Below are 56305 nucleotides of genomic sequence, written 5' to 3'. Positions count from 1 at the left end.
TCGGGGGTGCGGCGGCGGAACAGCTCCTTGAGCATCCGCGCCTTGCCGACGTGGCCCTTGCCCTCGCCGATGCGGTGCAGCACCGCGCCCTCGGGGAGGTACTCGTCGGTGCCCTTCACCGAGGTGGTGACCACGTCGACGTGGTGGCCCTGCTCGAGGAGCCAGCCCATCCAGGTGCGGGCGACGAACTCGGCCCCGCCGCCGTGCAGCGACGTGACGACGAACATGATCCGCATGCGCGGTCCCTTCTCCTGCGCCGCGCTCATCGCACGACCTCCGCGCCGAGGCCGCGGGTGTTGAGCGCCGAGAGGCGGCGCACCTCGGGCATGGCCGCGTCGATGGTGGCGCGCACGCCGCCGTCGCCCGGCTCCGCGAGGATGCGGTCGATCACCGGGAGGACGCGGTCGGCGAAGCCGGGGACCGGCTCGACGCACAGCTGCGGCAGGCCGATGAGGCGCATGATGCCCTCGACCTTGCCCTGGGTGGCGAGGGTGATCGCGGGGACGCCGAGCGAGAGCGACATGATCGCGAGGTGCATGCGGCCGGTGACGGTCAGCAGGGCGTCCTCGGCGAGGCCGCGGATCTCGGCGGGCATGAGCACGCGGTCGACGACGGTGACGCCCTCGGATCCCACGCGCTCGGCGACCGCGCGGACGGCCACCTTGTCGTCGCCGATGGGGCGGGAGACGTGCGGGAGGAGCACGACGTGCACGCCGGCGGCGCGGAGGCGGTCGACGATGCGCTCGTACTCCGGCACCTGGTCGACCATGCCGGCGACGAGGGCGCTCGCGTTCACGAGCGCGAAGGGGACGCCCTCGGGCAGCCCCAGCCCCTCGCGGAAGCTGCGGTCGCGGGTGCGCGCCGAGAAGACGATGTCCGTGACCTCCTCGACGCGCTGCACGCCGATGCTCCGGGCGCGCTCCGCCGAGAGCGGGTCGCGGAGCATCGGGACGACGCCGGCGCGGGAGGCGGCGATCAGGGAGCGGCGGGCGGCGAGGCGGGCCGCCGCGTTCCAGGAGAAGCCGAGGATGCGCGTGGGCACCCCTGCCTCGGCGGCCGCCTGCGCGAGCAGGGAGCGGCGGACCGAGCCGCGGAGGCTGTACTTGCCGTCCATCATGTCTGCGCCGACGACCGAGACCGAGCGGGCGCGGCGGATCAGCGCGGCGTAGGCGCGGAGGTCGGCGGCGTGCGCGTCGCCCACTCCGTAGACCAGGTGCGGGAGCTCGACGACCTCGACCCGGTCGGCCTGCTCCTCGGGGATCACGACGTCGCCGGCGTAGCGCTGGACGACCACGACAGGACCGGTGGTGTTCTCGAGGAACGCCTCCAGCATCGCCTGGTCGCCGATGTTGCCGCTGCCGGGAGCGGCGATCACGAGGTGCGACTCGGGCTCGGGTCGGAGGTCCGCGAGGGCGGCGCGGAGCACCGCCGCGTCGCGGCGGGCGGGCAGGCGGGTCGTCGTGACGAAGTCCTTCTTCCAGGACTTGACGACGCCGAGCTTGAGTTTCATCGATCTCTTTCGGTGGGGGGAACGGCGGCGGGAGGCCGCTCGGAGTCGGGGGTGCCGGCCGTGACGGCTCCGTCGACCAGCGCGCTGTCACCGGTGGGGCTGGTGGCGTCGACCGTGGCCGGGGCGGGAGCGGCGGCCGGGCGGCTGCGGCGGAAGTGGCGGCGCAGGTCGGCGAGGCCGAGGATCTGGCGGCGGAACGCGGGGAGGATCAGCATCCAGAGCCCGACCCCGACCAGGACGGCGGCACCGCCCACGAGGAGGCGGAGGACGGGCTGGTCGGCGGCGATCCAGACGGTGGAGAAGGAGGAGCCGACCGTGATCGAGCCGAACGCGATGCCGCTGCGGAGGCCGTTGGTGAACATCTCGCGGGCGGGGGCGTCGGAGGTGCGGCCGATCCAGATCAGCGCGATCGGCCAGGTGAGGGCGAGCGAGCCGGCGTACGCGACCGCGACGCCCGTCACTCCCCAGTTGGAGCCGAGCAGGATCAGGACGACCATCAGCGGGCGGGTCGCCAGGCTGTACCAGACGCTCTGGCGCACGAGGCCCTTGGAGAGGAACACCCACCAGGAGCAGTACGCCGTGGCCTGGAAGAACCCGGCCACGAGCAGGATCTGGAAGATCGGGACCGAGGCGAGCCAGCGCTCCCCCAGCAGGATCCGGATGACCGAGTCGGACTGGGAGCCGAGGACGGCGAGCACGAGGCCCATCACCGTCAGCATCGCCGACTGGCCGAAGAGGATGAACGTGCGGAACCGCTCGCGCTCGTCCTGCAGCTTGGAGAGCACGGGCAGGGCGACGCGCTGCGCCGGGGCGTTCAGCTGCTGCAGCGGCAGCATCATCAGCTGGAACGCGCGGTTGTAGAGGCCCAGGTCGACCGGGCCGAAGCGCGCGCCGATGATGACGGAGTCGACGTTCTTGCTCGCGTAGGTCAGCGCCTGGGTCGCGAAGACGCCGCCTCCGTAGCGGAGGAAGTGGCCCATCGCCTCGCCGCGGCGGTAGCGGCCGGGACGCCAGCCCGTGATGAAGACCAGCATCAGCACGCCGATGAGCGGCTGCACGACCTGGCTCGCGGCCAGCGCCCAGTAGCCGGCGCCGCCGAGCGCCATCAGCACGCCGACCACGAGGCCCAGCACCTGGCCGACGATGTCGACCAGGGTGAGTTTCACGAAGCGGAGGTGCCGGGCGAGGTCGGCGCGGAACTGCGTCGAGATCCCGTTGAGGAGGAACGTCGAGGAGAGCACGACGGTCAGCAGCTGGAGCCGGTCGTCGCCGTAGAGGGCGGCGATCGGCCAGGAGGCGGCGATGACCAGCAGGGTGAGGGTGAGGCCGATGCCCGCGTTCATCCAGAACAGGTTGCTCTTCTGGCCCGGCGTGATCTCCTTCGCCTGGATGGCGGCGGAGGAGAGGCCGAAGTCGCGGAAGATCTCGCCGATGCCGATGATCGCCGTGACCATCGCGAGCAGGCCGTAGTCGGCCGGCGCGAGCAGGCGCGCGAGGACGACGATGCTGCCCAGCTGGACGGCGATGCGGATCGCCTGCCCGCCGATCGTGACGGCGGCGCCGCGGCTCGCGGAGCGGCCGAGGCTCGGAGACGGCTTCTGCGTGGTCCCGGTCATCGGGTCGAGCCCTTCTTGGTGGCGATCGCGCCCTCGTAGGCCTTCTTGAGCTGGAGTCCGAGCACGTCCCAGTCGCGACCGGAGAGGGCGGGGAGCCCCTCCGGCGGACGGGTGCGCGTGCGCTCGAGGGCGGAGGTGATCAGCTCGGGGGTGAGATCGCCGTCGTACTCGATCACCCAGTCGCTGCCGACCTCCTCGGCCAGGGCCGTGTTGGTGGGCGTGCGCGGCACCAGGATCGGCCGGCCGAGCGAGAGGGCGACCAGGATCGAGCCGGAGTTGTGCATCTCGCGGTAGGGCAGGACGATCAGCTCGGCCCGGCCGATCTCGTCGACCATCTCGGCGTCGTCGACCCGGCGGAGCGTGGTGCGCACCCGGGTGTCGCGGGCGGCCCGCTCCTCGACCAGCTCGCGCTGGCCCGTGCTGGGGCTGCCGACCACGTGCAGGGAGAGGGAGTCGTCCTCCACGCCGCGGAACACGTCCATCAGCTCGACGACGCCCTTGTACGGGCGGATGATGCCGAAGTAGAGGACGCGGCCGTGCTCGCGCTCGGGCAGCGGGTGCTGGGCGAACTGGTCGCGGTAGTGCCCGTGCAGCACGGTGACGGCGGGCGCCCGGCCGGGAGTGACGGTCGTGGGGTTCAGGCGGACGAACAGGTCGGTCGCGCGGTCGATCCGGGCCAGCGAGCGGCGCTCGGCGGCGGGACCGAGCTCGTGCGGGTGCAGGTTGTGCACCGTGCGCACGAGCGGGATGCGCTGGAGCGCCAGGCGCACCAGCAGCACGTCGAGGGCGCGGCGGCGGAGGAAGCGGTGCAGCGGGCTGCGGCCGCGGATCATCAGCTCGGGCCAGTGCACGTGCAGCACGTCGTAGTCGGCGAGCAGGGCGCTGCGCCAGGAGAAGAACAGCAGCTCGACGCCGGGCGCCAGGCCGTCGACGATCGAGTCGACGTACTGCGTCGTCGAGTCCGGCGGCGCGAGCGACTGCTGGACGACGAGCGCGGCCGGCGACGAGTCGTTCCTGCGGGAGCGGCGGCTCACCGCTCGCCCCGCATCCCGACGGCCATCGGCGCGTCGAAGATCCGCGCCCCGAGAGGCTGGCGCATCCGGATGCCCTTCGAGAAGTCGGGGACGTGCACCGGGTTCAGGCAGATGATGACGAGGAAGCCCAGGAGCAGGTGGCTGGGGCGGACCGCGTCGATGGCGTTGTAGCCGGCGAGGCAGACCATGAAGCCGAGCAGGCCGGCCGCGGGGCCGACGTCGCGACGGCTGAGCGTGGCGCCGAACATCGCGGCCACCATGATCACGAAGAACAGCAGGCCGGGGATGCCGACGCTGATCAGCAGCTGCAGGAACGAGTTCTCGATGACCACGTCCGAGAACCGCCTGCCGCTGATGCCGGACGTCGCCGCTCCGGAGCCGAGCCAGTGCGTGAGCTCGGCCGCCTTCAGCGACACGGTCACCGCGAGGTCGCGGGCGCCGGCCGAGATGGAGGCGTCGAGGTTGTTGTTGCGGGCGGTGACGGGCTCGAAGTTCAGGACTCCGACGCCCGCGATGAGGCCGGCGATCAGGATCGAGCCGGGCCGGAGCAGCGAGCGGTCCGGGTTGAGGAAGCCGACGGCGACGAGCGCGACGACGACCGCGACGGCGATGGCCGCCATCGGTCCGCGCGAGACGGTCGCGACGACACCGCCCGAGGCCAGGATGCCCAGCAGCAGGTCGGACTTGCGGGAGCCCTGGAGCCAGGATCCGAAGGCGAGCCCGGCGCCCACGGTGAGGAAGGTGCCGGCGAGCAGCGGGTGTCCGAAGGTGATCTCGGCGCGGTAGAGCGACCAGTGCTGGTCCTGCTCGTAGCCGAGGGCGCCGTAGACGGCACCGAGGATCGGGGAGCTCTGCGCGACCAGCTCGAGGGCGGCGTAGAGGGCGAGCAGCCCGGAGAGGATCACCCACGTCTTGCGCAGCAGCACGGCCTCGCGCTGGGCGTCGAAGACGAGCATCGGCACGCCCACGCAGATCGCGAAGCTGAACAGCCACGAGACGCCCTCGCTCGCGAAGGAGCCGCGCACCGTCGCGACGGCCGACCAGAGCATGAGGGCGATGAACGCGAGGATCACCACGGCCCGCCACGGGGAGAGCACGAGCTCGCGGGTCCACGCCTTGACGGGGGCGCGCCACAGCTCGGGAGCGAGCCCGCGCCGGATCGCCCAGATCACGAGGATGACCGCCCAGAGCGTCATGCGGAACGTCAGGGTCGAGGGGGTGAGCGGCGTCGGGACGAGCGCGAAGAACGCGAGCGCCATCGCCGGCAGCCAGTGCGCGGGGACCCTCAGCAGCACGTAGGCGCCGACGATGCCGCCGACTCCGGCGGCGATCACCAGGAGGCCCGTGGCCGGCTCCCGGGTCGAGAAGATGTACCCCATCCCGAGGACGATCACCAGGGCGACCGAGAAGAGCGCGCCGACGAGGAGTCGTCGCGGGAGGATGTCGATCACGTCAGGGAGTCCTTCTGGCGTCGGAGCGGAGTGGTGGAGGAGGGGGCGGGCGGTGCGGCGCTCACGGGAGTGGTCCCGTCGGCCTCGATGAGGATCGCGATGCCCTCGCGAGCCGCCTCTCGGCGGCTGGGACGCCTGCGATGCCGTGCCCTCCTCCTCCACTGCTCGACCCTGGCGCCGACCCCCGGGGAGGAGGGGTCGCGTCGGTCCTGCCGCGGATCAGGCGGGGCCCTCCTGGAGCCAGCGGCGGAAGGTCGCGACCGAGTCGTTGTTCGTGAACGGCGGGACGGTGTGGCCACCCTGGAAGCCGTCGCTGCTGTGATACGCGATCGTCGCCTCCTTGGCGACGGGAAGCGCGAGGCGGCGGAGGCGTCCGCCGTGGAGCTCGGCGGGAGCGAGCTGGTCGGCCGTGCCGGCGCTGACGCGCAGACGCATGCCCTGCCAGGCGGACTGCGGCAGCCGGGCGGGGTTGGTCGCGCGCATCAGCGCCCGGTCTCCGCCGTACACCGCGAGGACGCGGTTCGGCTGGCTGTCGTCGCGCGCCGCGAGGTCCTCGACGTCGAAGACGCTGCTGGCGTGGTACGCCCCGTAGATGTTCGGCACCATCTTCTTCGCGTAGGCCCAGCACATCATCGCTCCGCCGCCGGAGTTCGAGCGGAGGAAGCTCCCGCGGACGTTCCAGAGGCTCTGCACCCAGGCCGCGGCGGCCGTCTGCACGGCGAGCGCCGTGGGGTTGGTGTAGTTGCTCGGGCCGCCGAAGTTCGGGCAGATGCTGACGAAGCCCAGATCGACGAGCGGATCGGCCGAGTAGTTGTACGCCTTGTTGAGCGCCGTGTAGGCGCTGCCACTGGCGTGGTAGAACCACGCCACCGGAACCGGGGAGCCGGATCCCGGCTTCGCCGAGTGCGGGACGAAGAGCTGGGTGAGGTCGTTGCCGATCTTCACGTCGATGATCTCGTACGGCTTCCTGCCGTTCCTCGAGATCGCGGTGTCGAGGCGCGAGACCTCGCCCGGGAGCCTCGGGATCACGCTGTAGTTCGGCGCGGCGAGCGCCGGGGTCGCTACGAGAGCGGAGGCGGTCGCGGCGGCTCCGACAGCGGAGGCGGCGAGCAGGAGGCGGCGCGAGAGGCCGCGCGGGGTGTCAGTCATATCGAGAATCCTTCGGAGCTTTCGCCATCAGTGTCGAGTCGGCCGACCATTCCGAATTCGACGCACATGAAGTGACGTCCGGCCCCCCAACCCATTCGAGAGTGTACGGGCCGCGGATGACGCGTGGATGTCGTTCTCATCACGTCTGGTCGCGCGGGCGGGGATCAGCGGGAGGAGGGGAAGAGTCGGCGGGAGAGGCCCGAGGACTTCTCGGCCGTCTCGTGCACCACGAAGGGCACGGCGGAATCGGCGGAGACGACCCGCCTCGCCGCGGCGAGTTCGAGCGTCTCGCGGGAGAGGCCCTCGACGTCGACGGTGACCGCGAGGCCGGAGTCGGCCAGGCGGGTGGCGATCTGCACCTGGTGGTCGTCGACGTGCTCGCCGAACGAGGCGCGGCGCGGGACCAGGATCGGCACCCGGCCCTGCTCGATGGCGCTGAGCGCGGTGCCCACTCCCCCGTGCGCGATGACGACGTCGGCCGCCTTCATCGCAGCGTTGAGCTCGTCGTGCGGCACGGAGTGGCGGCCGTCGATCCCGAGCCCGGAGACGTCGTTCGCTCCGGTCTGCCAGAGCACCTCCACGCCCTCGAGCAGCGGCGCGAGCGCGGCGAAGAAGCGGGGGAACGGGTAGCCGTCCTGCGTGCCGACCGAGACCACGGCGCGGCGGATCGGCTGCGGGACGACGTCCTCGACGCGGTAGGTGTCGAAGATCGAGCCGCCGAAGCTCCAGCGGTCGTCGGCCCAGGAGCGGTACTGGGTGTAGGTCGAGACGGCGGGGACCCGGGCGAGGATCCGACCGGTCATCGACGGGCCGAGCACGCGGGCGGCGCTCTCGATGTAGTGCGCGGGGATGCCGCGCGATGCCGCGAGCGGCAGGAAGGAGAGGGCGGGGCTGGCGCCGGTGCTGAAGACGGCGTCGAAGGACCCGCGGGCCAGCAGGGAGCGGCCGATCATCGCGTTGCGGAGCACCGGCACCACGGCGCGGGGCGGCGGATCGGCGAGGTGGGTCACGCGCCGGTCGGCGAGGAGGGTGCGGCTGAGGGCGCTGTCGACGGTCGCCCAGTGCTGCTCCTCCGGGTCGACTCCGAGGAGCCCCGAGAGGGCGAACATCTCCTTGAGATGCCCGCCGCCGGAGCAGACGAAGAGATACGAAGCCATACGCGCCTTCACTGGTGATGATCGAGATAACAGGCGTGTGGATGATCGATCGTCCGCCGAGAACGACCCCCCGGTCCCTGGTGCAGAAGTCGCCCGATCATAGCAGGGAGGGTCTCCGAGGGGCACTTCTCTGAGAGAACTGTTCACCTCGCCGGAAAGCGATAGCGGCTCATTCGACAGGCGATATCCGCTCACTTCTCCGGAGGGTGGAAAGCGATATCCGCTCGATTCGGGGATGGCCGGGAACGCCCATCGAGCGCTCGATACCGGACTGGCCGATTCCCGTCGATCACCTGCACCGCACGGGCGGCGCGCGTAGCGTCGGACCACCGGCGCAGAGGCCGGTCGACCCAGGAGGAGCGCCATGAGCGACAACGAGCAGAACAGCCCCGTGATGGACGGAGCCGAGGACGCCAGCAACGACGAGAAGCTCGGCGGCCTGATCGACCAGGTCGAGCACGACCACGGAGCCGAGGGCGCCGGCGCGATGGCCGACGCGCTCCGCGACCGCGCCGACGAGACCGACACCGAGATCACCGAGGAGTCGGACGCGTCCGGCCCGGTCGAGGACAGCGGCACCGCCCAGGTGTGAGCGACGGGGCCCGGAGGACGACTCCGGGCCCCGCTCCCGGATCGCCGGGGTGAGCGAGCGGCCGGGAAGCGCCGGTGGAGCCTCCGGATCGCTCGTCAGAGCGGCCCGGCGAGCGCCGCCCGATGTGCACCGGAGCGGCCCGGTGAGCGCCGCCCCACCCCCAAAGCCCTGTTTGACGGTGCGGGAGCCGCCGGTCACCATGGCCGCATGTCCTCTCTCGACGAGCTGCGCGCCACCGCGCATCCGATCCGCCTCCGCCTGCTGTCTTTGGTCACGGGAGCGGCGATGAGCGCCGCGGAGGCCGCCCGCGAGCTGCAGCTGTCGCAGGCCACGGCGAGCTACCACTTCCGCGTGCTGGAGCGCGCCGGGCTCGTGGCCGTCGTCGAGACCGTGCGCCTGCGGGGCGGCGAGGCGAAGCGGTACCGGCACGAGGCCTCCGGAAGGCCCTTCGACGTGACCGCGTCAGTGGACGCCGGGCCGGAGGAGGAGCGGGACCTGCACCTCGAGGCCCTGATCGAGGAGCTCCGGCGGCGCTCGTCGAGCCGGGCGGACGGTCCTCAGCTCTCGACGGACGCGGAGCTCTGGGTCGACCCCGAGGTCTGGCGGCGGGTGGTGCGGCACGTCGGGGAGGCGTCCGCGCTGCTGCACGCGGCGGCCCGGCCGCCGAGGACGCCCGGTACCGCGCCGGTGTCGATGACGACCGCGATGTTCCCGCTCCGCCGGCCGTGACCCGCGACGGGCGCGGGCCGCTGGCGCACGGTCCTCTCGCGCACGGCCCCTTCCGCTGGCTCCTCGCCGCCCGCACGACCGGGGTCCTCGGCAACGCCGTCGCTCCGATCGCCCTGGCCTTCGCCGTGCTGGACCTGACGGGCTCGCCGACGGACCTCGGACTCGTCGTCGCCGCGCGCTCCCTCGCCAACGTCGCCGTCCTGCTGCTCGGCGGCGTCCTCGCCGACCGGCTCCCCCGCTCCGTGATCCTCGTCGGCACCTCGCTCGCGGCGGCGGCCACTCAGGCCGCGGTCGCCGTGACGGTGATAGCGGGGACGGCGACCGTCGCGGCCCTGGTCGTGCTCAGCGTGCTCAACGGCGCCGTCGCGGCGATGAGCCTGCCCGCCGCGGCCGCCCTCGTCCCCGAGACGGTGCCGGTCGGCGAGCTCCGCCCGGCCAACGCCCTGCTCCGCCTGGGCCTGAACGCCGGGAGCATCGTCGGCGCCTCGGCCGGGGCCGCGCTCGTCGCACTGGTGGGTCCCGGGTGGGGGCTGGCGGTCGACGCCGCGGGCTTCGCCCTGGCCGCGGTCCTCTACTCCCGTGTGCGGCTGCCGCGGACGGTCCGCTCGGGCCCGGGCGCCTCCGTCCTCGCCGACCTCCGCGAGGGGTGGCGGGAGTTCACGAGCCGGCGCTGGGTGTGGATCGTCGTGGCGCAGTTCACCGCCGTCAACGCCGCGTTCGTCGGCGCGACCACGGTCCTCGGCCCGGTCGTCGCCGACCGGTCCTTCGGCCGAGCGGCATGGGGACTCGTGATCGCCGCGCAGACCGTCGGCCTGGTGATCGGGGCCGTGATCGCGCTGCGCTGGCGGCCCCGCCGTGCGCTGGGGGCGGGCGTCGCCCTCATGGCGGTGACGGCCGTCCCGGTCGCCGCCCTCGGGATCCTCCCGGCGCTCCCCGCCCTCCTCCTCGCCTTCGCCCTCGGCGGAGTCGCGCTCGAGATCTTCGCCATCGCCTGGGACCAGTCGCTGCAGACCCACGTCCCCCGCGAGGCGCTCGCCCGGGTCTACTCCTACGACATGGTCGGCTCCTTCCTCGCCGTGCCGCTCGGGGAGGCGCTCGTGGGCCCGCTCGCCGACCTCGTCGGGCTCGACCGCACCCTGCTCGGCTGCGCCGCGGTCGTCCTCGTCGCCTCGCTCCTCGCGGCCTCCAGCAGGAGCGTCCGCGGGGTGGGCACGGACCGTCCGCGGCCGGAGACGCTCTAACGCGTCCCGGGAGGTGCGGGTGAGGGGACGAGCGGTCGGAGGTGCCGGAGGATCGCGGCCGCGACCGCCCCGGGGGCCTCGCGCTGCACGAAGTGGCCGACGCCGTCGAGCTCGATCAGCTCCCGGCCTGCGGAGAAGTACCGGCCGTTCGCCCGCGCGTGGGCGGGCGTCTCGCAGCCGTCGGCCGTCCCGAGGAGGAAGGTCGTCGGCGCGTCGATGCGCGGCCAGGCGTCGAGTGCCTCCTGCGCGGCGCGGTACACGGCCCGGCCGGGCGCCTCCCCGGCGCCGTGCCGGTAGTAGTCGACGACCGTGTCGGCGAAGCCGCTGGTCGCCGTCGCCGCGAGGACCTCCTCCAGGGCCTCCGGCGGGAGGGAGCCCGGAGGCGACCACTCCCGCCAGGCCCAGCGGACGAGCTGCGCCGGGTCGCCCCGGAACGCCTCCGCTCCCGCGGCCGTGCAGAGCCAATAGCGGTACCAGGCCGCGGCGGCGTCGTCGAGGACCTCGCCGCCGCTCAGCTCGCTCGACGGTCCGTACGCGGTGGCGAGGGTGACCAGTGCGCCGACCCGCTCGGGCGCGAGCGCCGCGACGGCGTGAGCGGTCCGCGCTCCCCAGTCGTGGCCGACGAGCACGACAGGCCCGAGGTCGAGCGCCTCGAGGAGATCGAGCAGGTCGGTGGCCAGCGCGGCCACCTGCCCGGACCGCGCCCCGGGGTCGACGACACGGGTCCGCCCGACTCCGCGCAGGAAGGGGCGCACCACCCGGAGCCCGGGGGGAAGCATCTCCAGGACGCCGTCCCAGGTGGCGGGGACGTCGGGGAAGCCGTGCACGAGCACGAGCGGAGTGCCGTCCTCCGGTCCCTCGTCGAGGTAGTGGACGTCGGTGAAGCGCGTGGACAGGACGCGCGCACCCGTCCCCTCCTGCTCCGGCCCGTCCGAACGGGAGTGCCGCGGCCCGTTCACGGGCGGTAGAGGGAGTCGACGGGGACCTCGCGGCTCGAGCCGTCCCGGGTGGTGATCGTGACCGTGCCGGCGGGGCCGGCGGCGAGACCGTCGGACGAGGGCCACCAGGCGGTCCAGGAGCCGCCCTCGAGGGTCGCGACGACCGGCTCGACGCCGGCCTCGTTCAGCACCACCGATTCCACGTCCGCGCCCGCGAAGCCGACCGCGTAGATCAGAGCGGCGTCCCCCTCTCCGAAGGTTCCGGCCGAGCTGAGCTGGACGGCGTCCGCGGCGAGGGGGCCGGCCGGTGCGGCGTCCGCCACCTCCCACATCCCCGCGCCGTTCCCGGCGCTGAGGCAGTAGTAGAGGGAGTCGTCGAAGCGGTAGATCATCGAGGCGGCGTCGCCGCGCGCGTCGAGGTGCGAGACCTCCGCCGGCCCGGCCTCGCCGTTGGGGCTCTGCAGGTTCGTCGCGCACCACTGCGTCGCCGACTGCCCGAGCTCGGAGCTCGGCAGGATGCGCTCGGGGATCGCGGTCCAGGAGGCGAGCACCGCGCGGTTCAGCCCGACGGAGCCGGTGCCGGGGATGAGACCCGGGACCACGACGATCACCGCGGCTGCGGCGGCGGCGGCGGCCAGGAGCACGGTCGCCGCGCCGGCGACGGCCCAGTCGCGGGGGCGGAAGAAACGGGGAGCGGCCGCGTCCTCGCTGACCAGGATCTCGCCGAGGAGCGCGTCCCGACGTGCGGCCTCGGCAGCGGTGAGGGGGATGCGGGGCTCGGCGTCGTGCGCGCGGAGCAGGTCGAGGAGCTGGTCGGTCATGAGAGGGTCCGTTCTGCCGTGCCGGAGAGGAGGGTGGAGTCGAGGGGGGCGAGCAGCGCCGCCAGCCGCCGCTTCGCGCGGGTGAGCCGCATCGCGTAGGCGGCCCGGGAGCAGCCGAGCACCTGCGCCGCCTCGGCCTGCGGGAGGTCCTCCCACACGCGGAGGGCCAGAGCCTCCTGCTCGGCGAGGGGCAGCCGCTTCCACGCGCTCGCCAGGTCGAGGCGGTCGCCGACCGACGGGTCGGCCTGCTCCTCCGGAGCGAGGGTCCCGACCCGCACGGCCAGCGCCTGCCGGCGGTTCTCGCCGCGGGCGGCGTTGAGGATCACGTGCCGGGCCGTGCCGAACAGCCAGGGCCGCACGTTCTCCGGCAGGTCCTGCCGGCGACGCCAGGCGGCGAGGAAGGTCTCGCCGACGATGTCGTCGACCGTCGCGGCGGGAGCGCGGCGGCGGACGAAGCGGAGCAGGTCGTCGTAGTGGGCGCGGTACAGCTCGGAGAAGTCGTCTCGGGAGCGGATGCTCATGGTTCCCCTTTCGCGGAGTCACAGGTACATGTCCGGCTGCGGCGGCGATGCAACATCCGTGTCGGCGGGAGTCCCGATGGGGCGGTGGCCGCGGCGTCGTGCGGCGCTCCGTGTCCGGGCAGGATCCACCGCGCCGGGGAGGTCCTGCAAGCGGCAGGCGGCGATCCGCGTCGACCGCACGCCGGAGAGGAGGGGCCCTCGGCGGGTGGCGGGCTGTCGGAGGGAGCAGCGGACGCGCGGTCATCCCCGAGGCGCACCGGACGCGACTCCCGGACGACGCACCGGACTCCTCCGGCCCGGGACTCTGGCAGAACGCCGCCGAGCCTCTGCTCCCGGCGCCCGTCCCGCCCCAGGAGACCCTCGTGAACCGCGCCCTCGCCCTCGCCGCCGCCTCAGCCCTCGTCGTCGCCGCCGCCGACCAGCGCGCCGCTGACGCCCGATGACCGGCTCCGGGAAGCCGGCCGGCGATCAGGCTCCGCTCCGCCTCATGCTCGTGCACGTCGACTTCTGGTCGGCCGTGAAGCTCTCGTTCCTGCTCGGCCTCGCGCTCGCGATACTCGGCCTCGTCGCCGTCCTGGTCGCCCATCCGCTGCTCGTGCACTCGGACCTCTTCACCCAGGCCGACACGCTCCTCGGGCAGGTCGTCGGCGATCAGATCGACCTCGACGCGATCCTCTCGCTGCCGAACGTGCTGGGCTTCGCGCTCGTCGGAGCCGTGCTGAACACCGTCGTCGCCACCGCCCTGGGCGGGGTGGGGGCGCTGCTCTTCGGATCCGCCGCCGCCCTCGCGGGCGGGCTCCCGGTCGGCCTCGCCCGGCAGTGAGGGGCTCCGCTCCGACTAGGCCGCGAGCCCTCCCTCGGGAACAGGGGACGGACGGTCGTCACCGAGGAGCGGCGCCTGCTCGGGCTCGGCGGCGACGACCATGTCGCGTCCGGACGCGGGGGTGAGGAGCTCGCGCAGCCAGAGGCGGTTCACGGCGTGCAGCCGGGGATGATCGAAGCGGTACTCCAGCACCGCGTTCGGCTGCACGAGGATCGCGTGCGAGCGCGGCTCCGACTCCTGCAGCGTCCTCCAGGTCAAGCGGAACGGCTGTCCCTGCTCCATCCGCGCGCGCACCGCGATCCGCACGTGCGCGAGCGTCCGGTCCTCGAACTCGATCCGGCGCCGCCGGGCGCCGAAGATCAGCGCTCCCACGGGGCTCTCCTCATCGTGTCGGTCGAGCAGCCCGCAGAACGGCGGGGGCGGCGGGCGCGAGGCTCGCAGGGCCGGACCGCCATCGGACGGTCCGGTCGTGGGGACCGGAGTAGAGGTGGGTCCGAGGCTGGTCCCTTCCCGGAGGTGTGCGGACGGAGTGCGCTCCCGCGTCAGTCGGCGAAGATCGCGCCGACCGGCTCGCGCTTCTCGGCCTGGAAGCGGTCCTCGGCGCGGCCGAGAGCCCAGTAGGCCGAGAGCGAGAGCGCCCGGCGCTCCACGCCCCACTCGTCCTGCAGGAGGGCGCGCAGCTGCTTCATCGCGGTGCGCTCGCCGTGCGCGAAGACCTCGAGCACGCCCTCGGGCCTCCGCTCGGCCCGGACGGCCGCGACCAGCGCCCGGCCGGCCTCGAGACCGCCGCGGTGCAGCCAGCGCACCTCCACTCCGGCCGGAGCGGGAAGATCGAGCTCGTCGGCGGCCGAGTCGACCTCGATCAGGACCAGGCCGCGCGCGTGCGCGGACATCCCCTCGAGGGCGGAGGCGATCGCCGGCAGAGCGGAGTCGTCGCCGAGCAGCAGGTGCACGACCTCGGGGTCGGCGCTCGGCGACCAGGCGCCGCCGGGCGCGGAGAGGGCGATCCGGTCGCCGGGAGCCGCGGCGAGCGCCCACGGTCCCGCCACTCCCTCGTCGCCGTGCACGACGAAGTCGACGGCGATCGAGCGCCGCTCGAGGTCGACCGAGCGGACGGTGTAGGTGCGGCGCACGGGCAGCTGCTCGGGGGCGACGCTCGCCCGGAGCGCGTCGAGGTCGAAGGGCGGCTGGAGGTCGGAGCCGCGCGGCGGGAGCAGGAGCTTCACGTAGCGGTCGGTCGCGGCGAGGCGCTCGGGGTCGGACTCGGTGAGGAACGCGTCGAGCCCGTCGCCGCCGAGGTGCACGCGGACGAGGTGGCCGGTGAGGCGCTCGGTGCGCAGCACGGTGAGCACGTGCTGGCTGCGGGCGCGGCGCGGGCGGTCGGGGGACGGGGCGGCGTCGGTCATCCGTCCAGCATGCCCGGTCGTGCTCGGTGCGGGCCGAGTGCAGGCCGCTCGCGGGCGGGCGGGCGTCGAGGGGTCACGATCGGTCGCTTCGGGAAGACGGAAGGAGCCGTTCGTGACGCATCGGAGCAGGCCGACGCGAGGCCGGCAGGTCGCGGCGGCGCCGAGCGCGAGGCGGCGGCGCGGGCGCGCGTACGGACGAGCGGGCGCCGAGGGGTCACGAACGGTTGCTTCCGACGGGCGGAGGGGACCGTTCTCGACGCATCGGAGCGGGCCGGGGGCACGGCCGGGACATCCCGGCGCCGAGCGCGAGGCGGCGGCGCGGGCGCGCGTACGGACGAACGGGCGACGAGGGGTTACGAACGGTCGCTTCGGGAGGACGGAAGGAGCCGTTCGTGACGCATCGGAGCAGGCCGGGGCGAGGCCGGGGCATCGCGGCGGGGATCCGCGCGAGGCGGCGGCGCGGGTGGGCGCTGATCCGTCGCTCACGGCCCGCGGAGGAGCGCAGGACGGGCCGTTCGCGACGGATCGGCGCGGGCCGGGCGCGACTGGGCGCCGCATGCGGAGCGAGCGCGGGCCTGCCGGAGGGCGCCGGGCGTCGATCCGTCACGAACGGCCCGTGCGGGAGGACGGAACGGGCCGTCAGCGACGGATCGGAGCGGGCGGCCGGAGGCGGGCCGACGGAGCGGAGCGGACAGCAGCGCACGTCGGCGGAGCGGGCGGCGCCGCGGCCGGTCAGCGACGGGTGGGAGCGGGCCGCCGGAGGCCCGGACCGACGGAGCGGAGCGGACAGCAGCGCACGTCGGCGGAGCGGGCGGCGCCGCGGCCGACGGCCCGGCGGACGGCCGGTGGCGCGAGGTGCGCTCGCGCGGGGCGCGGCGGCGGGGGCGCGCCTACTCTCGCGGGATGACTGCGACGGCTCCGCGACTCCGGCACGACCGACTGGTCGCCCCCGATGTGCTGCGCGGAGTGGCGGTGGCGGCCATGCTCGTCGCGCACGCGATGCCGCTCGTGCCGAGCGCGCGCACGGGGGTCGTCGGGTTCCTGGCGTGGAACGTCAACGATCTCGCGTCACCGCTGTTCGCGCTGGTGATGGGGATGTCGGCGGCCCTGGTGCTCGCGCGGCCCGGCGCCTCCCCCGGGCGGGTGCTGCTGCGGAACGCGATCCGCGGCGCGGTGCTCGTGGCGCTCGGCGTCTGGCTCGAGACCTGGGGCAGCTGGATCGCGATCGTGCTGCAGTACCTCGGCGTCGTGCTCGTGCTCGGCACGCCGCTGCTGCTCCTCCGCTCCCGGATCATCGCCGCGCTGGCCGCTGTGCTCGCGCTCGCCGCCGGGCCCGCGAACGCCGCGGTCGCCGCCGCCGCACCCGGCTCTCCGCTCGCCCTCTGGCTCTTCACCGGGCCGAGCTACCGCGCGACCAACCTGCTCCCCTTCTTCCTCCTCGGAGCCCTGCTGCTGCGGCACGGCGCGCAGCGCGACCGGCTGCTGCCGGTGCTCGCGGCAGTCGCGGTCGTCGCGTATCCGGTGCGGCCGCTGGTCGCGCTCCTGCTCGGCGTGGAGTCGCCCTCCGGCAGCCTCCCGGACACCCTGCACGACCTCGGGCTCGTGCTCCTGGCCTACGTCGCGGTGGTGCTGATGACCACGTCGCGCTCCACCGCTGTCCAGCGGCTGCTGGTGCCGCTCCGGGCGATCGGCACGCTCGCGCTCTCGGTCTACGTGCTGCAGGTGGCGCTCGTCGCAGCGCTCGCGCGGGCGGGCCTCGGCTACTCCGCCGACACTCCGCTCGCCGCTCTCGCCCTGGTGCTCGGGCTGTGCGCGGCCGCCGTGCTGTGGTGGCGGTTCCTCGGTGCGGGCCCCGTCGAGCGGCTGACGGCGCGGCTCACCGGGCTCGTGCCGCGCTGAGCCGCCCGGCCGCCCGGACGAAGCCCGCGGCGAGGACCTGAGCCCGCTGCGGTCCGCGGCGAGCTCGCCTGAGCCCGCGTCGGGCCGCGGCGACCCCGGCTGATCCGCCGACACCCGGCAGCCCGCACACGAGCGCAGGCCGCCGGGCGTCCCCTCCCTCAGCGCGCGAGCGCCGACGCCTCCTTCGCGAGGGCCGGGCCGTGCGCCGCGAGCACCAGGTCGCGCACCGCGGTGGCCGGGAGCGACGCGGCTCCGGCCGGCAGCAGGTCCGCGTCCGAGGCCAGCACGAGCGGGGTGTCGGCCGACGAGGACGGCAGCCTCCCGTGCGTGCCGCGCACGAGCGACGCGTCCAGGGGCACCAGGTTCATCGCGTAGCGCAGCCCCAGTGCCTTCTTGGCCAGGTTGCCCGCCGCCTTCGCCTTCACCAGCGGGTCGGCCGGATCGAAGAAGAGCTCGGCCGGGTCGTAGCCGGGCTTGCGGTGGATGTCGACGCCGCGGGCGAAGTCGGGCGCGCGGTCGTCGTCGAGCCAGTAGTAGTAGGTGAACCACGCCCCCGGCCGGGCGACCACGACGAACTCGCCCGAGCGCTCGTGGTCGAGGCCGTAGCGGGCCTGCGCCTCCCGGTCGAGCACCTCGTCGACGCCGTCGAGCCCCTCGAGGATCGAGCGCACCCGCGGCAGGTCCGCCGCGTCCTGTACGTAGACGTGGGCGACCTGGTGGTCGGCGACGGCGAACGCGCGCGACGTCCACGGGTCCAGCTGCTCGCGGCCGTCCTGCACGTAGACCTCGAGCAGGCCCTCGCGGCGGAGCGCCCGGTTCACGTCGACCGGGGTGTCGGCGTCAGCGATCCCGTACTCGGCGACCACGATCACCGACGCGCCCAGCGCCTCCGCGTCGTCGAGCAGCGGAGCGAGCACCACGTCGAGCTCCGACGCGGCCCGGCGCGCCTCGGGCGAGTCCGGTCCGAAGCGCTGGAGGTCGTAGTCGAGGTGCGGCAGGTACGCCGTGGTCAGCTCGGGCGGGCCGGAGCCGTCGCCCGCCAGCACGTGCCGGGTCGCGTCGACCATCCACTGGGTCGAGCGGAGCGACGCGGTCGGCCCCCAGTACTGGAACAGCGGGAAGGCGCCGAAGCGCGAGACCAGCTCGTCGTGCAGCGCCGGCGGGCGCACGTACGCGTCCGGTGACTTGCGGCCGTCGGCGTGGTAGATCGGGCGCGGAGTGACGGTGACGTCGGTCGTCGCCCCCATCGCGTACCACCAGCCGATGTTGGCCGCGCGGTACGGCTCCCCGCTCAGCCGGCGCGCGGTCTCCCAGACCTTCTCCCCCGTGACCAGGCGGTTGTGCTGGCGCCACAGGTGCACCTCGCCGAGGTCGCGGAAGTACCAGCCGTTGCCGACGATCCCGTGCTGCGCGGGCATCGAGCCGGTGAGCATGGTCGACTGCACGCTGCAGGTGACCGCGGGCAGGACCGTGTCCAGCGGCAGGCGCCCGCCCCCGCGGGCCAGCCGCGAGAGGCGGGGCATGTCGGCGAGCGCCGTCGAGGTCAGCCCGACCACGTCGAGCAGCAGCACGGGCCTCACAGTGCCGCCGCCTGCGGGAGGAGGGGCGCCAGCAGCGCCTCTCGGGAGGCGGGCGTGAGCAGGTGCGCGGCCGCCCAGGCGAGCTCGGCGCCGATGCCCGTCGAGAGGTCGCTCGGGGCGTCGGCGAGCACCGACCAGGTGTAGGTCTCGACGTCGAGGTGGATCTCGTCGTACGGCCAGGCGGCGTCGACCGCCGAGACCGCCTCCGCCAGGACGGCCGTGGTCGCCGAGAGCGGCGCCTCCGGCCGGTGGTGCAGCGGCACGTGGAAGTGCACGCGCCACGGGCCGGTGCCGGGGAGCGTGTCCAGCGCCTCGGGCAGGTCGTCGACGCGGAGCACTCCGTCGATCCCGTTCTCGCGGGTCTGGTGCAGGTAGCGCTTCTCGACGAACGGGGTGAGCGCGGCGCGGCCCGAGGGGTCCTCCAGGTGGAGCGCGGCGGAGGCCTGCACCTTGACCACGCGCAGGCCCGCGTCGCGGATGCGGCGGACGGCCGAGACCGGGTCGGCGAAGGAGACGGCGAGGTGGCAGGTGTCGAGGCACACGCCCACGTACGCCGGGTCGACCACTCCGATCCGCGGGTGCAGCCAGTCGACGACGTCGTCCACGGTGTCGAGGATGCAGCCGGGCTCGGGCTCGATCGCCAGGCGGATCGCGTGGCCGGTGGAGCGGCGCAGGTCGCGCAGCTCCTCGACGAGCCGGGCGAGGTTGCGGCAGGCGGCCTCGTCCTGCTCCCGTCCCCAGCCCTCGCGCCAGCCCAGCGGCAGCGTCGAGATGCTGCCGTCGGCGCCGGCGGGCAGCAGGTCGGCCAGGATCCGCGCGCAGTCGATCGTGTACTGCAGGCGCTCCGGCGTGGTCCAGTCGGGGCGGTAGACGTCGAGCTTCACGACCTCGGCGTGGAACGCGGCGTACGGGAAGGCGTTGAGCGTGCGCACCTCCAGGCCGTTGCGCTGCAGGGCCGCGCGGAGGACGGCGCGGTCCTCGGCGCTGGCGACCAGGCGGGCCGCGAGGTCGCGCGGGATCCACAGGCCGACTCCGACCAGGGCGAGCCCGGCGGCCACGCGCGCGGGTCCGGCGTAGACGTCGAGCTGGCGGACGACTCCGGCCAGGTCCTCGGCGGGATGGACGTTGGTGCAGTAGGAGAGGTGCATCACACGACCTCCGCCACGCGCGGCGCGCCCCGGAGCACGGAGTTTCCCTCGAAGGTGCGGCCGGCCGACTCCTGCACGTCGAAGCCCGCGACGGGCGAGAGGTCCAGGCGTCCGCTCTGCCCGTAGAACTCGACCGGGTTCTGCCAGAGCAGCCGGTCCACGTCGCCCGCGCTGAAGCCGGCGACGAGGAGGAGGCGGCCGGTCTTCGCGGTCGTGAGCGGGTCGGAGCGGCCCCAGTCGGCGGCGGAGTTGACCAGCACGCGGTCCAGCCCGATCCGCTCGACCAGCGTCACCAGGCGGGTCTCGTCCATCTTCGTGTCGGGGTAGATGGAGAAGCCCATCCAGCAGCCGGAGTCGCGGACCGCGTCGACGGTGACCTCGTTGAGGTGGTCGACGAGGACCCGCCCGGGCTCGAGCCCCGAGTCGGCGACGACCTCGAGGGTGCGGCGGGTGCCCGACTCCTTGTCGCGGTGCGGGGTGTGCACCATCGCGGGGAGGCCGTGCTCGCCGGCGAGCTCGAGCTGCTGGCGGAAGACCTGGTCCTCCTCGGGGGTGAGCGAGTCGTAGCCGGTCTCACCGACGGCGACGACGCCGTCCTTGGCGAGGTAGCGGTCGAGCTCGGGCAGGACGGCCCGGCAGCGCGGGTCGTTCGCCTCCTTCGGGTTGAGCCCGATGGTGCAGTGGTGGCGGATGCCGAACTGCGCGGCGCGGAAGCGCTCCCAGCCGATCAGGGCGTCGAAGTAGTCCGTGAACGAGCCGACGTTCGTGCGCGGCTGGCCGAGCCAGAAGGAGGGTTCGACGACCGCGCGGACGCCGGCGTCGAACATCGCCTGGTAGTCGTCGGTGGTGCGGGAGGTCATGTGGATGTGCGGGTCGAAGATGCGCATCGTCGCGCCTTTCTCATCGGTGGTGGTGCCCCGCGGTCGGGGCGGCGTTCGGGGGCGGTCAGCTCGGCAGGAGCACCGCCAGATCGTCCGGGAGCGGGCGCCCGGCCGCGCGGCGCTCGTCGGCGAAGCGGCCGGCCATCGCGCGCAGCTCGGCGTCGCTGCGCTCCTCCAGCCCGGCGACCGCCGCGAGCGGGACGCCGAGGAAGACGAGCTTGAGCACCCCGTGCCGCCAGGCGTGCGCGTCGAGGTGTCGGCGGGCGAAGGAGCCCATCGCCGCGGCGACGAGCCTGGTGTCGTTGGCGCGCAGGGCGTCGGCGGTCAGCTCGAGGCCGGCGAGGGTCGTCGCCGGTCCCGGGTCGCCGAGGGCGTTCAGCCCGGCTAGCACTCCGCGGCGCTCGGCGCCGTCCCCGCCCCGGTAGAGGCGGAGGAGGAGGGCGGCCAGGTCGTGGTCGCCGAGCGCCTGCGCGGCGGCCTGCACCAGGGCGGCGCGGGCCGCGTCGTCGTGCGTGCCGTGGACGAGGCCGTGCGGGTCCTCGGCGGGCCGGAGCGGCTCGCGTCCGGCCTCGCGGCCGGCGGCGGGGAAGAAGCGCTCGATCCGCGACGGGCGCTCGAGGACGGCGGAGCGGGCGGCCGCGGTCCACGGGTGCTCGACGTGCGAGGAGGCGCCGCCGAGCGCCTCCTCCATCGCCGCGAGGCTCGCCACGGCCAGGCGGGGCGCGTCGTGCGAGTGCCGGGGCAGCTCGACGGCGGCGATCCCGCGGTAGCCGATCTCGGCGAGGGTCGCGAAGGCGGCCGCGAGGTCGAGCGATCCGGTGCCGAGCTCGAGGTGCTCGTGCCGCTCCGGGAGCATGTCGTCGACCTGCACGTTCAGCAGCAGGTCCCCGGCGCTGCGGAGGGCTCCGACCACGCCGTCCGGCTCCACCACGACGCAGTGGCCGAGGTCGACCGTCAGCCCGACCGACTCCGGGTCGCCGAGCTCGCGGCGCAGCAGCAGCGCGTCTGCGACCGTCTCCACCAGCATCCCCGGCTCGGGCTCGACGGCCAGCCGCACGCCGTGGCGCTCGGCCGTCGCGACGACGCCGCGCATCCGCTCGACGAGCAGCCGCCAGGCAGCGGCCGCATCGGCGCCCGCCGGCACGACCCCCGACCAGAGGGAGACGGCGTCGGCGCCCAGCAGCGCGGCGATCTCGATCGCGCGCTCGAGGAAGCGGACCCGGGGGCCGGCCTCCTCGTCGACCAGCGTGGGGCGGTGCTTCGCGAACGGGTCGAGCAGGTACCGCGCTCCCGTCTCGACGACCACGCGCAGGCCCAGCTCGTCGAGCCGCGACCGGAGCGCCAGCGTCCGCTCGCGCCAGTCGGCCGTGAAGGGATCGAGGTGCGGGTGCCCGAGGGTGAGCGCGACGGCGCGGTACCCCGCGGCGTGGATCACCGTGAGCGCGTCGTCGATGGTGTGGTCGGCGAAGCCGTTGGTGCCGTAGCCGAGGACGGGTCCGGTGGCGCTCATGTGATGTCCGCCGTCCGCGGGCGGCGGAGCAGGAGGGAGCCGAGCGCGTCGAGCGCGAGCAGCGCCGCCCCCAGCTCGGGACGCTTCAGACCGGCGAGCGCGGCCTGCAGCGGGATCATCCCGGTGATGCCCGCGCGGGTGGCCGTCCGCGCGGCCGCGGCCGTCGGCGTCCGCACGGCCTGCAGCTGCGCGGTGAGCACGAGCAGGAGCCAGCGCCCGAGGCCCGCGGCGACGACCGCGGCGGGGGCGGCCCGGCGCTCGGCCAGAGCGCCGGCCGCGGTGGACAGCGCGATCGCCGCGGTGCCGGCCGAGACCGCTCCCGCCGCGACCGGGGTGGTGCCGTGCACCTCGCCGCGCGAGAGCACGGTGACGCCGAGCGTGTGCGCGGCCACGGCGGCGGAGGCGGGGGCCGCCGCGCGCACGCCGTCGACGCCCGCGCCGAGCAGCACGTCGAGACCGCGGCAGGCCGCCATCACGACCGGGCCCAGCGGAGTCGGCTTCGCGAGCAGGTCGTACGACCAGATCCCGGCCGCGAGCGGCAGCGAGAGTGCGAGCGAGCGCCGCCCGTCCACGACGGCCGCCACGGCGATCCCCGCCGCGGTCAGCGCGGCCGCCGTGCCCAGCGCCGCCGAGCGCCGGATCCGACCCGAGGGGATCGGCCGCTCGGGCCGCTCCCGGGCGTCGAGCTCGGCGTCCGCGTAGTCGTTGAGCGCCATGCCCGCCGAGTAGAGCAGCGCCGAGGACAGCGGGAGCGCGACCGTGCGCGCTCCCACTCCGCGGCCCGCCCACGCTCCGCCCGCGACGGTGTCGCCGATCACGGTCAGCGCGGCCTTCGCGCGGACGAGCTCGAGGTAGTCGCGCAGCTCAGCCATCGCTCCGCGTCCCGCTCGTCACCGGGGTGCGGCGCTCGGCGACGAGCGCGCCGGTGCGGGCGGACCAGGCCACCAGCTCCGCGGTCTGCTCGGCGAAGCCGTGCACGTCGCTGCCCCACGGGTCCTTGAAGAAGAAGCCGAGCTCGCCGACCGGGCCCGAGACGCCGGCCTCGTCCGCGAGCGCCAGCAGGCGGGCGAGGTCGAGGATCAGCGGCGCCGCGAGGGCCGAGTCGTACGCCGACCAGATCGTCTGCACCGTGATCCGCGAGCCGAGGAAGCCCTCGGCGTGCACGTGGTCCCAGGCGGTCTTGACGTCGCCGAGGTCCGGGACGTTGTCGATGTGGAGCGGAGTGACGACGTCGTCGCCGAGGAGGCTGCGGAGTCCGCGGTTCTTCGAGACGAGCTTCGAGCGCACCGCCTCCGGGTCGGCGAGGGTCTGCCCGTCGCCGCCGCCGAGGAGGTTCGCGCCCGCCCACGAGAGCACGCGCATCCCGCGCGCCGTGAACATCGGCGCGAGCACGCTGCGGAGCAGGGTCTCCCCCGTCTTGCCGTCCTGGCCGGCGATCGGGATCCCGGCCTCGGCGGCCCACTCCTCCAGGGCCGGCAGGGCCAGCGCGGTCGAGGGAGTGAAGCAGGCGTAGGCCGCGCCCGCGACGACGGCCGAGAGGGCGGCGATCGAGCTCGGCGGCAGGAGGCGCTCGCCCGGACGCGCCAGGGCGGCGCGCAGAGCGGCGAGGTCGTGGAACTCGGGACGGTCGGCCGGCAGCACCTCGGTCGAGGCGACGTCGATCACGACGACCCGGGCGAGGCCGTGGCGCTCGCGGAAGGCGACTATGTCGGCGGCCCGGCGGTCGATCTCCTCCTGCTGCGACGCGGCGTCGGCGGGGGCGAGGCGGATCTCGGCGTCGGTCGCGTCGATCCGGTCGGCCACCTCGGCGACGACCGAGGTCGGGAACATGCCGCCGGCCGCGAGGCCCGTGGCCTTCTCGAGCAGCGGGGTCGGCGAGACGTCGTGGCCGCCGATGACGATGTCGGCGAACCCGGCGAGCGGGACGTCCTCGAAGGCGGGGGTCGCGGTGGCGCAGCCCGAGCTGGGCGCGGCTCCGGCGGCGATGGCGTGCAGGCCCACGGCGGCCGTGGTGGCGACGCTGCCCCGGGCCCCGATCAGCCAGAGGCCGATGCGCCCGCTCGATCGGGGGGCGCCTGTGGTGGTGGTGTCGGACGAGGTCATCGTTCTCTCCTGTCTGGAAGGGCTGGCTGAGCGGCGATCGTCGGGGCGCACCCGGGCGATCGGAGTGGGGAGGGGCCTCGGCCGGGCGCGCGTCGCGCCTCCGGCCGGCCGTGTTGCGCAGGACCCGCACGCAGGGCCCGCCGAGATTGCGCGACCGTGCGTCGACTGGTTTCCTCAGGTGTGCTGTCCCCCGAACCCGTCCTCCGGGCCGAGAGAAGGAGCTGAGCGTGGCCGAGCGCGCGGGTACCGCGACCGGCGACATGCTGAGGCTGTTCGCCGACGGTCGACCGCGCACCCGCGCCGAGCTGGTCGAGGAGACGGGCCTCGCGCGGACCGCGGTGATGACTCGCCTGGAGCAGTTCTTCGAGCTCGGACTGATCGCGCACCTCGACCGCGCTCCGTCGACCGGCGGCCGTCCGTCCGCGCGTCTCGTCTTCGACCCGGCCGTCCGCTCGCTCCTGGCCATCGACCTGGGCGCGGCGCACTCGACCATCGCGCTGACCGACTTCGACGGCCGCATCATCGCCGAGCGCCGCGAGGAGCTCGACATCGCGCAGGGCCCCGTGGCGGTGCTCGGGCACGCGCTCGACGTCTGCGACGGGATCCTCGCCGCGGCCGGGGTCGACCGCTCCGCCCTCGCGGGCATCGGGGTCGGCGTGCCCGGCCCGGTGGAGCACGCGAGCGGCCGCCCGGTGCGCCCGCCGATCATGCCCGGCTGGGACGGCTTCGACATCCCCGCCTTCGTGCGCCGGCGCTACGACACCACGGTGCTCGTCGACAACGACGTGAACCTGCTGGCGCTCGGTGAGCGGGCCTCGCGCTTCCCGCACGCCCTCGATCTGATGTTCGTGAAGGTCGGCACCGGCATCGGCGCGGGCATCGTCTCGTCCGGGCTGCTCCAGCGCGGAGCCCTCGGCTCCGCCGGTGATCTCGGCCACGTCCAGGTGCCGCGCACGGCCCCGGCAGCGGCGGGAGGTCAGGAGGGGGACCTCGAGGCGGTCGCGGGCGGCTCCGCTCTGGCCGCCGGGCTCGCCCGGGCGGGCCGCGACGTGCAGTCGGTGCGCGAGCTGATCGATCTGCTGAAGGCGCGCGATCCCGAAGCCGTCGAGGCGGCGCGGATCGCGGGCCTCCAGCTCGGCGAGGTGTTGGCCACCTGCGTGAGCCTGCTGAACCCCTCCGTCATCGTGCTGGGTGGCGCGGTCGCCCTCGCCAGCCCGGAGATCCTGACGGCCGTGCGCTCGGTGATCGACGAGCGCTCCCTCCCCCTCGCGACGCAGCGGCTCGACGTGGTGACCGCCGAGCTGGGCGGCAGCGGGGGCGTGCGCGGTGCCGCGCTGATGCTGCGCGGGCACCTGCTCAGCCCCGCCGTGGTGGACGGCTTCCTCGAGCAGCTGCGCGCCGAGGGGCGGGCGGTCCGCTAGAGCGGCGGCCGCGCGCCCGGAGGCGGTGGCCCGCGCCGGCGCGATCCCCCGTGGACCGCGTCGGCCGCACCCGGTCAGGAGCGGACCTCCGCGCGGTCGGCGTCCTCCGGCTGGGCGCCGAGAGCGGCGGCGACGGCGGCGTCGATGCGCGCCTGCTCCCCCGCGGCCCGGCGGCGGCGGCGGACGACGGTCAGCACGATGAGCCCGATGAGCAGGGCGAGGAGGAGCACGGCGCTCCACGGCACGGCCGCGGCCGAGGTCTCGGCGGTGGCGACCGGCACGTCGGGGACGACGACGGCGGAGTCGGCCTGCGCGGCCTGGTCGGCGGTGACGACGGTGCCCGAGAGCGCGGCGCGGGCGGTCGCGACGAAGAGCGGCCAGACTCCGGCGACGGTCACGGTGCGCGAGACGGAGGTTCCGGGGAGGAGCTCGGGCAGCGGCTCCGGGTCGGTCGCGGACACCGGCGCGAGGCCGAAGAGGCCGGCGACGCTGATCTCGGCGCCCGGCGCGATGCGGGTGTTGCCCGCGTTGGTCACGGTGTAGTCGACGGTCGCGGAGCCGGGGGCGAAGGGGTTCCAGCCGCCCTGGTACGAGACGGCGAGGCCGTCGATCGACAGGCGCGGGGCGAGCTCGCCGCCGACGCGGAGGTACATGCGCGAGCCCAGGCGCCGGTCGACCGAGACTCCGGTCTCGCCCTGCACCAGGATCGAGGAGACGACGCCCGCGGCGTAGTCGCCCGGGGTCACGTCGTCGGGGACGACGACCTCGAACGGGACCTGCACGCTCTCGCCGGCGGGCACGGTGACCTCGGGCTCGGGGAACGCGATCCAGCTGCCGAGCTGCGTCGAGGGCTCCGCGGCGGGGAGCAGGTCGAGCTGGCCGGCCTCGGTGATGAAGCCGTCGGAGCCGTAGACGCGGAACGTCTGCTCCTCGTCGTCGTAGTTGGAGACGATCAGGGCGTCGCTGAGGCGTCCGCCGGGATCGAGGGCGTACGCGTAGTTCGGCCGCTCGCTGCCCTGCTCGGTGTCGGCGGGGCGCACCCCCCAGGTGACCGGCGTGGAGGCGGGGTCCGCCTCCTGGGCACCCGCCTGAGCCGAGAGGCCGCCGGCTGCGAGGAGCGTCATCAGCAGCAGGGCGGCGGTGGTGCGGGAGGTGCGTGGCATGAGCGACATCGATCAGGCTTCCGTTGCAAGGGGGGATGCCTCTCTGCGGGACGCCGCTCCGGTCCGCGGCACGCCGAGCGGGGCGGACCGGAGTGGCGTCTCACGGGGAGACGGGGGGAGGGTGGGGCGGCCCGGAGGCCGCCCCACCGGTGCTAGCCGAGCGCGGTGAGCGTCAGCGTCGCGGTGTAGGTGCCGGTTCCGACCGAGAGCGGGAGCTTCAGGTCGAGGTCGGCGCCCAGGACCGAGGATCCGGTCGGGTGCTGCGCCGCGGCGGAGCCGAGGACGCGGGGCGTGGCGAGGCCGTTGCCCGAGTCGAACCCGGAGGGGACGGCCGCGCCGGCGACGGCACCGCCCGTGTTCTCCAGGACCTCGGGGGTCCAGCCGAGGTGCTTGCCCGAGAACGTCTTCTCGCCGGAGCGGAAGTCGCTCAGCTGGCCGGTGACCGACCAGGCCGGGCCGTTGAGGCGGGTGTCGGTCACGCGGACCGGCACGAGCTCACCGGAGGCGGCGAAGTGGTCGCCCTGCTCCTCGGCGACGCCGAGGTTCACCAGGTTGCTGGTGCCCTCGAGCGTCCAGGTCAGCTCGCCCTTGTTGGCCTCGGGGACGATGACGGCCACGGCCTGGTCGCCGGCCGCCGCAGCGCCCGCCGCCGTTCCCGTGAAGGTGCCGTCGACTCCGGCGGCGGTGTTGCCCGCGCCGAAGTTGACCGCCGGCGCGTTGTCGGTGAGCGCGATGCGCCCGCCGACCGTCGAGCCCGCGAGCTGGACGTTGCCGGAGTTGCCCGAGAGCGTGAGGTTCCCGCCCACCGTGTTGCCGAGGGCCGAGGCCGAGCCGTCCTCGTTCGCGCCCAGGAGGACGCCGCGCGAGGAGCCGGTGACGGCGAGCGAGCCGCCGACGATGGCGCCCTGCACGTTCACGCCGAAGTCGCTGCCGGCGAAGGTGGCGTCGCCGCCGACGCTGGTGCGGTCGACGTCGACGTAGTTCGCCGCGTCGGTGCTGACCGAGCCGTCGACCGAGAGGTCGCTGAACTCGACGTCGATCCCGCCGGCCTCGACCATGCCGCCGACCGTGAGGTCGCGCAGGTAGAGGAAGCCGTTGCGGCTGCCGTCCGAGAACGACACGACGTCTCCGCCGACGCTGGTGCCGTCGATCGAGATGCCGTACGCGTCGGTGCCGATGACGTCGCCGCCGATGGTCGCCGAGGTGGCGTCCAGCCAGGCGTCGTCGCCGACGATGACGTTGCCGGTGACGGTCACGTTGCCGAGCACGCAGGTCTGGCCCGCGCCGACGTTGAGGTCTCCGGTGATCGTCTGGTTCCCGAGCTCGGTGGTGCAGTCCGTCGTCGCCGCGAAGGCGGACGGTGCGGCGACCATCGCGAGGGAGGCGGCCGCGAGGACCGCCGTGGGCGTCTTCCACTTCATGGGGGTTCTCCTCGGTGCGCTCGTGCGCGTCGTGCTGGTGGTGGTGCTGTCGGTGCGGCGCGCGCGGCGCGGGGTGCGCTCAGCCACGGAGCGCAGCGATCGCGGAGTAGCTGCGGGAAGCGGCCTCGAGGGAGTTCCCCGTGCTCGGCGGCGTCGCCAGCGTGGGAGCGGTGTCCTGCTCCCAGACGCCGAAGCGCTGGCCGCGGTCGCGCAGCTCCGAGAGGAACGCCTGGTAGGGCAGGTTGCCCGCGCCGAACTCGACGATGTCGTAGCCGTTGGTGTTGGCGTTGTTCGTCTTGCCGTCCTTGAGGTGCAGGATCGGGTAGCGGCGCGGGTTGCGCTTGATGTAGTCGAGCGGCTCGAAGCCCGGGTAGAGCTTCTTGCCGACGTACGCCCAGTAGACGTCCATCTCGAGGTACACGTGACGCGGGTCGGTGTTGTCGTAGAAGAGGTCGTACAGGCGGGTCTTGGGGTCGTCCGTGGCGAACCCGAACTCACCGGCGTGGTTGTGCTGGTAGAGCTTCATGCCCGCAGCCGAGACCTGCTGGCCCCACTTGTTCCACTCCTCCGCCGCGGCGAGGTAGCCCGCCTTGGTGTTGACGTTGGTGGGCGCATTGCCGGTGCCGAGGTGCGGCGTGCCGAGGATCTGCGCGATCTCGATCTGCTTGCCCAGCTCCGAGCGGAGGAGGTTGGTGCCGACGTGCGAGCCGACGGCGCGGAGGCCGTTGTCGTCGAGCAGCTGGCGGATCTGCTGCGGGGTGATCGCTCCGACGTTGCCCTGGGTGTACCCGGCGAACTCGATCTCGCTGTAGCCGATGCGGCCGAGCTCCTCGAAGACGGCCCGGAAGCCGAGCGACGAGACCTTGTCGCGGACGCTGTAGAGCTGGATGCCGATGCGGTTGATCGGGACCAGGCGCGTGGATCCGGACGAGGGCGCGGGGGCGGCCGTGGCGGGTGCCGCGAGGGCTCCCGCTCCGACGCCGACCGCGACGGTCGATGCGGCCAGGGCCGTCATCAGCGAGCGCCGGCTCATCGGCTTGGCCGTGATGGATGCGTGGTGGTGGTGCATCATTTCTCCTTCGAAATGGCAGATGGTGCAGGGGGTGGGGGGCCGGCCGGCCCGGTCGAGCCGGCCGGCCCCTGCGCGGGGGCTACTGCTGGACGGTGAGGTTCAGCAGCGCCGACGCGGCGTTGGTGTCCGCCGTGGCGGTGTGGGTGACGGTCAGCTTGTAGCTGCCCGCCGCGAGCTTCGGGAGCGTCACCACGACGTGCCCGTTCTCGTCGAGGGTCCCGGTGAGCATCGCGACGGTGGAGAGGTTCCTCTTCACCATCACGCTCACCTGACCGGTACCGGCGACACCCGTCGAGGACTTCGCGTCGACCGTGACCTGCGCGCTGGCGCCCGGCTTGACCGGGTTGGGCGAGACGGTCGCGGTGAGCTCCGAGGCGGCCTTCGAGACGATCAGGCGGGCGGTGCCCTCCGAGGCCTTGAAGGTGGCGTCCGAGCCGTACGCCGCACGGAAGGTGTGGGTGCCGGCGCCGAGGGTCTTCGGCAGGGCGAAGGTCGCCTTGCCGTCCTTCAGCGTCGCGCGGCCCAGCTCGGTGGCGCCCTCGTAGAGGACGACCTCTCCGCCGGGGTTCCCACCCTGACCGGTGACCGTGACGGTCGCCTCGCCCGGTGCCCCGAAGGTCACGCGGGGAGCCGAGAGCGCCACGGTGGTGGTCGACGCGGCGGTCGGGGCGTTCGCCGCGGCCAGGTCGATCGTGAACTTCACCGTGCCGACCGCCGAGACGTTGCCGCCGGTGTCGGTGGCGCGGTACTGGATCGTCCGGGCGCCGTTCGTGGTGAACGGGACCGTGTACGCGCCGTTGACGGCGCGGACCGTGGTCCACGTCGTGCCGTTGTCGGCGGAGTACTGGACGGTGGAGAGCGCTCCGTTGTCCGTGGCGGTGAGGCCGAGGGTCACGGGCTTGTTGTAGACGCCGCCGACGCCCGCGGGCGCTGCCGGGTCGAGGGTCGCCGCGACGGTCGGAGCCGTCTTGTCACCGGCGCCGGCACCCTGGAAGGTGAGGGAGTCGAGCGACAGGCCGTTGGGCGAGGTCACGTAGAGCGAGCCGGTGCCGCGGGGGACGTTGGTGCCGAAGGGGACGAGGACGTCCTTCCAGCCGGCTCCCGCGGGGATGATCGCCGTTCCGAAGGGCGCTGCGTCGGCAGCGTTCCAGCGGAGGTCGACGGTGCCCTCACCGGTGGCGCGGACCACGACGCCGGTCAGGTTGGCGAAGTTCACCGGGTCCCAGCGCAGGAAGGATCCCGCACCGAGTCCGCTGACGGCGTTGCCGCCGCTGGCGGTGGTGTCCGCGTAGGGCAGGACGCCCTCACGGGCGGCGTGCTCCGCCTCCTGCGTCTTCGGGTTCAGCCGCAGCGTCGCCTCGGCCGCAGCCGGGGGCAGGCCGTTGAAGCCGCCGTCCGTGTAGGTCACGACGACGGTGCCGTACAGCAGCGCGCCGGGGCCGTGCTCGGGCGAGTCCTTGGACGTCGGGAACGCTCCCTTGGCACCGGTGCCGGTGACCTCGGGGTGGGCGTGCTCGTCGTGGCCGAGGCCGTAGGTCCAGCCCACGCGGCTGCTGACGATCTGGTCGCCGTCCTCAGCGTCCTTGCCGGTCACCTGGTAGGGGATCGCGTCGCCCCAGCTGAAGAACGAGCCGTTGCCGGGCGTCTGGATCTGGATCTGCGGCGCCTGGTTGCCGACCGAGATGACCCGCGAGGTCAGGCTGAACTTGCCCTTGGCGTCGGTGACGCGCAGACGGGCCGTGAACTGTCCGAGCTCGGTGTAGGTCTTCTTGACGGTCACTCCGGTGGCGTCGAAGGTGCCGTCGCCGTCGAAGTCCCAGTCGTAGGTGAGCGCGTCGCCCTCGGGGTCGGTCGATCCCTTGGCGTCGAACGTGACCTCGAGCGGGGTCTGCGAGGCGGACAGGGGGGTCGCGGTGAAGCGGGCCTGCGGCGCCTTGTTGCCCTCGGCGTAGTCGATCCGGTACAGGCCCGCGTCGGGGTTGGCGCGGAAGAATCCGTCGCCGTACTCGATCACGTACATCGACCCGTCGGGGCCGAACTCCATGTCCATCGGGTTGTCGTGGATCGGCTGCGCGGCCTGGCTGAGCGCCGCGTTGGGGAGGAAGTCCTCGATGTGCGTGACCGCGCGGTCCTCATCGAGCGTGAACGCCGCGATGTAGTCCTGCGAGAACTCGCCGAAGAAGGTCTTCTTGTCCCAGTACTCCGGGAACTTCGACGTCGAGGTGTTCTCCGCGTCGAAGTGGTACACCGGTCCGCCCATGGGGCCCTGGCCGGTGCTGGTCCCGAAGTTGACGAGCTCGTCGAACGGCTGGTCGCCGGGGTTGTCGCCGTAGTAGACGGTCGCCGCCTTGGCGTCCGGGATGTCGACGAGGCCGGTGTTCCAGCGCGAGTTGTTCTTCAGGTTCTCCGGGTCGAAGAAGCCGCGGGGCGTCGACGTCTCGAAGTTCCACTCGTTGTACGGCGCGTTGGGTCCGTGGACGTAGGGCCAGCCGGAGTTGTGCGGCTCGTCCAGTCCGGTCGCGTTCCACTCGACGAGGCCCATCGGGCCGCGGACGCCGTCGGCCGCAGCGGCCTTCGTGGCGTCGGGGCCGTAGTCGCCCCAGGAGAGGGTGTTCGTCTCGGCGTCGACGTCGATCTTGAACGGGTTGCGGACGCCCATCACGAAGATCTCGGGGCGGGTCTTCTCGGTTCCCACCGGGAAGAGGTTGCCGTCGGGGATCGTGTACGAGCCGTCCTCCTGCACGGTGATCCGGAGGATCTTGCCGCGGAGGTCGTTCGTGTTGCCGGCGCCGCGACGCGAGTCGAAGCCCGGGTTCATGCGGGGCGCGTCGTTGTTCGGCGCGAAGCCCGCGGCACCCGGAGCGCTCGCCGGCGTGTTGTCGCCGGTGGAGAGGTACAGGTTGCCGTCGGCGTCCCAGTCGAAGTCGGCACCCACGTGGCAGCACTGCCCGCGCTGGGTCTCGATGTCGATGATCTTCTGCTCGCTCGCGAGGTCGAGGCCCGAGCCGGTCCACTTGAACCGGGAGAGGCGGTTGATGCCCTTCCACTGGTCCCAGTAGCTGTCGGTCGCGCCCTCGGGCAGCATGTTCGGAGCCGCGCCGGTCGGGGTGTTCCCGGGGGGCGCGTAGACGAGGTAGACCCACTTGTTCTCGGCGAAGTCGGGGTCGATGCCGACGGACTGCAGTCCGTCCTCCGAGTTCTGGTACACGGGGATCGTGTTGACGACACGGGTGGTGCCGGTCTTGGGGTCGGTGTGGCGGATCTCGCCGTTCCGAGCGGTGTGGAGGACCGACTTGTCCGGGAGGACGGCCAGGTCGAGGGGCTCGCCGACGTTCTTCGTCAGCAGGACCTTCTCGTAGTTGCTCCAGTCGAGAGCGGATGCTCCGCCCTCGGAACCGTGGTCCACTCCGTCGTGGGCCGAGGCGGGCAGGCCGAGGGCGGTGAGTCCGGAGACCGTCACCATCCCGGCGATGCCGAGTGCGAGAAGACGCCTGATGCTTCTTCTCGAGGATCGCTTACCATTCATGCGTGATGTGATTCCTTCAATGAGGTGTTCATCGCAGAGGCCGGGTCCGTCGCTGTCCGCACGACTGAGCGGATCCGGTCTCCTCCTGTCCGGCCCTGGGGCCGGTGTCTTGCACTCCTCCTCCTCTCGCGGATGCCGGTGGCGCTGCGCTGCGGGTCGTCAGTGATCCCGGGGCGGCGCCGAGGTGGGGGTCGGCGCGGGATGGTTCCCGCGCCGACCCGGGCTGGTGGGGCCGATCAGGACTCGAAGGCCGAGGGCAGGTACTCGGAGACGTTGTCCTTGGTGACGACCGGCGCGAAGAGCTGGATCTGGCGCGGGACGCCGAGCGAGCTGGTGTCGGCCATCGACTTGTTCTGCTCGACGAGGCGGGCGAGCTTGATGCCGTCCGCGGCCTGGGTCGAGGGGTAGACGACCGTGGCCTTGACGACGGAGTCGTCGGCCTCGATCGCGCGCATCACGTTGGCCGATCCGGCACCGCCGACGAAGAGGAACTCGTCGCGTCCGGCGGTGTCGATCGCCGCGAGGACGCCGACGCCCTGGTCGTCGTCGTGGTTCCAGATGGCGTCGATCTTCGGCGCGGCCTGGAGGAGGTTGGCCGCGGCCTGCTCTCCGCCCTGGACGGTGAAGTCGGCGGCGACGCGGTTGTCCACGTCGAGTCCGCAGCCCTCGAGCGCGTCCGAGAAGCCCTGGCTGCGCTCCTGGGTCAGCGGGAGGGAGTCGATGCCGGCGATCTCGGCGACGACGGCGTCGGGGTTGTCGCCGAGCTCCTCGCAGATGTAGGTGCCGGCGCTGACGCCCATGCCGTAGTTGTCGCCGAGGATGGTCGACCGGGCGGCGAAGGGGCTGGAGAACTCGCGGTCCACGTTGATGACGGTGATGCCCGCCTCCATCGCCTGGGTGGCGACCTGCGTGAGCGCCGCTCCGTCGATCGGCAGGAGCACGATCGCGTCGACTCCGTCGTTGATGAAGGTCTCGACCTGGCTGATCTGGAGGTTGACGTCGTTGGTGCCCTCCGCGGTGCGGAGCTCCACGTCGTCGTACTTCTCGGCCTCGGCGATGGCGGCGCGGCTGACCGCGCCCATCCAGCCGTGGTCGGCGGCGGGAGCGGTGAAGCCGATGACGACGTTGTCGCCGGAGGCGTCGTTGTCCGAGGCGGCCACGGCGGCGGCGGTCCCGCCGGAGGCGGCGTTGCCGGTCTCGACCGGGGCGTTCGAGATGCAGCCGGTGAGCATGAGCGCGACGGCGCCGAAGGCGACGCCGGCCGAGCCGAGTCGGGCGGTGCGGGAGAGGCGGCTGCGGGTGAAGGGGCGTGCGGGCATGGAAGTGATCTCCTTCGATCGATCCGAGGGGTCCGAGGGCACACGTGTCCTGCGGAGAGGTGACCTGAGTGGTCGGGTGGGTTGCTGTGTGTGGAGGAGCGGGGCCGGAGCCCCGGGGTCAGGACTTCCTGCCGCGGGCGGCGAACCGCTGCTGCAGCAGGACGGCGGCGACGATGATCGCGCCCTTCGCGACGGCCTGAGTCGAGGTCGACATGTTGTTCTGCGTGAACACGTTGGTCAGGGTCGTGAAGATGAGGACGCCGAACACGGTGCCGACGATGGTGCCGCGGCCGCCGGCCAGCAGCGTGCCTCCGACGACGACCGCCGCGATGGCGTCGAGCTCGTAGAGGAGGCCGTTGGTCGAGCTTCCGGCGGTGGTGCGGGCGAGCATCATGACGGCGGCGATGCCGGCGGTGAGCCCGGCGAGGCCGTAGACGTACATGGTGTGACGGCGGACCTTGATGCCTGCGAGACGGGCCGCCTCGGGGTTGCCGCCGACCGCGATGGTGCGGCGGCCGAAGGTGGTGCGGTTGAGCAGGATCCAGCCGGCGACGGCGACGACCACGAAGATCAGCACGAGCACCGGGATGCCGAGCACGTCGGCGCGGAAGAAGTCGAGGAACGGCGTGACCGTGACGACCTGCGTCTGGCGGTTCGAGATCAGCTCGGCGAAGCCGCGGGCGGCGACGAGCATCGCCAGGGTCGCCATGAAGGCGACGACCCGGCCGTAGGCGATCAGCGCGCCGTTGATGAGGCCGCAGACGAGGCCGACGACGACCGCGGTGAGCACGATCACCAGCCAGGAGGTGTTGGCCGCGTAGTACTGGGTCGAGACCGTGCTCGCCCAGACCGTCGCGAGCCCCATCACGGAGCCGACCGAGAGGTCGATGCCGCCGGAGGTGATGACGAAGGTCATGCCGATGCTCAGCACGCCGATGACGGCGGCGAGGCGGAGGATCGTGAGCACGTTGTCGACGCTGGCGAAGCGCTCCCCCGCGGTCGCGAATCCGACGATGCAGAGGATCACCAGCGCGAGCAGCAGCCCGACGTTGCGGCCGAGGGAGCCCTGCATGAGGCGGGCCATCCCGGAGCGGGAGTCCTTCGAGGGCACGCCCCCGGAGGAGCCTCCCGTCGCGGCCGACGCGTGACGGGCGGCGTCCTCCTGCGGACCGCCGATCGACGGCGACGCGGTGTCGAGCTGTCCGCTCACGCTGCACTTCCTTCCATGACGAGATCGAGCACGCGGTGCTCGTCGATCGAATCGGCCGGGCCCTCGTGGACCACGGCGCCGTCGGAGATCACGAGCACTCGGTCGGAGAGTCCGAGGACCTCGCCGATCTCGCTGGAGACCACGAGCACGGCGGCGCCGTTGGTCGCGAGGTCCCTGATCAGGGTGTAGATCTCGGCCCGTGCGCCGACGTCGACCCCGCGGGTCGGCTCGTCGAGCAGCAGGACGCGGCAGCCGCGCACGAGCCAGCGGGCGAGGAGCGCCTTCTGCTGGTTGCCTCCGGAGAGGGTGCGGGCGTCGCGGTCGACCCCGGAGGGCCGCAGGTCGAGGGAGACCGCCTGCTCGGCCGCCGCCGCGCGCTCGGAGCGCTCGTCGAGGAAGCCGCGCTTGGCGAAGCGGTCGAAGGTCGAGAGGGTGATGTTGCGGTAGACCGGCTCGTCCAGGAGCAGGCCCTGGCTCTTGCGCTCCTCCGGGCAGAGGCCGATGCCGGCGTCGACCGCCGAGGTGACGGAGCCGGCGCGCAGGCGCTTGCCCGCCACGCTGACCGTCCCGGTGCTGGCGCGGCGCGCCCCGTAGATGGTCTCGAGGATCTCGGAGCGGCCGGAGCCGACCAGCCCCGCGAGGCCGACGACCTCGCCGGCGCGGATCTCGAGGGAGACGTCCGAGAAGGAGCCCTGCAGGCCCAGCTTCTCGACCTTCAGCAGCGTCTCGGCCTCGACGTCGAGCTCCTGGCGGTCCGGGAAGACGTACTCGACGGCGCGGCCGGTCATCAGGGTGATGAGCTTCGAGGTGGGGGTGTCGGCGACCGCGAGGTTCTGCGCGACGGTGGCGCCGTCCTTGATCACAGTGATCCGGTCGCCGATGGCGCGGATCTCGTCGAGGCGGTGCGAGATGTAGACGATGGCGACGCCGGAGGCGGTGAGCTGGCGCACCACGTGGAAGAGGTTCTCCACCTCCTCGGAGTCGAGCACCGCGGAGGGCTCGTCCATGATGATGACCCGCGCGTCGTGCGAGAGGGCACGGGCCATCTGCACGATCTGCTTGCCGGCGGCGGAGAGCGTGCCGACCTCGCGGTTCGGCGAGATCTCGGAGTGCCCGAGGCGCTCCATCAGCTCGCGGGTGATCCTCGTGGCCTTCGCCCGGGCGGTGAAGCCGCCGCGGGAGAGCTCGTGGCCGAGGAAGATGTTCTCGGCGACGGAGAGGCCGTCGACGACGTCGAGCTCCTGGTACATCGTCGCGATGCCCAGGGCGAGGGCCGCCGTCGGGGACGGGATCGTGACGACGTTCCCGTCGACGAGGATCTCGCCCTCGGTGGGCTGGTGGGCCCCGGCGAGGGTCTTGATGAGGGTGGACTTGCCGGCGCCGTTCTGGCCGAGGAGGCAGTGCACCTCACCGGGTCGGACATCGAGGTCGACGCCGTCGAGAGCACGGGCGCCGGGGAAGACCTTCACGATGCCGCGCATCTGCAGAAGCAGCTGCTGAGACTCGTCGGAGGTGCGGGGAAGAGGCTGTGCAGCAGTGCTGCGGGGGTCTGCGGTGACCATGCGGATGAAGCTACTTCCACTTACGTCGCGGGTCAAGCAAAAGTTCTGAACCGATTCGAAGGCGGTTCGAGTGATCGCCCAGTCGCCCCGAGGGCTTCCTGCTACCGCGTCAGGGCTGGGATCCGCGGGATTACGCGACATCTGACGGCGGCGGTTGAGACATTCCGTCCGTGATAGAGCGCTCTCCGAACCCTATGAACGCGCTCATGTCCGTGCAGCCCGGGCGCGTCGCCCCGGAGGCGGCCTCGCCGAGCGCGGTAGCGCCCGCGCCCCGACCCGTGGCAGGGTCGTACGGCCGACGAAAGGACGACGATGTCGAACGACCGAGCCCTGCGCGTCGCGATGGTGGGGACCGCCTTCATGGGCCGCACCCACTCGCACGCCTGGCGCACCGCCTCCCGCTTCTTCCCCCTCCCCCTCCGCCCCGAGCTCGCCGTGCTCGTGGGGAGCAACCCCGACTCGACCGCGGAGCGCGCCGAGCGGCTGGGCTGGAGCGAGGCCTCCACCGACTGGCGGGCCGTCATCGCCCGCGACGACATCGACCTCGTCGACATCTGCACCCCGGGCGACACCCACGCCGAGATCGCCATCGCGGCCCTCGAGGCCGGCAAGCACGTGCTGTGCGAGAAGCCCCTGGCCAACTCCGTCGAGGAGGCGGAGCGGATGGTCGCCGCGGCCGCCGCCTCCGGGAAGGTGGCGATGTGCGGCTTCAGCTACCGCCGCACCCCGGCCCTCGCCCTCGCCAAGCGCTTCATCGAGGAGGGCCGCCTCGGCGACATCCGCCACGTGCGCGCCCAGTACCTGCAGGACTGGCTGTCCGACTCCGAGGCGCCGCTGACCTGGCGCCTGCAGAAGGAGCGCGCGGGCTCGGGCGCCCTCGGCGACATCGGCGCGCACAGCATCGACACCGCCCAGTGGCTGACCGGCCGCGGCATCACCTCGGTCTCGGCGACGCTGCGCACCTTCACCACCGAGCGCCCCGTGCTCAGCGAGCAGGTCGGCCTCGGCGGCCGCGCCGGCGCCGACGCCCCGCGCGGCGCCGTGACCGTCGACGACGCCGCGGCCTTCACCGCCTCCTTCGAGGGCGGCGCCCTGGGCGTCTTCGAGGCGACCCGCGTCGCGACCGGCCGCCGCAACGCCAACCGGATCGAGGTGAACGGCGAGCTCGGCTCGATCGCGTTCGACTTCGAGCGGATGAACGAGCTCGAGTACTACGACGCCCGCGACCCCGAGGAGGCGCAGGGCTTCCGGCGCATCCAGGTCACCGAGCCGGCGCACCCGTACATGGCGGCCTGGTGGCCGACCGGGCACGGCATCGGCTACGAGCACCTCTTCACCCACCAGGTCGTCGACCTCGTCGAGGCGATCGCCGGCGGCACCGCCGTCACGCCCACGTTCGCCGACGCCCTCGACGTGCAGCGCGTCCTCGACGCGGTGGCCACCAGCGCCGGCGCGTCGTCCGTCTCCACGCCGGTCGCCCGCTGACCCGCCCGTCCCCTCCCCGCGAGATGCCGCTCCGGTACGCCTCCCCTGCGTGTCGCGTACCCGAGCGGCCTCTCGCGAAGGGGGACGGAGGGCTGGTGCGGGACGCGTTCGGCGCGGTGCGCCGATCCTGCGCCATAATGCGCCTATGAGCAAGAAGATTGACGCCGCGCATCGCGCGCTGGTAGACGCCCTCGACAAGCACGCCCGACTCGTCTCGGACAAGGAGTCGAAGCCGCGGAAGGTCGAACGGGCGGGAGCCGAGCTCCGCGCCGCGACGAAGGCGTACGCCGCGCTCGTGTCCGCGCGCACCGGCGCCGCGAGCCCCTTCGCCGACCTGGCCGACCCCCGCCTGGACAAGCCGACCATCGCGTCGCTCCGGGCCGAGCGCGACGCGATCGCGAAGCGGATCGCCAAGCACGAGGCGTCGGCGGGCGAGGACGGCGCGCTCGCGAGCTGAGCGGCCGCCACGGCGCGCTCAGGCGGTGAGCGCGCGCCTCCGCTGCCTCCGAGTCGCCGTGTTACGCGCGGGTTCCGCGCGGGTCCGACCGCTTTCGTAAGGTGATCCCCGGGATCCGCGCAGTCGCGGCGCCGAGCGACCGGAGGCCGGTCGCAGCGCCGGCGGTGACCAGCACCGCTCGGTCGGCGCCGAGTGCCCGGATCCTCTCCACGGAAGGATCCCCACAGCCATGACCCTGCGCACCCGACTCCTCGCGACCTCCGCGATCGCCGCCTCCGCCGCCCTCCTCCTCGCCGGCTGCTCCGGCGCGGGCGGCGGCGACGACACCGTCCGCATCGGCGTGGTCGGCGCGAGCGACCCCTACTGGGCCACCTACGAGAAGGCCGCCGCCGCCGCCGGGATCGACGTCGAGATCGTCGACTTCAGCGACTACAACCAGCCCAACCCCGCCCTCACCGAGGGCGAGATCGACCTCAACCAGTTCCAGCACATCGCCTACCTGGCGCAGTACAACACCTCGGCCGACGCCGACCTCGTGCCGATCGGCGCGACCGCGATCTACCCGCTCGGCCTCTACTCCTCGCAGTACGACGACGTCGCGGACATCCCCGCCGGTTCCACCGTCGCGATCCCCAACGACGAGACCAATCAGGCGCGCGCGCTGCTGGTGCTGCAGTCGGCCGGGCTCGTCGAGCTGAAGGACGGCGGCGGAGTGCTCTCGAACGTCGACGACGTCGAGTCCTCCTCGAAGGTGGAGGTCACCGCGCTCGAGGCCTCCCTCACCCCGACGTCGCTCCCGGACGTGGCCGCCGCGATCATCAACAACGACTTCATCGAGAACGCGGGCCTCAAGGCCTCGGACGCGATCGCCCAGGACGACCCGAGCGACCCCGCCTCCCTGCTCTACACGAACATCTTCGCCGCCCGGGCCGACGACGCCGAGAACGAGACCTACACGAAGCTCGTCTCGATCTACCAGGACAGCCAGGACGTGCTCGACGGCGTCTCGGAGCAGTCCGGCGGCACCGCGGTCTTCCTGAAGACCCCCGCCTCCGAGCTGGAGACCTCGCTCGAGTCCGCCGAGACCGACATCTCCGCCGCCTCCTGACTCCGGCACCCGCGGCACCGCGCCGGTCGGGTCCTCCGCTCGCGGAGCTCCCCACCGGCGCGGTCCCGCGCCTCCCCCGCAACAGAAAGGGCGCCCCGTGCCGCTCATCCGCATGACCGACGTGCGCAAGGTGTACCCCGGCGCAGGGCGCGGCGCCGCCCCGACCGCGGCCGTCGACGGCGTGAGCCTCGAGATCGAGGCGGGCGACGTCTACGGCGTGATCGGCTACTCCGGCGCCGGCAAGAGCACGCTCGCGCGCCTCGTCAACGCCCTCGAGCCCGCGACCAGCGGCAGCATCGAGATCGACGGCCGCGAGACCGTGGGCCTGCCCGAGCGCGAGCTGCGCCGGCTGCGCCTGGGGATCGGGATGATCTTCCAGCAGTTCAACCTGTTCGGCTCGAAGACCGTGGGGCAGAACGTCGCCTACCCGCTGCAGGTCGCGGGCGTCCCGCGGGCGGAGCAGCGCGCCCGCGTCGACGAGATGCTCCGCTTCGTCGGCCTGAGCGACAAGGCGCGCAGCCACCCCGAGCAGCTCTCGGGCGGGCAGAAGCAGCGCGTCGGCATCGCCCGCGCCCTCGCCGCCTCCCCGCGCATCCTGCTGGCCGACGAGGCCACCAGCGCGCTCGACCCGGACACCACCGGCGAGGTGCTCGCCCTCCTCCGCCGCATCAACGAGGAGCTGGGCGTCACCATCGTCGTGATCACCCACGAGATGGACGTGGTCCAGCAGCTCGCGACGAAGGTCGCGGTGATGGAGTCGGGCCGCATCGTGGAGCGCGGGCCCGTCTTCGACGTGTTCTCGGCCCCGCGCGAGTCGGTCACCCGCCGCTTCGTCTCCACGGTCGTCCGCTCGGTGCCCTCGCCCGCGGAGGCGGCCGTGCTGCGCGCGCGCCACCGCGGCCGGCTGGTCACGCTCTCGTTCTCGGACGACTCCGCCTCCCAGGGCGACGTCTTCGCCGAGGTCGCGGCCGCCGGCGTGCCGCTCGAGCTCGTCTACGGCGGCATCACCGACGTCCGCGGGCGGGCCTTCGGCCACCTCACGGTCGCCCTCGACGCGCCGGACGGCGTCGTCGACCCCCTCCTCGCCCGCCTCGGCGAACGCGTCGCCCTCACGGAGGTGCCCCGATGAACGAGCTGATCCCGCTCCTGCCCAAGCTCGTCCAGGCGACCGGCGAGACGCTCTACATCGTCGCGCTGAGCCTCCTCTTCGGCGGGCTCGGCGGACTGCTGATCGGACTGGGCCTCGCGCTCACCCGCGGCGGCGCCCTCTACGCGAACCGGGTGGTCCACGGACTGCTCAACGTGATCGTGAACGTGTTCCGGCCGATCCCGTTCATCATCTTCATCGCCGCGGCCCAGCCGCTGGCCCGGCTGGTGGTCGGCTCCGGCATCGGCACGGACGCCATCGTCTTCACCCTCTCGCTCGGCGCCGCCTTCGGCATCGGGCGGATCGTGGAGCAGAACCTGCTGACCGTGCAGCCCGGCGTGATCGAGGCGGCGCGGTCGGTCGGAGCGAGCCGGTTCCGGATCGTCCGCACGGTGCTGCTGCCGGAGGCGCTCGGTCCGCTGATCCTCGGCTACACGTTCGTGTTCGTCGCCGTGATCGACATGTCGGCGGTCGCCGGCTACATCGGCGCCGGCGGGCTCGGCAACTTCGCGATCCAGTACGGCTACCGGCAGTTCGAGCCGGTCGTCACCTGGGCCGCGGTGCTCGTGATCATCGTGATCGTGCAACTGGTGCAGCTGCTCGGCAACGTGCTGGCCCGGCGCGTCCTGCGCCGCTGAGGCCGCCCCCGCACGAAAGCGGGACCCCACTCCGGTACGCGACACGCGAGGGTCGCTGTACCGGAGTGGCGTCTCGTGGAGGCCCGTCCGCCGGGGCGGGAGGCGTCAGTAGCGCGGCTTGCGCTCCGGGCGCTCGCTCGAGCGGCTCGGGCCGCTGGGGCGTGCGCCGCGGTCGGCGCCGGCGCGGCTCGGACGGCGGTCCGGCTTCAGCTCGATCAGCTGGCCGCTGATGCGGGTGTCGGCGAGGCGGTCGAGCACGTCCTGGGGCAGGTCGGCCGGCAGCTCCACGATCGAGAAGTCCGGGCGGATGTCGATGTGCCCGAAGTCGCCGCGGTTGAGGCCGCCCTCGTTCGCGAGCGCGCCCACGATCTGGCGGGGCTCGACGCGCTGGCGGCGGCCGACCTCGATCCGGTACGAGGCGAGGTTGCTGTTCGCCGGGCGCTGACGGCGCTCGGGACGCTCGCCCCGGTCGCCGCCGCGGTCGAAGCGGTCGCCGCGCTCGGGGCGGTCGCCGCGGTCGGGCCGGGAGTCGCGGTCCTCGCGCTCGCGACGGGCGAAGCGGGGGTCGTCGGGCGAGAGCAGCAGCGGCTCCTCGCCCTGCGCGACGATGGCCAGCGCGGCGGCGACGTCCGACTCGACCACGTCGTGGTGCTCGACGTAGTGGCCGATGATGTCGCGGAAGCGCTGCAGGCGCTCGGTGTCGGCGAGCGCCGCGGTGATCGCGTCGTCGAAGCGCGAGAGGCGGGTGACGTTGACGTCCTCGACGCTCGGCATCCGCATCTCGGTCAGCGGCTGGCGGGTGGCCTTCTCGATGGCGGCGAGGAGGCGGCGCTCGCGCGGCGTGACGAAGCTGATCGCCGCTCCGCTGCGCCCCGCGCGACCGGTGCGGCCGATGCGGTGGACGTACGACTCGGTGTCGATCGGGATGTCGTAGTTGACGACGTGGCTGATGCGCTCGACGTCGAGGCCGCGGGCGGCGACGTCGGTCGCGACGAGGATGTCGAGCTTGCCGGACTTCAGCTGCTCGACGGTGCGCTCGCGCTGGGCCTGGGCCACGTCTCCGCTGATCGCCGCCGCGGTGTAGCCGCGGGCGCGCAGCTTCTCGGCCAGCGTCTCCGTCTCGCTCTTCGTGCGGACGAACACGATCATGCCCTCGAAGTTCTCGACCTCGAGGATGCGGGTGAGCGCGTCGACCTTCTGCGGGTACGACACCATCAGGTAGCGCTGGGTGGTGTTGACGGAGGTCGTGGTCTTGTTCTTGACCGTGATCTCCTCCGGCTCCTTCAGGTACTTGCCGGAGATGCGGCGGATCTGCGCGGGCATCGTCGCCGAGAACAGCGCGATCTGCTTCTCGACGGGGGTGTCGGCGAGGATCGTCTCGACGTCCTCCGCGAAGCCCATCTTGAGCATCTCGTCGGCCTCGTCGAGAACCAGGAACTTCAGCTGCGAGAGGTCGAGGGTGCCCTTCTCGAGGTGGTCCATGATGCGGCCGGGCGTGCCGACGACGACGTGGACGCCGCGGCGGAGCGCGGAGAGCTGGGTGCCGTATCCCTGGCCGCCGTAGACGGGGAGGACGTGGACGCCGCGGAGGCCGGACGCGTAGCGCTCGAACGCCTCGCACACCTGCAGCGCGAGCTCGCGGGTCGGGGCCAGCACGAGGGCCTGCGGCGTCTTCTGCGAGACGTCGAGGCGCGAGAGGATCGGCAGCGCGAACGCCGCGGTCTTGCCGGTGCCGGTCTGGGCGACGCCGAGGACGTCGCGGCCGGAGAGGAGGGACGGGATCGTCGCGGCCTGGATGGCCGAGGGCGTCTCGTAGCCGACCTCCTTGAGGGCCTTGAGGACCGGGTCGGAGAGACCGAGGTCGGAGAAGGTGCTCTCGGAAGCGGTGTCGGCTTCGGGGGCGGAATCGGGGGTATCGGTGGACGCCATGGTGCAACGGTAGTGCTCCGGCGGCACCGCCGTCCGAGGGAACCCCGAACGCTCGGGCGATCCCGACCCTCCGGAGGCGCCTCGAGCGCCCGTCACGGGGTGAAGTCGAGCAGCACCTTGCTCGAGCGCGAGGCGTCGCGGGCGAGCTCGAAGGCCTCGAGCGCGCGCTCCAGCGGCAGCACCTGCGTGACCACCGGCGCCACCGCGAGGCTCCCGTCGGCGAGCGCCGCCAGCACCTCGTCGATCTCGTCGACGAAGCGGAAGGAGCCGATCAGGCGCAGCTCCCGGGTGATCGCGAGCGAGATCAGGGCCGGCTGCTCGCCCGAGGGGAGGAGTCCCACCATCACGACGGTGCCGCCGCGGGCGGCGCCCCGGACGGCCGAGGCGAGGCCGCGCGGGCTGCCCGAGGACTCGAAGACGACGTCGGCCGCGACCTCGGCGATCGCGTCGGCGTCGGTCGCGCGGATCGTCCGGGTCGCGCCGACCGCCCGGGCGATCGCGAGGGGCTCCTCGGCCAGGTCGACGGCGACGATCTCGGCCGCCCCCGCCCGCTTCAGCACGGCGACGATCAGCGCTCCGATCGGGCCGCTGCCGATCACCAGCGCGCGCCGTCCCGCCACCTCCCCCGCGCGCGAGACCGCGTGCCAGGCGACGCTCGCCGGCTCCGCGAGCGCCGCCTCCCGGAGCCCGAGGCCGGCGGGCAGCTCGCGGAGCATGCGCACCGGCAGCACCACGTGGCGGGCGAACGCGCCCTGGGTGTGCGGCATCCGCGCGGCGCTGCCCAGATAGGTGCCCTCGGTCGCGAGGTTGGGGCGCCCGTCGGGCCACTCGCCGCGCGCGGTCGCGGGGTGCACGGCGACGGCCGCGCCGACCGGGGGTCCTGAGCCGTCCGCCGCTGCCTCGACGACCGTGCCGACCACCTCGTGGCCGAGCGTCAGCGGCTCGCGGAGGATCGACTCGCCCGCGGCGCCGTGCGTCCAGTAGTGCAGATCGGAGCCGCAGATCCCGCCGTACGCGACGGCGACGAGGGCCTCGCCGGAGCCGCGCGGCGCGAGCGGCGCCTCCTCGACGCGGAGGTCGCCGGCGGCGTGGACGACGACGCGGGTGGTGGAGTCGGGGACGAGCGCGGTCATGCGGGTTCCGTTCGGTGGGTCGAGGGGTGGCTCAGACGACGACGGTCATGCCGCCGTCGATGAAGACGACCTGCCCGTTGACGTAGTCCGAGCCGTCGGAGGCGAGCCAGACGGCGGGGCCGATCAGGTCCTCGACGCGGCCCCAGCGCGCGGCGGGCGTGCGCCCGAGGATCCAGGCGTTGAACGCCTCGTCGTCGACGAGGCCCTGCGTCATCTCGGTGTGGATGTACCCCGGAGCGATCGCGTTGACCTGGATGCCGCGCTGCGCCCACTCCGCCGTCATCGCGCGGGTGAGGTTGCGGATCCCGCCCTTCGAGGCGGTGTAGGGCGCGATCGTCGGCCGCGCGAGATCGGCCTGCACCGAGGCGACGTTGACGATCTTCCCGGCGCCGCGCGGGATCATCCGCTTCGCCGCCGCCCGGCCGACCACGAAGGCGCTGGTGAGGTTCGTGCGCAGCACCCGCTCCCAGTCGGCGACCTCGAGCTCGAGCAGGGGCACGCGGTGCTGGACGCCGGCGTTGTTGACCAGGATGCGCAACGGACCCACCGCCTCCTCGATCCAGGCGACGCCCGCCTCGGCGGCCGCGTCGTCGGTGACGTCGAAGGCGCGGGCGTGGATCCGCGGGCGGTCGTCGGTGCCGGGGAACCGCTCCGCGAGCTCGGCGCGGGCGGCCTCGAGGCGCTCGGGGTCGAGGCCGTTCAGGACGACGGTGGCGCCCGCCTCGGCGAGGCCGGTGGCGACGGCGCGGCCGATGCCGCGGCTGGATCCGGTGACGAGCGCCACGCGGTCGGTCAGGTCGAAGAGCACGGTTCCTCCAGAGGGTCGGAGCGGGTGTCAGGGCTGCGGAGGCGCCGCGCGCGGAGGGCCCGCGACGGTGCGGCTCGCGAGCGCGCCGATCCCGTCGAGGGCGATCAGGACCTCCTGGCCGGGCCCGACCTCGACGGCCGTGCCGGGCGAGCCGGTGAGGACGACGTCACCCGGGTGGAGCGTGAGGTGGGAGGTGAGGTGCACCAGGATCTCGGCGGCGCGCCAGCCGAGGCGGTCGGTCGAGGAGACGGCCCGCACCTCCCCGTCGACGCTCACCGTGATGCCGACCGCGTCGACGTCGACTCCGGTCTCGATCCACGGTCCGAGCGGCGTCCAGCCGTCGCCGTTCTTGCCCTGGAGGAAGAGGCCGTCGGCGGCGATCATTCCGGGAGCGGTGACGTCGTTCGCGACCGTCGCTCCGAGCACGTGCGCGAGCGCGTCCTCGGGCGTGAGGTGCCGCGCGGTGCGGCCGATGACCAGGGCGAGCTCGCCCTCGACGACCACCGGGCCGATGCCCTCGTCGAGGACGATCGGATCGCCGGGCCCGGCCAGCGTGTGCGCGGTCTTGTGGAAGGCCTGCGGCGGCAGCAGCCGGTCGGCCGCGGAGCCGTTGTGCGCCATGCCGAGGATGACGCGGGGCTCCACCGGGGCCAGCAGGTGCGCGCCCTCGACGGGCCAGCGGCGGCCCGTCTCGACCGGCTCCGCGGCGAAGGCGTCCGCGATCTCGCGCCACTCCCCCGCGACCTGGAGGACGACAGCCGGTCCGTCCTCGGCCCGGATCCGCGCGAGGCGCATCAGCGGACGCCCCTCGGCTCGACGCCGCTCGTGCTGGTTCTGCTGGTCGCCACGGTGCCTCGCTCACTCCGGCCCGCAGAGGCGGGATGGGCCGAGCGTAACAGCCCAGTGAACGGCATTCAACAGAATGGACGGCGAGGCGTCAGGCGGGTGCTCCGGCGACGAGGGGCGGGCGGCCGAGCGCCGCGGCGGCCTCGCGGAGGGCCGCGACGACCTCCTCCTGATCGTCGCCGACCGGCCGGACCAGCGAGACGCCGACCGCGACCGAGAGATCGGAGCGGGTGGCGGCCGGGACCGCGACGGCGACGCCCAGGACGCTGGGGTGCAGCTCGCCGTCGTCGATCGCGTAGCCGCGCACGCGCGCCGCGGCGACCTTGCGGAGCAGCTCGCGGGTCGAGGACGTGGACCGGTCGGTGAAGACGACGATGTCGCGGTCGTCGGCGAAGCGCTCGGCGATCTCGCTGTCGTCGAGCTCGGCCAGGAGCGCCGTTCCGACGGCCGTGGCGGAGGCGGGGTACCGGTCGCCGACGCTCGCGGAGAGCGCGAACCGCTCCCGCCCCTCGTGCACCGCCAGGTAGAGGACCCGCGTGCCGTCGAGCAGCGCGATCTGCACCAGCTGACGCGAAAGCACCGGCGACTCCTCGCAGAGCCGGTAGAACTCGCGCACCGGGTCGAAGCCGGCGAGGTAGTGGCTGCCGAGCTCGACGGTGCGCCGGCCGAGGAGGAAGCCGGAGCCGACACGGCGGATCAGCCGGCCCTCCTCGAGCGCGGCGCAGAGGTTCGAGGTCGACGACTTGGCGATCCCGAGCTCGCGGGCGATGTCCGTCAGCGTGCGCGGGCCGCCCGCGTCGGCGAGGAGATCGAGGATCCGCATGGCGCGCGACACGGCCGGGGCGCCCGAGCCCCTGTCGGAGTCGACCGTCGTCGGGGGCGCATCGGGGCGGGCCATGGCGTCCTCTTCCGGGGGCGGGATCAGTAGAACTCCACCGTATCGACTCGGTTGATCAGGGGCTCCCCGTCGAGGAAGCGGGTGGCGTTGCGCGCGAAGAGCTCGGCGATCAGGCGGTCCTCCGCGACGTTCAGCGCCGCGGTGTGGGGGCTGATCAGGACGCTCGGGTGGCTCCAGAGCGGGCTGCTCTGCTCGAGCGGCTCCTCCGCCACCACGTCGAGCGCGGCGAAGCCGACGCGGCCGTCGTCGAGGGCGGCGAGCAGCGCCTCCTCGTCGACGACCGTCCCTCGGCCGACGCTGACGAACGAGGCGCCGGGGCGCAGTGCGGCGAAGAACTCTGAGCCGACCAGCTTCTCGGTGGCGGCGGTGCCGGGGAGCGTGACGACGACCCCGTCGATCCGGCCCGCCACCTCCGCGATCGCGTCGGGAGCGACGATCTCGTCGACGTGCTCCACCTCGGTCTCGTGGCGGCTCGTGCCGATCACGCGGGCGCCGAGCTGCTGGAGCTTGCGGGCCGTCGCGCGCCCGATCGTGCCGAGCCCCACGATCAGGACCGTCTGCTCCGAGATCAGCCCCATCGTCCACCGGCCGCCCCAGACGCGCTCGCGCTGGAGGGACTGGAGGCGCGGGAGGGACTTGGCACCGGCCAGGAGTCCGAAGACCCCGAACTCGGCGAGCGGCTCGGAATGGACTCCCGCCGAGGTGGAGAACGCGATGCGCTCGAGCTGCGCGTCGTCGAGCCCCGCGGCCCGCACCTGCGCGCCTCCGCCCGCGGGCATCGTCTGCACCCAGCGGAGGCGCGGATTCGCGGCCGCCGTGCGCGCGAGGGCGGCGGGGGTCTCGTCCGGCACGCCGTAGAGCACGTCGGCGGAGTCGACGAGCTCGTCGAAGGCGCGCTGCTGCTCCGGGGTGCGCTGGAAGGAGGGGTCTCCGCCGTGGTCGCCGGGGTGGCGCATCGGAGGGAGGAGGCTCTGGTCGGCGACGACGTCGAGGCGCGGCTCGAGCTCGACGATGCGGGCGATCAACTCGGGGCTGAGCGGCGAGGCGATGACGACGCGGAGGCGATCGGTCACGGGTGTCCCTTCGCGGGACGGTGCGGGAGGCTCTCCCCCGGATCGGCCCGCGCCCACCCTACTTCACTCCTGTGAACCGTGTTCGATATGCTGGGCGCATGCCGGACACCACGACCGCCGCCCTCCCGCCCGCGCGCACCGGCTTCGTCGGGCTCGGGAGCATGGGCGCCCCGATGGCCCGGCGCCTCGTCGCCGCTGGCGTCCCGCTCGGGATCACCGCGCGCCCCGGCTCCGCCGACCGCGCCCGCCGCGCCGTCCCCGGGGCGCAGTGGCACGACTCCGCCCGCTCGCTCGCCGCCGCCTCGGACGTGCTGATCGTGATGGTGCCGGACCTGCCGCAGCTCGAGGAGGTGCTCGAGGGAGAAGAGGGAGTGCTCGCCGCGGGGTCGGACCTCGTGCTCGTCGTCTGCTCCAGCGTGTCCGCCACCGGCCTGCGCGAGCTGGCGGGACGCCACCCGCGGCTCCGCCTCGTCGACGCCCCCGTCAGCGGCGGCACCGAGGGCGCCGAGGCGGGGACCCTCTCGATCATGGTCGGCGGGGCGGAGGAGGACGTCGCCCGGGTGCTGCCCGTGCTGTCCGCCTGCGGAACCGCCGTCCGCCTCGGGCCGCTCGGCGCCGGCGAGGTGGCGAAGGCCTGCAACCAGCTCGTCGTCGCCGCGACCATGACCGCGATCGCGGAGGCCGCCGTCATCGCCGAGCGCTCCGGCCTCGACCTCGACACGCTGCTCGCCCTGCTGCAGGGCGGCTACGCGGGCAGCCGCGTGCTCGAGACCAAGCGCGCCGCCCTGGTCGCCCGCGACTACACGCCGACCGGCGTCGCCTCCTTCATGGACAAGGACCTGCGGGCCGCGGCCGACGAGGCGGAGGCGACGGGCACCTCCGCTCCGCTGCTCGGCACGCTCCGCACCGTGTTCCGCGACCTGGTCGACGCCGGCCTCGGCGACGAGGACCTCGCGGTGGTGCACCGCTTCGTCGCCGAGCGCTGAGGCGGCGAGCGTTCGCGCGGAGGCCGGGCGGAGACGTCCCGCTGCGCGCCGAGACGCCGGCGAGGGGGCGGTGTCTCGGCGGAGAGGCGCCCGCGCGAGAGCAGCCTCCGCGCGTCGGCGCAAGGGCCCCCGCTCCGGGCGTCCCCGACCTAGCGTCGGAGGATCGGCATCATCGAGCGAAGGAGCACGACATGGCATCAGGAGTCGCAACGGTCTGGGTCCCCGTCACGGACATGGAGCGGGCGGTCGCGTTCTACCGCGACACGCTCGGCCTCGAGGTCAAGGACACCTCGGACGACTGGTCGGAGCTGGACGCCGGCGGGCTGATGATCGGCCTGAACGCCCGCGAGTCGGCTACGGTCGCGGAGCAGGGCGGGGCGGTCATCTCGTTCCAGCCCGAGGGCTCGATCGAGGACGAGCTGGAGCGCCTCACGGCGCGGGGCGCGTCGATCGAGGGCGAGATCAGCGACCACGAGTGGGGCCGCATCCTCCCCTTCAAGGACTCGGAGGGCAACGACCTCCAGTTCTACTCGCCGCCGCAGGGCTGAGCGGAGGACCGCCGTCGAGGCGGTCGCGACGAGCGGCGGGCGGGCCGGAGCCGGAGGGCTGCGGTCCGCCCGCCGCTGTGCGTCGCGCGGGCGGTCGTTCCCCGCGCAGGTGCGTCGCCCGGCCGGTCCGGTCCTCGGATCGTCTCTCCGCCGTATGTGAAGCCCCACTTACAGCCCTTCTCCGCACCTGAGGTCCTAGGATCAGCTGTCCGCCGCATCTGCGGACTCCAGATCCGGAGGTCTCCGTGCGTCGTCGCCTGCTCCCCCTCGTTCCGGCCGCTGCCGCGCTCCTCCTGCTCGCGGGCTGCTCCGCTCCGTCGACCCCCGCCGGCGATGCGGCCCCCGGCGGCGCGACGTCCTCGGTCGGCGGCTCCCTCACGGTCTTCGCCGCCGCCTCGCTGAAGGGCGCGTTCACCGAGCTCGCCGCGGGGTTCGAGGCCGCCGAGCCCGGAGCGCAGGTCGAGCTCTCCTTCGCCGGCTCCTCCGACCTCGCGACGCAGATCGTCAACGGCGCCCCGGCCGACGTCTTCGCCTCCGCCGACGAGCGCACGATGTCCACCGTCGCCGAGGGCGGGCTCGTCGACGGGGACCCGGTCGACATCGCCACGAACACGCTCGAGATCGCCGTGCCCCCCGGCAACCCGGCGCAGGTCGCCTCGCTCGCCGACCTCGCCCGGCCCGGAACCGCCACCGTCGTCTGCGCGCCGCAGGTGCCGTGCGGAGCAGCCGCCGCCGCCGTCGAGCAGGCCGCCGGGGTCGACATCTCCCCCGTGAGCGAGGAGTCGTCGGTCACCGACGTGCTCGGCAAGGTGTCCTCGGGTGAAGCGGACGCCGGGCTCGTCTACGCGACCGACGTCCGCGGGGCCGCGGGCTCGGTCACCGGCATCCCCTTCGATGAGGCCTCGGAGGCGGTGAACACGTACCCGATCGCGGCGCTGACCGGAGCGGGCGACCCGGCCACGGCGGCGGCCTTCGTCGCGTACGTCGCCTCCGACGCCGGGCGCGCGGTGCTCGCGGCGGCCGGGTTCGGAGCGCCGTGAGAGGCGTCGCGGCGTCGGAGGAGGCCTGCAGGGCGGTCGGCAGGTCGGTCATAGGAGGGTCGTAGGACGGTCATCGAAGGCGCAGAGCCTCGGCCGCCAGGGTTGCTCGCGACGGACACCACGACCGACGAGGAGCACGACCATGACCCGCATCCCGGAGCCCCGCAGCACGCCCGACGGACCGGCCTATGAGGGCCGCCGCCTCGACCGCCCCGAGGAGGAGGTGGTCGACCAGGGCCTCCCGTTCGACGTGGGGACCCTCTTCTCGCGGCGCGGCGTGCTGACGCTGGTCGGCGCGGGGGCGGCGACCCTCGGGCTCGCGGCGTGCGCCACCGGAGGATCGGGATCCGCCTCCTCCGCCGCCGCGACCGCCACCGCGACTCCCACCGCGACCGCCACGGCCGGGGCCGGCACCGCGGTCGCCGGCGAGATCCCCGACGAGACGGCCGGCCCCTACCCGGGCGACGGCTCGAACGGGGTCGACGTCCTCGAGCGCTCCGGGATCGTCCGCAGCGACCTGCGGACCAGCATCGGCGGCGGCGCGACGGCCGACGGGGTCCCCCTGGCGCTCACTCTGACGATCCTCGACGCGGCGAGCGGGGGCGTGCCGTTCGCCGGAGCCGCCGTGTACGTCTGGCACTGCGACGCGCACGGGGACTACTCGATGTACTCCAGCGGCGTCGAGGACGAGACGTACCTCCGCGGCGTGCAGGTCGCCGACGCGTCGGGCGTCGTCTCCTTCGCCTCGATCGTCCCGGCCTGCTACTCCGGCCGATGGCCGCACATCCACTTCGAGGTGTACCCGGGAGTGGACTCGATCACCGACGCATCGAACGCGATCGCGACCTCGCAGGTCGCCCTGCATGAGGAGGCGTGCACCGCGGTCTACGCCCTCGAGGCGTACGCGGGCTCGGCCGCGAACCTCGCCCGGGTCGGCCTGGACTCGGACTCCGTCTTCGGCGACGACGGCGGAGCCCTGCAGCTCGCGGCGATGTCCGGCAGCCCGGCGTCCGGCTACTCCGCGGCACTCACGGCGAGCGTCGACACCCGCACCGCGCCGACCGCGGGCGCCGCGCCCCGCAGCCGCTGAACCCCGTCCTCCTCCGCGAGACGCCGCTCCGGTCCGCGACACGCCGACGGCGGCGTACCGGAGCGGCCTCTCGCGAGAGGGGAACGGGCGTCAGCGCAGGAGGCGGCGGGCGACGGCCACGGCGCCGAGGGCCGCGAGGGCCCAGGGACCGCCGACGAGCAGCGGGTCGAGGATCTGGTGGCGCACGTCGGACCGGCCACGGCGCGAGGCGATCGGGTGCGCGTGCGCCTCGGCCAGCACACCGGTCTCGGTGATCGGATCGTCCGGCCGTGTCGTGAGCAGCGAGCGGAGGTGCGCCCCGGTCGACTCCACCCGGTCGCCCAGCACGAGCAGCAGCCAGTGCGCGTGGCGCCCCTCGCTGAACCGGTCGTAGGCGTAGCGGCGGATCGCGCCCGAGAGGCCGTGGAGGGGCTGCGCCGTGCCGAAGACGGCGGGCAGCTCGAGGTGCTCGATGCTCTTCTCGCGACGGCCGTGCGTCCGCATCCTCTCCGGGCGCTCCCAGTGCGCGCCCGAGACGAGGTCGCTGCGCTCGCGGGGGAACGCGGGCCGGTCGGCGGGATCGAGGTCGGCGCCCCAGCCGGGGATGCGGGCGCGCAGCTCCTCGGCGGTCGGCACGCGGACGGGGCGGTCGGCGGTGTACGGCACGGGATCCTCCTACGGGACGACGACGGTCTTGATGCAGCCGTCGAGCTTGGACGAGAACAGGTGGTACCCCTCGGCGATGTGCTCGAGCGGGATGCGGTGCGTGATCAGGTCGCTGGGCGTGATGTGCCCGGCCCGGATGTGCTCGAACAGGCGCGGCCACTGGCGGGTGACGGGGGCCTGGTTCATCCGCAGCGTGAGGCCCTTGTTGACGGCGTCGCCGAACTTGACGGCGCTCGCGAGCGGACCGTAGGCGCCCATCACCGAGACGGTGCCGCCCTTGCGGACGCCGTCGATCGCCCAGTTGAGCGCGATCGGCGAGCCGCCCTGCAGCTTGAGCTTGGCGCCGGTGACGTGCTGGAGGAGGTTCCCGTCGGCCTCCGCGCCGACCGCGTCGATCACGACGTCGGCGCCGAGCCCGCCGGTGGTCTTCTTGAGGGTGACGATGAGGTCGTCCTCCTCGGTGTAGTCGATGGTCTCGGCGAAGGCGAAGTCGCGGGCCTTGGCGAGGCGGTAGTCGATCTGGTCGACGACGATGACGCGGCCGGCGCCCATCAGCCAGGCGGAGCGCGCGGCGGCCAGGCCGACCGGTCCGGCTCCGAGCACCACGACCGTGTCGCCCTCGACGATGTCGCCGAGCTGCGCGCCGAAGTAGCCGGTCGAGAAGGCGTCGGTGAGCATCAGGGCGTCCTCGTGCGGCAGCCACTCGGGGATCCTCGTCGGGCCCACGTCGGCGAACGGGACGCGCACGTACTCCGCCTGCCCGCCGTCGTAGCCGCCTGCCGAGTGCGAGTAGCCGTAGATGCCGCCGATCGCGGTGGCGTTCGGATTCACGTTGTGGCAGTTGGAGTAGAGGCCGCGGGAGCAGAACCAGCAGGAGCCGCAGTAGATGGTGAAGGGGACCATCACCGTGTCGCCGACGCTGAGGTTCTCCACCGACGAGCCGACCTCGTCGACCACGCCGATGAACTCGTGGCCGAAGGTGTGGCCGATCCGGGTGTCCGGGAGCAGCCCGTGGTAGAGGTGCAGATCGGATCCGCAGATCGCCGCCATCGTCACCCGGACGATCGCGTCGTTCGGGTGCTCGATCCTCGGCCGGTCCTTCTCCTCCACGCGGACCTTGTAGGGGCCCCGGTAGACCATCGCGCGCATGCCGCCTCCTGTGTCGTCGTCCCTTCAGCGTGCGTCGTGCTCCCGCCGGTCCTCCAGGGGGTTGCGCGCGCGGCCCGGGATCCCCAGCGCCCGTTCCTCCGCGTTCCTCTCCTCCCTCTCCACAAGATGCCGTGCGGGTACGCGGCGCGCCGGAGGAGGCGCACCGCGGCGGCGCCTCGTGGAGAGGAGAGGGACACGGCACAGGCTCAGCCGCGGACGTAGGATCGACTCCATGCCGCAGATACGGATCAGGGACGCCGCCGCCGCGCTCGGCGTGAGCGACGACACGCTGCGGCGCTGGATCGAGAACGGGACGCTCGAGAGCGCGAAGGACGCGTCCGGGAGACGCGTCGTCGACGGCCTCGAGGTCGCCCGGCTCGCCCGCGCGAACGCCGTGCTGCCGGAGGATCCGTCCCCGGTCGCGCGCTCGGCCCGCAACCGCTTCGTCGGGATCGTCACCGGCATCGTGATGGACACCGTGATGGCGCAGGTCGAGCTGCAGTGCGGTCCGCACCGCGTGGTCTCGCTGATGAGCAGCGAGGCGGTCCGCGAGCTCGGGCTCGAGCCCGGGTCTCCCGCGGTGGCGGTGGTCAAGGCGACCACGGTCATCGTCGAGACGCCGCTCGCCCGCGGCTGATGCGCACCGGGTCCGGCCTGCCGCGCTGGGTCGTGGCCGTCGCCGCGCTCGGCGCCCTGCTGGTGCTGCTCCCGCTCGCCGCGATCCTCGCCCGCGTCGACTGGCCGCAGTTCCTGCCGCTGATCACCTCCGACTCCTCCATCGCCGCGCTCCTGCTGAGCCTGCGCACCTCCGCCGTCGCGACCCTGCTGTGCCTGCTGCTCGGCACCCCGATGGCCCTCGTGCTCGCCCGCACGGCCTTCCCCGGCCAGCGCCTGCTCCGCTCGCTGGTGCTGCTGCCGCTGGTGCTGCCGCCGGTGGTCGGCGGGCTGGCGCTGCTCTTCACCTTCGGGCGGATGGGCCTCCTCGGCGGCGCGCTGGAGGCCCTCGGCGTCCGCATCGCGTTCTCGACCACCGCCGTCGTGATCGCGCAGACCTTCGTGGCCCTGCCGTTCCTGGTGCTGACGCTCGAGGGCGCGCTGCGCAGCGCCGGCGCGCGGTACGAGTCGGTCGCCGCGACGCTCGGCGCCTCCCCCGGTACGGTGCTCCGGCGGATCACGCTGCCGCTGATCCTGCCGGGCCTCGCCTCGGGCGCGATCCTCTCGTTCGCGCGGGCGCTGGGCGAGTTCGGGGCGACGCTGACCTTCGCCGGCAGCCTCGAGGGCACGACGCGCACCCTCCCGCTCGAGATCTACCTGCAGCGCGAGAGCGATCCGGACGCGGCGGTCGCCCTCGCGCTGGTGCTCGTGGTGGTCGCGGTGCTCGTGATCGGTCTCGCGCACGGCCGCTCCGCCCGGGGGGTGCCGCGGTGAGCCTGCTGCTGGAGGCGCGGCTCGCGGCGCGCGGGATCGACGTGCGGATCGACGTGGCCGAGGGCGAGACGATCGCGCTGCTCGGGCCCAACGGCGCGGGCAAGTCGACCGTGCTCGAGCTGATCGCCGGCCTGGTCCGCGCCGACTCCGGGCGGGCGACCGCCGGCGGCGCGCTGCTCTTCGACGACCGCCGCTGGACTCCTCCGCACCGCCGCCCCGTCGCCCTGCTGGCGCAGGACCCGCTGCTGTTCCCGCACCTCAGCGTGCGCGAGAACGCGGCGTTCGGTCCGCGCAGCGCCGGCGCCGGACGGGCGCGGTCCCTCGAGCGGGCCGAGCGCGAGCTTGCCGCCGCGGGCGTGGCCGACCTGGCCGACCGGCGCCCGGGGAGCCTCTCCGGCGGCCAGGCGCAGCGGGTCGCCCTCGCCCGGGCCCTCGCGACCGACCCGCGCCTCCTGCTGCTCGACGAGCCGCTGGCCGCGGTCGACGCCCGGACCGCCCCGGTCCTCCGCCGGATGCTCCGCGAGGTGCTCGCCGACCGCTCGGCGATCGTGGTCACCCACGACGTGCTCGACGCCTGGACCCTCGCCGACCGGGTTCTGGTGCTGCACGGCGGCCGCGTGGTCGAGGAGGGGCCGACCGCCCGGGTCCTCACGCGCCCGCGCACCGCGTTCACCGCCGAGCTCGCCGGGCTCGAGCTGCTCGAGGGCGTCCGCACCGCGACGGGTCTGCGCACCGCCGACGGTCACGAGCTGTCCGGAGTGGCGGCCGAGCCGGTCGCGGTCGGCGCCGCGGTGCTCGCCGCGGTCCGCCCCTCCGCCGTCTCCGTCGGAGAGGAAGGCCTCCGCGCCGTGATCACCGATGTGGAGCAGCGGGGAGACGCGGTGCGGGTGCGCAGCGCGCTCCTGACCGCCGACGTCCCGGCGGCCGACGCGGCGCGCCTCGACCTCGCGCCCGGACGCGAGGCAGGCTTCACCGTCGCTCCGGAGGACCTGCTGGTCTACCCGGCGTGAGGGGCGCGTCGGCGGAGGCGGCTCGCTGCCCGACGTGAGCCCCCTCCGCCGACGCGCCCCTCACGCCGGGTAGACCAGCAGGTC

The 56305-nt window shown here is 73.6% G+C and carries 51 protein-coding genes (1 of these 51 cut by a window edge); 18 read left to right on the top strand and 33 right to left on the bottom strand.

What is annotated here, in order from left to right; translation table 11 throughout:
* The 7 genes from C5D50_RS06085 to C5D50_RS06055 form a co-directional block, all read right to left on the bottom strand.
* A protein-coding gene (locus C5D50_RS06085; protein WP_181067812.1) for a glycosyltransferase crosses the window boundary here: on the bottom strand, positions 1–236 show its start. It extends 853 nt beyond the left edge of the window; the window shows 236 of its 1089 coding nt (coding positions 1–236); it begins with the start codon at positions 234–236; its stop codon lies off the left edge, out of view.
* A 26-nt stretch (positions 237–262) separates the two neighbouring features.
* Positions 263–1510, bottom strand: a complete 1248-nt coding sequence (locus C5D50_RS06080; RefSeq protein ID WP_104233543.1) for a polysaccharide pyruvyl transferase family protein — start codon at positions 1508–1510, stop codon at positions 263–265.
* Positions 1507–3126: a lipopolysaccharide biosynthesis protein gene (locus C5D50_RS16950; RefSeq protein ID WP_104237959.1), complete on the bottom strand. Its 1620-nt coding sequence runs from the start codon at positions 3124–3126 to the stop codon at positions 1507–1509. Before C5D50_RS16950 ends, C5D50_RS06080 begins: the two co-directional genes overlap by 4 nt.
* Positions 3123–4160 carry a glycosyltransferase gene (locus C5D50_RS06070; RefSeq protein ID WP_104249973.1) on the bottom strand — a complete coding sequence of 346 codons (1038 nt, stop codon included), beginning with the start codon at positions 4158–4160 and terminating at the stop codon, positions 3123–3125. The genes C5D50_RS16950 and C5D50_RS06070 overlap by 4 nt, the downstream gene beginning before the upstream one ends.
* A complete protein-coding gene (locus tag C5D50_RS06065; RefSeq protein WP_104283050.1) occupies positions 4157–5611 on the bottom strand; it encodes an O-antigen ligase in 1455 nt (484 codons plus the stop codon). Before C5D50_RS06065 ends, C5D50_RS06070 begins: the two co-directional genes overlap by 4 nt.
* A 219-nt stretch (positions 5612–5830) precedes the next feature.
* On the bottom strand, positions 5831–6760 hold the full coding sequence (locus tag C5D50_RS06060; RefSeq protein ID WP_104283049.1) for a hypothetical protein: 930 nt from the start codon (positions 6758–6760) through the stop codon (positions 5831–5833).
* 164 nt (positions 6761–6924) lie between these two features.
* The gene (locus C5D50_RS06055; protein ID WP_181137311.1) at positions 6925–7917 is read right to left on the bottom strand and encodes a glycosyltransferase; all 993 of its coding nucleotides are present in this window, start codon (positions 7915–7917) and stop codon (positions 6925–6927) included.
* Between the two features lie 364 nt (positions 7918–8281).
* Between C5D50_RS06055 and C5D50_RS06050 the strand changes: the two genes are divergently transcribed.
* The 3 genes from C5D50_RS06050 (at position 8282) to C5D50_RS06040 (ending at position 10479) form a co-directional block, all read left to right on the top strand.
* The gene (locus tag C5D50_RS06050) at positions 8282–8509 is read left to right on the top strand and encodes a hypothetical protein (protein WP_104222474.1); all 228 of its coding nucleotides are present in this window, start codon (positions 8282–8284) and stop codon (positions 8507–8509) included.
* Positions 8510–8716: 207 nt separating this feature from the next.
* Positions 8717–9238, top strand: coding sequence for a helix-turn-helix domain-containing protein (locus tag C5D50_RS06045; protein ID WP_104222473.1), 522 nt, complete (start codon positions 8717–8719; stop codon positions 9236–9238).
* Positions 9235–10479 (top strand): MFS transporter, encoded by a 1245-nt coding sequence (locus tag C5D50_RS06040; RefSeq protein ID WP_258069568.1) that lies wholly within the window; start codon positions 9235–9237, stop codon positions 10477–10479. Before C5D50_RS06045 ends, C5D50_RS06040 begins: the two co-directional genes overlap by 4 nt.
* On the opposite strand, the gene C5D50_RS06035 is transcribed toward C5D50_RS06040, so the two are convergent.
* Genes C5D50_RS06035 through C5D50_RS06030 form a run of 3 tightly spaced genes read right to left on the bottom strand, consistent with a single transcriptional unit; the run spans position 10476 to position 12759 of the window.
* The gene (locus tag C5D50_RS06035; protein ID WP_181137310.1) at positions 10476–11438 is read right to left on the bottom strand and encodes an alpha/beta fold hydrolase; all 963 of its coding nucleotides are present in this window, start codon (positions 11436–11438) and stop codon (positions 10476–10478) included. The genes C5D50_RS06040 and C5D50_RS06035 overlap by 4 nt on opposite strands.
* Complete coding sequence (locus C5D50_RS16555; protein WP_181137309.1) at positions 11435–12238, bottom strand: hypothetical protein; 804 nt, start codon at positions 12236–12238, stop codon at positions 11435–11437. The genes C5D50_RS06035 and C5D50_RS16555 overlap by 4 nt, the downstream gene beginning before the upstream one ends.
* Entirely contained in the window at positions 12235–12759 is a 525-nt protein-coding gene (locus C5D50_RS06030; protein WP_104283046.1) for an RNA polymerase sigma factor, read from the bottom strand. The genes C5D50_RS16555 and C5D50_RS06030 overlap by 4 nt, the downstream gene beginning before the upstream one ends.
* A gap of 439 nt (positions 12760–13198) precedes the next feature.
* Between C5D50_RS06030 and C5D50_RS06025 the strand changes: the two genes are divergently transcribed.
* A complete protein-coding gene (locus tag C5D50_RS06025) occupies positions 13199–13582 on the top strand; it encodes a DUF3566 domain-containing protein (RefSeq protein ID WP_104283045.1) in 384 nt (127 codons plus the stop codon).
* 15 nt (positions 13583–13597) lie between these two features.
* On the opposite strand, the gene C5D50_RS06020 is transcribed toward C5D50_RS06025, so the two are convergent.
* Positions 13598–13954, bottom strand: a complete 357-nt coding sequence (locus tag C5D50_RS06020; RefSeq protein ID WP_104283044.1) for a hypothetical protein — start codon at positions 13952–13954, stop codon at positions 13598–13600.
* A 170-nt stretch (positions 13955–14124) separates the two neighbouring features.
* Positions 14125–14988 carry a siderophore-interacting protein gene (locus C5D50_RS06015; protein WP_104283043.1) on the bottom strand — a complete coding sequence of 288 codons (864 nt, stop codon included), beginning with the start codon at positions 14986–14988 and terminating at the stop codon, positions 14125–14127.
* A 903-nt stretch (positions 14989–15891) separates the two neighbouring features.
* On the opposite strand from C5D50_RS06015, the gene C5D50_RS06010 reads away from it, so the two are divergent.
* Positions 15892–16887: a DUF418 domain-containing protein gene (locus C5D50_RS06010; protein ID WP_104283042.1), complete on the top strand. Its 996-nt coding sequence runs from the start codon at positions 15892–15894 to the stop codon at positions 16885–16887.
* Between the two features lie 158 nt (positions 16888–17045).
* Here C5D50_RS06010 and C5D50_RS06005 read toward each other — a convergent pair whose 3' ends face one another.
* Genes C5D50_RS06005 through C5D50_RS05980 form a run of 6 tightly spaced genes read right to left on the bottom strand, consistent with a single transcriptional unit; the run spans position 17046 to position 24109 of the window.
* Complete coding sequence (locus C5D50_RS06005) at positions 17046–18458, bottom strand: nucleotide pyrophosphatase/phosphodiesterase family protein (protein WP_244229501.1); 1413 nt, start codon at positions 18456–18458, stop codon at positions 17046–17048.
* Between the two features lie 5 nt (positions 18459–18463).
* A complete protein-coding gene (gene eboE / locus C5D50_RS06000) occupies positions 18464–19615 on the bottom strand; it encodes a metabolite traffic protein EboE (RefSeq protein WP_104222467.1) in 1152 nt (383 codons plus the stop codon).
* Positions 19615–20502, bottom strand: a complete 888-nt coding sequence (locus C5D50_RS05995) for a TatD family hydrolase (RefSeq protein WP_104222466.1) — start codon at positions 20500–20502, stop codon at positions 19615–19617. Before C5D50_RS05995 ends, eboE begins: the two co-directional genes overlap by 1 nt.
* Positions 20503–20560: 58 nt before the next feature.
* On the bottom strand, positions 20561–22006 hold the full coding sequence (locus C5D50_RS16815) for an EboA domain-containing protein (RefSeq protein WP_104283041.1): 1446 nt from the start codon (positions 22004–22006) through the stop codon (positions 20561–20563).
* Entirely contained in the window at positions 22003–22878 is an 876-nt protein-coding gene (locus C5D50_RS05985; RefSeq protein WP_208543324.1) for an SCO3242 family prenyltransferase, read from the bottom strand. The genes C5D50_RS16815 and C5D50_RS05985 overlap by 4 nt, the downstream gene beginning before the upstream one ends.
* Positions 22871–24109 carry an inositol-3-phosphate synthase gene (locus C5D50_RS05980; RefSeq protein ID WP_104222464.1) on the bottom strand — a complete coding sequence of 413 codons (1239 nt, stop codon included), beginning with the start codon at positions 24107–24109 and terminating at the stop codon, positions 22871–22873. The genes C5D50_RS05985 and C5D50_RS05980 overlap by 8 nt, the downstream gene beginning before the upstream one ends.
* A 227-nt stretch (positions 24110–24336) precedes the next feature.
* Here C5D50_RS05980 and C5D50_RS05975 point away from each other — a divergent pair, with 227 nt between their 5' ends.
* Positions 24337–25530 (top strand): ROK family protein, encoded by a 1194-nt coding sequence (locus C5D50_RS05975; protein WP_244229502.1) that lies wholly within the window; start codon positions 24337–24339, stop codon positions 25528–25530.
* Between the two features lie 74 nt (positions 25531–25604).
* On the opposite strand, the gene C5D50_RS05970 is transcribed toward C5D50_RS05975, so the two are convergent.
* The 7 genes from C5D50_RS05970 to C5D50_RS05940 all read right to left on the bottom strand — a co-directional run bounded on the left by C5D50_RS05970 (position 25605) and on the right by C5D50_RS05940 (position 36722).
* Positions 25605–26693 (bottom strand): hypothetical protein, encoded by a 1089-nt coding sequence (locus tag C5D50_RS05970; RefSeq protein ID WP_146078976.1) that lies wholly within the window; start codon positions 26691–26693, stop codon positions 25605–25607.
* 152 nt (positions 26694–26845) lie between these two features.
* Entirely contained in the window at positions 26846–28114 is a 1269-nt protein-coding gene (locus C5D50_RS05965) for a hypothetical protein (RefSeq protein ID WP_104255859.1), read from the bottom strand.
* Between the two features lie 79 nt (positions 28115–28193).
* Positions 28194–29183 (bottom strand): sugar phosphate isomerase/epimerase, encoded by a 990-nt coding sequence (locus C5D50_RS05960; protein ID WP_219813126.1) that lies wholly within the window; start codon positions 29181–29183, stop codon positions 28194–28196.
* An 82-nt stretch (positions 29184–29265) separates the two neighbouring features.
* Entirely contained in the window at positions 29266–32712 is a 3447-nt protein-coding gene (locus C5D50_RS05955; RefSeq protein ID WP_181137308.1) for a PQQ-dependent sugar dehydrogenase, read from the bottom strand.
* 236 nt (positions 32713–32948) lie between these two features.
* Positions 32949–34031, bottom strand: coding sequence for a substrate-binding domain-containing protein (locus C5D50_RS05950; protein ID WP_104222461.1), 1083 nt, complete (start codon positions 34029–34031; stop codon positions 32949–32951).
* Between the two features lie 118 nt (positions 34032–34149).
* Positions 34150–35115, bottom strand: a complete 966-nt coding sequence (locus tag C5D50_RS05945) for an ABC transporter permease (protein ID WP_104222491.1) — start codon at positions 35113–35115, stop codon at positions 34150–34152.
* A gap of 122 nt (positions 35116–35237) precedes the next feature.
* Positions 35238–36722: a sugar ABC transporter ATP-binding protein gene (locus C5D50_RS05940; protein ID WP_208543410.1), complete on the bottom strand. Its 1485-nt coding sequence runs from the start codon at positions 36720–36722 to the stop codon at positions 35238–35240.
* Positions 36723–37115: 393 nt separating this feature from the next.
* Here C5D50_RS05940 and C5D50_RS05935 point away from each other — a divergent pair, with 393 nt between their 5' ends.
* The 5 genes from C5D50_RS05935 (at position 37116) to C5D50_RS05915 (ending at position 41638) form a co-directional block, all read left to right on the top strand.
* Positions 37116–38288 carry a Gfo/Idh/MocA family protein gene (locus tag C5D50_RS05935; protein ID WP_104226598.1) on the top strand — a complete coding sequence of 391 codons (1173 nt, stop codon included), beginning with the start codon at positions 37116–37118 and terminating at the stop codon, positions 38286–38288.
* A gap of 145 nt (positions 38289–38433) precedes the next feature.
* The gene (locus C5D50_RS05930; protein ID WP_104233529.1) at positions 38434–38745 is read left to right on the top strand and encodes a hypothetical protein; all 312 of its coding nucleotides are present in this window, start codon (positions 38434–38436) and stop codon (positions 38743–38745) included.
* A gap of 229 nt (positions 38746–38974) precedes the next feature.
* On the top strand, positions 38975–39853 hold the full coding sequence (locus C5D50_RS05925) for a MetQ/NlpA family ABC transporter substrate-binding protein (RefSeq protein WP_104249983.1): 879 nt from the start codon (positions 38975–38977) through the stop codon (positions 39851–39853).
* 97 nt (positions 39854–39950) lie between these two features.
* On the top strand, positions 39951–40982 hold the full coding sequence (locus C5D50_RS05920) for a methionine ABC transporter ATP-binding protein (protein ID WP_258069567.1): 1032 nt from the start codon (positions 39951–39953) through the stop codon (positions 40980–40982).
* Entirely contained in the window at positions 40979–41638 is a 660-nt protein-coding gene (locus tag C5D50_RS05915) for a methionine ABC transporter permease (RefSeq protein WP_104233527.1), read from the top strand. Before C5D50_RS05920 ends, C5D50_RS05915 begins: the two co-directional genes overlap by 4 nt.
* Positions 41639–41743: 105 nt before the next feature.
* Here C5D50_RS05915 and C5D50_RS05910 read toward each other — a convergent pair whose 3' ends face one another.
* From C5D50_RS05910 to C5D50_RS05885, 6 genes are all read right to left on the bottom strand, one after another.
* Positions 41744–43567 (bottom strand): DEAD/DEAH box helicase, encoded by a 1824-nt coding sequence (locus C5D50_RS05910; RefSeq protein ID WP_104283038.1) that lies wholly within the window; start codon positions 43565–43567, stop codon positions 41744–41746.
* 92 nt (positions 43568–43659) lie between these two features.
* Positions 43660–44700 (bottom strand): L-idonate 5-dehydrogenase, encoded by a 1041-nt coding sequence (locus tag C5D50_RS05905; RefSeq protein WP_104288954.1) that lies wholly within the window; start codon positions 44698–44700, stop codon positions 43660–43662.
* A 31-nt stretch (positions 44701–44731) separates the two neighbouring features.
* Complete coding sequence (locus C5D50_RS05900) at positions 44732–45508, bottom strand: SDR family oxidoreductase (protein WP_104283037.1); 777 nt, start codon at positions 45506–45508, stop codon at positions 44732–44734.
* A 27-nt stretch (positions 45509–45535) separates the two neighbouring features.
* Positions 45536–46303, bottom strand: a complete 768-nt coding sequence (locus tag C5D50_RS05895) for a fumarylacetoacetate hydrolase family protein (protein ID WP_104283036.1) — start codon at positions 46301–46303, stop codon at positions 45536–45538.
* A gap of 142 nt (positions 46304–46445) precedes the next feature.
* Positions 46446–47252, bottom strand: a complete 807-nt coding sequence (locus C5D50_RS05890; protein ID WP_104233523.1) for an IclR family transcriptional regulator — start codon at positions 47250–47252, stop codon at positions 46446–46448.
* 23 nt (positions 47253–47275) lie between these two features.
* A complete protein-coding gene (locus C5D50_RS05885) occupies positions 47276–48325 on the bottom strand; it encodes a D-2-hydroxyacid dehydrogenase (RefSeq protein WP_258069566.1) in 1050 nt (349 codons plus the stop codon).
* A 98-nt stretch (positions 48326–48423) separates the two neighbouring features.
* On the opposite strand from C5D50_RS05885, the gene C5D50_RS05880 reads away from it, so the two are divergent.
* The 4 genes from C5D50_RS05880 to C5D50_RS05865 all read left to right on the top strand — a co-directional run bounded on the left by C5D50_RS05880 (position 48424) and on the right by C5D50_RS05865 (position 51989).
* Positions 48424–49311, top strand: a complete 888-nt coding sequence (locus C5D50_RS05880; protein WP_104283034.1) for an NAD(P)-dependent oxidoreductase — start codon at positions 48424–48426, stop codon at positions 49309–49311.
* Positions 49312–49502: 191 nt separating this feature from the next.
* A complete protein-coding gene (locus C5D50_RS05875; RefSeq protein ID WP_104233520.1) occupies positions 49503–49859 on the top strand; it encodes a VOC family protein in 357 nt (118 codons plus the stop codon).
* A 245-nt stretch (positions 49860–50104) separates the two neighbouring features.
* A complete protein-coding gene (gene modA, locus C5D50_RS05870; protein ID WP_104283033.1) occupies positions 50105–50899 on the top strand; it encodes a molybdate ABC transporter substrate-binding protein in 795 nt (264 codons plus the stop codon).
* Between the two features lie 142 nt (positions 50900–51041).
* Complete coding sequence (locus C5D50_RS05865) at positions 51042–51989, top strand: intradiol ring-cleavage dioxygenase (RefSeq protein WP_104283032.1); 948 nt, start codon at positions 51042–51044, stop codon at positions 51987–51989.
* 90 nt (positions 51990–52079) lie between these two features.
* On the opposite strand, the gene C5D50_RS05860 is transcribed toward C5D50_RS05865, so the two are convergent.
* Together C5D50_RS05860 and C5D50_RS05855 are read right to left on the bottom strand one after the other, a co-directional pair.
* The gene (locus C5D50_RS05860; RefSeq protein ID WP_104283031.1) at positions 52080–52634 is read right to left on the bottom strand and encodes a hypothetical protein; all 555 of its coding nucleotides are present in this window, start codon (positions 52632–52634) and stop codon (positions 52080–52082) included.
* Between the two features lie 9 nt (positions 52635–52643).
* A complete protein-coding gene (locus C5D50_RS05855; protein ID WP_104283030.1) occupies positions 52644–53783 on the bottom strand; it encodes a zinc-dependent alcohol dehydrogenase in 1140 nt (379 codons plus the stop codon).
* A 232-nt stretch (positions 53784–54015) separates the two neighbouring features.
* Between C5D50_RS05855 and C5D50_RS05850 the strand changes: the two genes are divergently transcribed.
* Genes C5D50_RS05850 through C5D50_RS05840 form a run of 3 tightly spaced genes read left to right on the top strand, consistent with a single transcriptional unit; the run spans position 54016 to position 56221 of the window.
* Positions 54016–54420 (top strand): molybdopterin-binding protein, encoded by a 405-nt coding sequence (locus C5D50_RS05850; protein WP_104222447.1) that lies wholly within the window; start codon positions 54016–54018, stop codon positions 54418–54420.
* Entirely contained in the window at positions 54420–55211 is a 792-nt protein-coding gene (locus C5D50_RS05845; RefSeq protein ID WP_104283028.1) for an ABC transporter permease, read from the top strand. Before C5D50_RS05850 ends, C5D50_RS05845 begins: the two co-directional genes overlap by 1 nt.
* Positions 55208–56221, top strand: coding sequence for a sulfate/molybdate ABC transporter ATP-binding protein (locus C5D50_RS05840; protein ID WP_104283027.1), 1014 nt, complete (start codon positions 55208–55210; stop codon positions 56219–56221). The genes C5D50_RS05845 and C5D50_RS05840 overlap by 4 nt, the downstream gene beginning before the upstream one ends.
* Positions 56222–56305: the final 84 nt, after the last annotated feature.

The organism is Rathayibacter sp. RFBD1, from assembly GCF_002932915.1.
Lineage (GTDB): Bacteria > Actinomycetota > Actinomycetes > Actinomycetales > Microbacteriaceae > Rathayibacter.
Note: the sequence above shows the minus strand (reverse complement) of the source record. Positions and strands in the feature narration are given on the sequence as shown.

Coding starts and splice junctions, on each gene's coding strand:
- C5D50_RS05960 (WP_219813126.1), bottom strand. CDS start 29,183: ATGCACCACCACCACGCATCCATCACGGCCAAGCCGATGAGCCGGCGC.
- C5D50_RS06010 (WP_104283042.1), top strand. CDS start 15,892: ATGACTGCGACGGCTCCGCGACTCCGGCACGACCGACTGGTCGCCCCC.
- C5D50_RS05845 (WP_104283028.1), top strand. CDS start 54,420: ATGCGCACCGGGTCCGGCCTGCCGCGCTGGGTCGTGGCCGTCGCCGCG.
- C5D50_RS05945 (WP_104222491.1), bottom strand. CDS start 35,115: ATGGCCCGCCTCATGCAGGGCTCCCTCGGCCGCAACGTCGGGCTGCTG.
- C5D50_RS06050 (WP_104222474.1), top strand. CDS start 8,282: ATGAGCGACAACGAGCAGAACAGCCCCGTGATGGACGGAGCCGAGGAC.
- C5D50_RS05985 (WP_208543324.1), bottom strand. CDS start 22,878: ATGGCTGAGCTGCGCGACTACCTCGAGCTCGTCCGCGCGAAGGCCGCG.
- C5D50_RS05940 (WP_208543410.1), bottom strand. CDS start 36,722: ATGCGCGGCATCGTGAAGGTCTTCCCCGGCGCCCGTGCTCTCGACGGC.
- C5D50_RS16950 (WP_104237959.1), bottom strand. CDS start 3,126: ATGACCGGGACCACGCAGAAGCCGTCTCCGAGCCTCGGCCGCTCCGCG.
- C5D50_RS05915 (WP_104233527.1), top strand. CDS start 40,979: ATGAACGAGCTGATCCCGCTCCTGCCCAAGCTCGTCCAGGCGACCGGC.
- C5D50_RS05955 (WP_181137308.1), bottom strand. CDS start 32,712: ATGAATGGTAAGCGATCCTCGAGAAGAAGCATCAGGCGTCTTCTCGCA.
- C5D50_RS06055 (WP_181137311.1), bottom strand. CDS start 7,917: ATGGCTTCGTATCTCTTCGTCTGCTCCGGCGGCGGGCATCTCAAGGAG.
- C5D50_RS05890 (WP_104233523.1), bottom strand. CDS start 47,252: ATGGCCCGCCCCGATGCGCCCCCGACGACGGTCGACTCCGACAGGGGC.
- C5D50_RS05910 (WP_104283038.1), bottom strand. CDS start 43,567: ATGGCGTCCACCGATACCCCCGATTCCGCCCCCGAAGCCGACACCGCT.
- C5D50_RS06015 (WP_104283043.1), bottom strand. CDS start 14,988: ATGACCGACGCCGCCCCGTCCCCCGACCGCCCGCGCCGCGCCCGCAGC.
- C5D50_RS05925 (WP_104249983.1), top strand. CDS start 38,975: ATGACCCTGCGCACCCGACTCCTCGCGACCTCCGCGATCGCCGCCTCC.
- C5D50_RS06045 (WP_104222473.1), top strand. CDS start 8,717: ATGTCCTCTCTCGACGAGCTGCGCGCCACCGCGCATCCGATCCGCCTC.
- eboE (WP_104222467.1), bottom strand. CDS start 19,615: ATGCACCTCTCCTACTGCACCAACGTCCATCCCGCCGAGGACCTGGCC.
- C5D50_RS16555 (WP_181137309.1), bottom strand. CDS start 12,238: ATGACCGACCAGCTCCTCGACCTGCTCCGCGCGCACGACGCCGAGCCC.
- C5D50_RS06030 (WP_104283046.1), bottom strand. CDS start 12,759: ATGAGCATCCGCTCCCGAGACGACTTCTCCGAGCTGTACCGCGCCCAC.
- C5D50_RS05850 (WP_104222447.1), top strand. CDS start 54,016: ATGCCGCAGATACGGATCAGGGACGCCGCCGCCGCGCTCGGCGTGAGC.
- C5D50_RS05950 (WP_104222461.1), bottom strand. CDS start 34,031: ATGCCCGCACGCCCCTTCACCCGCAGCCGCCTCTCCCGCACCGCCCGA.
- C5D50_RS05865 (WP_104283032.1), top strand. CDS start 51,042: ATGACCCGCATCCCGGAGCCCCGCAGCACGCCCGACGGACCGGCCTAT.
- C5D50_RS05980 (WP_104222464.1), bottom strand. CDS start 24,109: ATGACCTCGTCCGACACCACCACCACAGGCGCCCCCCGATCGAGCGGG.
- C5D50_RS05855 (WP_104283030.1), bottom strand. CDS start 53,783: ATGCGCGCGATGGTCTACCGGGGCCCCTACAAGGTCCGCGTGGAGGAG.
- C5D50_RS05930 (WP_104233529.1), top strand. CDS start 38,434: ATGAGCAAGAAGATTGACGCCGCGCATCGCGCGCTGGTAGACGCCCTC.
- C5D50_RS05935 (WP_104226598.1), top strand. CDS start 37,116: ATGTCGAACGACCGAGCCCTGCGCGTCGCGATGGTGGGGACCGCCTTC.
- C5D50_RS05895 (WP_104283036.1), bottom strand. CDS start 46,303: ATGCGCCTCGCGCGGATCCGGGCCGAGGACGGACCGGCTGTCGTCCTC.
- C5D50_RS06080 (WP_104233543.1), bottom strand. CDS start 1,510: ATGAAACTCAAGCTCGGCGTCGTCAAGTCCTGGAAGAAGGACTTCGTC.
- C5D50_RS06025 (WP_104283045.1), top strand. CDS start 13,199: ATGACCGGCTCCGGGAAGCCGGCCGGCGATCAGGCTCCGCTCCGCCTC.
- C5D50_RS05905 (WP_104288954.1), bottom strand. CDS start 44,700: ATGACCGCGCTCGTCCCCGACTCCACCACCCGCGTCGTCGTCCACGCC.
- C5D50_RS05880 (WP_104283034.1), top strand. CDS start 48,424: ATGCCGGACACCACGACCGCCGCCCTCCCGCCCGCGCGCACCGGCTTC.
- C5D50_RS06060 (WP_104283049.1), bottom strand. CDS start 6,760: ATGACTGACACCCCGCGCGGCCTCTCGCGCCGCCTCCTGCTCGCCGCC.
- C5D50_RS05875 (WP_104233520.1), top strand. CDS start 49,503: ATGGCATCAGGAGTCGCAACGGTCTGGGTCCCCGTCACGGACATGGAG.
- C5D50_RS05970 (WP_146078976.1), bottom strand. CDS start 26,693: ATGCCACGCACCTCCCGCACCACCGCCGCCCTGCTGCTGATGACGCTC.
- C5D50_RS05965 (WP_104255859.1), bottom strand. CDS start 28,114: ATGAAGTGGAAGACGCCCACGGCGGTCCTCGCGGCCGCCTCCCTCGCG.
- C5D50_RS16815 (WP_104283041.1), bottom strand. CDS start 22,006: ATGAGCGCCACCGGACCCGTCCTCGGCTACGGCACCAACGGCTTCGCC.
- C5D50_RS05995 (WP_104222466.1), bottom strand. CDS start 20,502: ATGCGCATCTTCGACCCGCACATCCACATGACCTCCCGCACCACCGAC.